The organism is Deinococcus marmoris (assembly GCF_001949125.1).
Classification (GTDB): Bacteria; Deinococcota; Deinococci; order Deinococcales; family Deinococcaceae; genus Deinococcus; species Deinococcus marmoris_A.
In genome coordinates, this window is record NZ_MSTI01000093.1 from 1 (window position 1) to 56,313 (window position 56,313).

At 64.5% G+C, this 56,313-nt stretch carries 51 protein-coding genes, 1 tRNA gene and 1 pseudogene (1 of these 53 only partly in view); 18 read left to right on the forward strand and 35 right to left on the reverse strand.

Going from position 1 to position 56,313, the window contains the following annotated elements:
• Window positions 1–267: pseudogene (locus tag BOO71_RS29325) on the reverse strand (IS1 family transposase); the annotation flags it as partial.
• Between the two features lie 39 nt (window positions 268–306).
• On the opposite strand from BOO71_RS29325, the gene BOO71_RS14000 reads away from it, so the two are divergent.
• A complete protein-coding gene (locus BOO71_RS14000; protein WP_139322947.1) occupies window positions 307–1,161 on the forward strand; it encodes an AlbA family DNA-binding domain-containing protein in 855 nt (284 codons plus the stop codon).
• Between the two features lie 99 nt (window positions 1,162–1,260).
• On the opposite strand, the gene BOO71_RS14005 is transcribed toward BOO71_RS14000, so the two are convergent.
• The 8 genes from BOO71_RS14005 to BOO71_RS14040 form a co-directional block, all read right to left on the reverse strand.
• The gene (locus BOO71_RS14005; RefSeq protein WP_075833423.1) at window positions 1,261–1,803 is read right to left on the reverse strand and encodes a hypothetical protein; all 543 of its coding nucleotides are present in this window, start codon (window positions 1,801–1,803) and stop codon (window positions 1,261–1,263) included.
• Between the two features lie 8 nt (window positions 1,804–1,811).
• Complete coding sequence (locus BOO71_RS14010; protein ID WP_075833425.1) at window positions 1,812–2,729, reverse strand: phage NrS-1 polymerase family protein; 918 nt, start codon at window positions 2,727–2,729, stop codon at window positions 1,812–1,814.
• Window positions 2,726–3,979, reverse strand: coding sequence for a hypothetical protein (locus tag BOO71_RS14015; protein ID WP_075833427.1), 1,254 nt, complete (start codon window positions 3,977–3,979; stop codon window positions 2,726–2,728). The genes BOO71_RS14010 and BOO71_RS14015 overlap by 4 nt, the downstream gene beginning before the upstream one ends.
• Before the next feature lie 205 nt (window positions 3,980–4,184).
• The gene (locus tag BOO71_RS14020) at window positions 4,185–6,350 is read right to left on the reverse strand and encodes a hypothetical protein (protein ID WP_075833429.1); all 2,166 of its coding nucleotides are present in this window, start codon (window positions 6,348–6,350) and stop codon (window positions 4,185–4,187) included.
• 394 nt (window positions 6,351–6,744) lie between these two features.
• Window positions 6,745–7,131 (reverse strand): hypothetical protein, encoded by a 387-nt coding sequence (locus tag BOO71_RS14025; protein ID WP_075833431.1) that lies wholly within the window; start codon window positions 7,129–7,131, stop codon window positions 6,745–6,747.
• Window positions 7,131–8,744 carry a type IV secretory system conjugative DNA transfer family protein gene (locus tag BOO71_RS14030; RefSeq protein ID WP_075833433.1) on the reverse strand — a complete coding sequence of 538 codons (1,614 nt, stop codon included), beginning with the start codon at window positions 8,742–8,744 and terminating at the stop codon, window positions 7,131–7,133. Before BOO71_RS14030 ends, BOO71_RS14025 begins: the two co-directional genes overlap by 1 nt.
• Window positions 8,741–9,271, reverse strand: a complete 531-nt coding sequence (locus tag BOO71_RS14035; RefSeq protein ID WP_075833436.1) for a hypothetical protein — start codon at window positions 9,269–9,271, stop codon at window positions 8,741–8,743. The genes BOO71_RS14030 and BOO71_RS14035 overlap by 4 nt, the downstream gene beginning before the upstream one ends.
• Window positions 9,268–9,675, reverse strand: a complete 408-nt coding sequence (locus BOO71_RS14040; protein WP_075833437.1) for a hypothetical protein — start codon at window positions 9,673–9,675, stop codon at window positions 9,268–9,270. Before BOO71_RS14040 ends, BOO71_RS14035 begins: the two co-directional genes overlap by 4 nt.
• A 549-nt stretch (window positions 9,676–10,224) precedes the next feature.
• On the opposite strand from BOO71_RS14040, the gene BOO71_RS14045 reads away from it, so the two are divergent.
• Window positions 10,225–10,614: a hypothetical protein gene (locus BOO71_RS14045; protein WP_139322948.1), complete on the forward strand. Its 390-nt coding sequence runs from the start codon at window positions 10,225–10,227 to the stop codon at window positions 10,612–10,614.
• Window positions 10,615–10,887: 273 nt separating this feature from the next.
• Here BOO71_RS14045 and solA read toward each other — a convergent pair whose 3' ends face one another.
• From solA to BOO71_RS14100, 11 genes are all read right to left on the reverse strand, one after another.
• Window positions 10,888–12,033 (reverse strand): N-methyl-L-tryptophan oxidase, encoded by a 1,146-nt coding sequence (gene solA / locus BOO71_RS14050; RefSeq protein ID WP_075833442.1) that lies wholly within the window; start codon window positions 12,031–12,033, stop codon window positions 10,888–10,890.
• 193 nt (window positions 12,034–12,226) lie between these two features.
• Window positions 12,227–15,223, reverse strand: coding sequence for a PAS domain S-box protein (locus BOO71_RS14055; RefSeq protein WP_075833444.1), 2,997 nt, complete (start codon window positions 15,221–15,223; stop codon window positions 12,227–12,229).
• A gap of 594 nt (window positions 15,224–15,817) precedes the next feature.
• Window positions 15,818–16,918, reverse strand: coding sequence for an aminopeptidase (locus BOO71_RS14060; protein WP_075833446.1), 1,101 nt, complete (start codon window positions 16,916–16,918; stop codon window positions 15,818–15,820).
• Window positions 16,915–17,703: an SDR family oxidoreductase gene (locus BOO71_RS14065; RefSeq protein WP_075833448.1), complete on the reverse strand. Its 789-nt coding sequence runs from the start codon at window positions 17,701–17,703 to the stop codon at window positions 16,915–16,917. The genes BOO71_RS14060 and BOO71_RS14065 overlap by 4 nt, the downstream gene beginning before the upstream one ends.
• Window positions 17,703–18,401 (reverse strand): RraA family protein, encoded by a 699-nt coding sequence (locus tag BOO71_RS14070; protein WP_075833450.1) that lies wholly within the window; start codon window positions 18,399–18,401, stop codon window positions 17,703–17,705. Before BOO71_RS14070 ends, BOO71_RS14065 begins: the two co-directional genes overlap by 1 nt.
• A complete protein-coding gene (locus BOO71_RS14075) occupies window positions 18,398–20,014 on the reverse strand; it encodes a DUF885 family protein (protein WP_075833452.1) in 1,617 nt (538 codons plus the stop codon). Before BOO71_RS14075 ends, BOO71_RS14070 begins: the two co-directional genes overlap by 4 nt.
• Window positions 20,011–21,135 carry a Gfo/Idh/MocA family protein gene (locus BOO71_RS14080; protein ID WP_075833454.1) on the reverse strand — a complete coding sequence of 375 codons (1,125 nt, stop codon included), beginning with the start codon at window positions 21,133–21,135 and terminating at the stop codon, window positions 20,011–20,013. Before BOO71_RS14080 ends, BOO71_RS14075 begins: the two co-directional genes overlap by 4 nt.
• Entirely contained in the window at window positions 21,132–22,211 is a 1,080-nt protein-coding gene (locus BOO71_RS14085) for a ketopantoate reductase family protein (RefSeq protein ID WP_075833456.1), read from the reverse strand. Before BOO71_RS14085 ends, BOO71_RS14080 begins: the two co-directional genes overlap by 4 nt.
• Before the next feature lie 29 nt (window positions 22,212–22,240).
• Window positions 22,241–23,131, reverse strand: coding sequence for an oligopeptide ABC transporter permease (gene opp4C, locus BOO71_RS14090; RefSeq protein ID WP_083653436.1), 891 nt, complete (start codon window positions 23,129–23,131; stop codon window positions 22,241–22,243).
• On the reverse strand, window positions 23,124–24,077 hold the full coding sequence (locus BOO71_RS14095) for an ABC transporter permease (protein WP_075833458.1): 954 nt from the start codon (window positions 24,075–24,077) through the stop codon (window positions 23,124–23,126). Before BOO71_RS14095 ends, opp4C begins: the two co-directional genes overlap by 8 nt.
• A gap of 130 nt (window positions 24,078–24,207) precedes the next feature.
• Complete coding sequence (locus tag BOO71_RS14100; RefSeq protein WP_254843167.1) at window positions 24,208–25,794, reverse strand: peptide ABC transporter substrate-binding protein; 1,587 nt, start codon at window positions 25,792–25,794, stop codon at window positions 24,208–24,210.
• Window positions 25,795–26,039: 245 nt separating this feature from the next.
• On the opposite strand from BOO71_RS14100, the gene BOO71_RS14105 reads away from it, so the two are divergent.
• From BOO71_RS14105 to BOO71_RS14120, 4 genes are read left to right on the forward strand one after another with little or no spacing between them, the layout of a single operon-like run.
• Window positions 26,040–27,242, forward strand: a complete 1,203-nt coding sequence (locus tag BOO71_RS14105; protein WP_075833462.1) for a hypothetical protein — start codon at window positions 26,040–26,042, stop codon at window positions 27,240–27,242.
• 8 nt (window positions 27,243–27,250) lie between these two features.
• Window positions 27,251–28,033 (forward strand): IclR family transcriptional regulator, encoded by a 783-nt coding sequence (locus tag BOO71_RS14110; RefSeq protein WP_075833464.1) that lies wholly within the window; start codon window positions 27,251–27,253, stop codon window positions 28,031–28,033.
• A 38-nt stretch (window positions 28,034–28,071) separates the two neighbouring features.
• Window positions 28,072–29,298 (forward strand): M24 family metallopeptidase, encoded by a 1,227-nt coding sequence (locus BOO71_RS14115; RefSeq protein ID WP_075833466.1) that lies wholly within the window; start codon window positions 28,072–28,074, stop codon window positions 29,296–29,298.
• A complete protein-coding gene (locus BOO71_RS14120) occupies window positions 29,295–30,272 on the forward strand; it encodes a Gfo/Idh/MocA family protein (protein ID WP_075833468.1) in 978 nt (325 codons plus the stop codon). Before BOO71_RS14115 ends, BOO71_RS14120 begins: the two co-directional genes overlap by 4 nt.
• A gap of 246 nt (window positions 30,273–30,518) precedes the next feature.
• Here the strand turns inward: BOO71_RS14120 and rsgA are convergent, their stop codons facing one another.
• The gene (gene rsgA / locus BOO71_RS14125; RefSeq protein ID WP_075833574.1) at window positions 30,519–31,547 is read right to left on the reverse strand and encodes a ribosome small subunit-dependent GTPase A; all 1,029 of its coding nucleotides are present in this window, start codon (window positions 31,545–31,547) and stop codon (window positions 30,519–30,521) included.
• 359 nt (window positions 31,548–31,906) lie between these two features.
• Complete coding sequence (locus BOO71_RS14130) at window positions 31,907–32,947, reverse strand: peptidylprolyl isomerase (protein WP_075833575.1); 1,041 nt, start codon at window positions 32,945–32,947, stop codon at window positions 31,907–31,909.
• A 311-nt stretch (window positions 32,948–33,258) separates the two neighbouring features.
• Here BOO71_RS14130 and BOO71_RS14135 point away from each other — a divergent pair, with 311 nt between their 5' ends.
• Complete coding sequence (locus BOO71_RS14135) at window positions 33,259–34,326, forward strand: lipid II:glycine glycyltransferase FemX (RefSeq protein WP_075833470.1); 1,068 nt, start codon at window positions 33,259–33,261, stop codon at window positions 34,324–34,326.
• A 21-nt stretch (window positions 34,327–34,347) separates the two neighbouring features.
• Here the strand turns inward: BOO71_RS14135 and BOO71_RS14140 are convergent, their stop codons facing one another.
• The 3 genes from BOO71_RS14140 to BOO71_RS14150 all read right to left on the reverse strand — a co-directional run bounded on the left by BOO71_RS14140 (window position 34,348) and on the right by BOO71_RS14150 (window position 36,547).
• Window positions 34,348–35,241: an NAD(P)-dependent oxidoreductase gene (locus BOO71_RS14140; RefSeq protein ID WP_075833473.1), complete on the reverse strand. Its 894-nt coding sequence runs from the start codon at window positions 35,239–35,241 to the stop codon at window positions 34,348–34,350.
• The gene (locus tag BOO71_RS14145) at window positions 35,241–36,128 is read right to left on the reverse strand and encodes an SMP-30/gluconolactonase/LRE family protein (protein WP_075833475.1); all 888 of its coding nucleotides are present in this window, start codon (window positions 36,126–36,128) and stop codon (window positions 35,241–35,243) included. The genes BOO71_RS14140 and BOO71_RS14145 overlap by 1 nt, the downstream gene beginning before the upstream one ends.
• 329 nt (window positions 36,129–36,457) lie before the next feature.
• A tRNA-Ser gene (locus BOO71_RS14150) sits at window positions 36,458–36,547 on the reverse strand.
• A 161-nt stretch (window positions 36,548–36,708) separates the two neighbouring features.
• On the opposite strand from BOO71_RS14150, the gene plsY reads away from it, so the two are divergent.
• Window positions 36,709–37,314: a glycerol-3-phosphate 1-O-acyltransferase PlsY gene (gene plsY / locus BOO71_RS14155; protein ID WP_139322956.1), complete on the forward strand. Its 606-nt coding sequence runs from the start codon at window positions 36,709–36,711 to the stop codon at window positions 37,312–37,314.
• Window positions 37,315–37,611: 297 nt separating this feature from the next.
• The gene (locus BOO71_RS14160; RefSeq protein ID WP_075833477.1) at window positions 37,612–37,911 is read left to right on the forward strand and encodes a hypothetical protein; all 300 of its coding nucleotides are present in this window, start codon (window positions 37,612–37,614) and stop codon (window positions 37,909–37,911) included.
• Between the two features lie 210 nt (window positions 37,912–38,121).
• On the opposite strand, the gene BOO71_RS14165 is transcribed toward BOO71_RS14160, so the two are convergent.
• A complete protein-coding gene (locus tag BOO71_RS14165; protein WP_075833579.1) occupies window positions 38,122–38,811 on the reverse strand; it encodes a response regulator in 690 nt (229 codons plus the stop codon).
• A 136-nt stretch (window positions 38,812–38,947) separates the two neighbouring features.
• On the reverse strand, window positions 38,948–40,747 hold the full coding sequence (locus tag BOO71_RS14170) for an ABC transporter substrate-binding protein (RefSeq protein WP_075833479.1): 1,800 nt from the start codon (window positions 40,745–40,747) through the stop codon (window positions 38,948–38,950).
• A 384-nt stretch (window positions 40,748–41,131) separates the two neighbouring features.
• On the opposite strand from BOO71_RS14170, the gene hslO reads away from it, so the two are divergent.
• Entirely contained in the window at window positions 41,132–42,043 is a 912-nt protein-coding gene (hslO, locus tag BOO71_RS14175; RefSeq protein ID WP_075833481.1) for an Hsp33 family molecular chaperone HslO, read from the forward strand.
• Window positions 42,044–42,088: 45 nt separating this feature from the next.
• Here the strand turns inward: hslO and BOO71_RS14180 are convergent, their stop codons facing one another.
• On the reverse strand, window positions 42,089–43,102 hold the full coding sequence (locus tag BOO71_RS14180) for a nucleotidyltransferase domain-containing protein (protein ID WP_075833483.1): 1,014 nt from the start codon (window positions 43,100–43,102) through the stop codon (window positions 42,089–42,091).
• A gap of 79 nt (window positions 43,103–43,181) precedes the next feature.
• Here BOO71_RS14180 and BOO71_RS14185 point away from each other — a divergent pair, with 79 nt between their 5' ends.
• A complete protein-coding gene (locus BOO71_RS14185) occupies window positions 43,182–44,573 on the forward strand; it encodes a S1C family serine protease (protein ID WP_083653437.1) in 1,392 nt (463 codons plus the stop codon).
• A gap of 108 nt (window positions 44,574–44,681) precedes the next feature.
• Here the strand turns inward: BOO71_RS14185 and tkt are convergent, their stop codons facing one another.
• Together tkt and BOO71_RS14195 are read right to left on the reverse strand one after the other, a co-directional pair.
• The gene (gene tkt, locus BOO71_RS14190; RefSeq protein WP_439823028.1) at window positions 44,682–46,673 is read right to left on the reverse strand and encodes a transketolase; all 1,992 of its coding nucleotides are present in this window, start codon (window positions 46,671–46,673) and stop codon (window positions 44,682–44,684) included.
• 44 nt (window positions 46,674–46,717) lie between these two features.
• Window positions 46,718–47,116 carry a GntR family transcriptional regulator gene (locus BOO71_RS14195; protein WP_083653438.1) on the reverse strand — a complete coding sequence of 133 codons (399 nt, stop codon included), beginning with the start codon at window positions 47,114–47,116 and terminating at the stop codon, window positions 46,718–46,720.
• Window positions 47,117–47,554: 438 nt separating this feature from the next.
• Here BOO71_RS14195 and rpsP point away from each other — a divergent pair, with 438 nt between their 5' ends.
• The 6 genes from rpsP (at window position 47,555) to BOO71_RS27870 (ending at window position 51,611) form a co-directional block, all read left to right on the forward strand.
• Window positions 47,555–47,803: a 30S ribosomal protein S16 gene (gene rpsP / locus BOO71_RS14200; protein ID WP_029480322.1), complete on the forward strand. Its 249-nt coding sequence runs from the start codon at window positions 47,555–47,557 to the stop codon at window positions 47,801–47,803.
• A gap of 149 nt (window positions 47,804–47,952) precedes the next feature.
• The gene (locus BOO71_RS14205; RefSeq protein WP_075833489.1) at window positions 47,953–48,192 is read left to right on the forward strand and encodes a KH domain-containing protein; all 240 of its coding nucleotides are present in this window, start codon (window positions 47,953–47,955) and stop codon (window positions 48,190–48,192) included.
• A 2-nt stretch (window positions 48,193–48,194) separates the two neighbouring features.
• Window positions 48,195–48,782 (forward strand): ribosome maturation factor RimM, encoded by a 588-nt coding sequence (gene rimM, locus BOO71_RS14210; protein ID WP_083653439.1) that lies wholly within the window; start codon window positions 48,195–48,197, stop codon window positions 48,780–48,782.
• Between the two features lie 10 nt (window positions 48,783–48,792).
• Entirely contained in the window at window positions 48,793–49,605 is an 813-nt protein-coding gene (gene trmD, locus BOO71_RS14215; RefSeq protein ID WP_075833491.1) for a tRNA (guanosine(37)-N1)-methyltransferase TrmD, read from the forward strand.
• Between the two features lie 78 nt (window positions 49,606–49,683).
• On the forward strand, window positions 49,684–50,289 hold the full coding sequence (locus tag BOO71_RS14220; RefSeq protein WP_075833493.1) for an LON peptidase substrate-binding domain-containing protein: 606 nt from the start codon (window positions 49,684–49,686) through the stop codon (window positions 50,287–50,289).
• Window positions 50,290–50,849: 560 nt separating this feature from the next.
• Complete coding sequence (locus tag BOO71_RS27870; RefSeq protein ID WP_175607449.1) at window positions 50,850–51,611, forward strand: hypothetical protein; 762 nt, start codon at window positions 50,850–50,852, stop codon at window positions 51,609–51,611.
• 21 nt (window positions 51,612–51,632) lie between these two features.
• Here the strand turns inward: BOO71_RS27870 and BOO71_RS14230 are convergent, their stop codons facing one another.
• The gene (locus BOO71_RS14230) at window positions 51,633–52,436 is read right to left on the reverse strand and encodes an enoyl-CoA hydratase-related protein (protein WP_075833495.1); all 804 of its coding nucleotides are present in this window, start codon (window positions 52,434–52,436) and stop codon (window positions 51,633–51,635) included.
• 49 nt (window positions 52,437–52,485) lie between these two features.
• On the opposite strand from BOO71_RS14230, the gene ruvX reads away from it, so the two are divergent.
• A complete protein-coding gene (ruvX, locus tag BOO71_RS14235; RefSeq protein ID WP_083653440.1) occupies window positions 52,486–52,917 on the forward strand; it encodes a Holliday junction resolvase RuvX in 432 nt (143 codons plus the stop codon).
• Between the two features lie 68 nt (window positions 52,918–52,985).
• Here ruvX and BOO71_RS14240 read toward each other — a convergent pair whose 3' ends face one another.
• The 4 genes in view from BOO71_RS14240 to BOO71_RS14255 are tightly spaced (at most 38 nt apart) and all read right to left on the reverse strand, a layout consistent with a single transcriptional unit that may run on beyond the window.
• The gene (locus BOO71_RS14240; protein WP_075833497.1) at window positions 52,986–54,776 is read right to left on the reverse strand and encodes a pilus assembly PilX N-terminal domain-containing protein; all 1,791 of its coding nucleotides are present in this window, start codon (window positions 54,774–54,776) and stop codon (window positions 52,986–52,988) included.
• A 25-nt stretch (window positions 54,777–54,801) separates the two neighbouring features.
• The gene (locus tag BOO71_RS14245; protein ID WP_075833499.1) at window positions 54,802–55,752 is read right to left on the reverse strand and encodes a PilW family protein; all 951 of its coding nucleotides are present in this window, start codon (window positions 55,750–55,752) and stop codon (window positions 54,802–54,804) included.
• The gene (locus BOO71_RS14250) at window positions 55,749–56,126 is read right to left on the reverse strand and encodes a type IV pilus modification PilV family protein (protein WP_217694899.1); all 378 of its coding nucleotides are present in this window, start codon (window positions 56,124–56,126) and stop codon (window positions 55,749–55,751) included. The genes BOO71_RS14245 and BOO71_RS14250 overlap by 4 nt, the downstream gene beginning before the upstream one ends.
• Before the next feature lie 38 nt (window positions 56,127–56,164).
• Window positions 56,165–56,313, reverse strand: the final stretch of a protein-coding gene (locus tag BOO71_RS14255) for a GspH/FimT family pseudopilin (protein ID WP_075833503.1). Its footprint extends 307 nt past the window's final position; the window shows 149 of its 456 coding nt (coding positions 308–456); its start codon lies beyond the right edge, outside the window; it ends in the stop codon at window positions 56,165–56,167.

The window sequence follows — 56,313 nt, forward strand, 5'->3', positions numbered from 1 at the left end:
GAGTTCAGCGGTCTGCTTGAAGCTGTTCCCGCGCGTCACGTGCTCCACGATGCTCTCCACCCGCTCCCAGGGGAGTTTCACGTTCCACAGGGCAGTGCCTTTGAGTTCACTAAATTCCCGGGTGCAGGTCGAGCAGCGGAGCAACCGGCGTGGCCCCGAGCGCGTGTTGTACCACTTGCGGTGACGAATATTCCCGAGACCTGACTGTCCAGCGGCTGGACAGGCGGGGTTAAGGCAGCGGAAACTGTCGAGTGAGGGTGATTGCATACGTCCGGGGATACGCCCCGGACGCCCCTCATGTCAGGCATGTCGGTTATGATTCCAGCCTTCTACCCCATTCCCCGCCTCACCGCCACTTCTCCCGACTTCCAACCCATCGTTCAGGCGGCGGCGCGGCTGATCTGCACCGCGCCGGAATTTGAGGCACTGGCCCAGGCAGCGGGCCTGCGCGGCGTGGTGGACGGCGTGACCGACGAGGCGGGCCGGGCCGCCCTGCGCGCCGAACTCGACGGGCGCGTGGCCCACCTGTACGGCCTGAGCGAATCCGAATTCACCCACATCCTGGGCACTTTCCCGCTGGTGGCTCAGGAGGTCAAGGACGCGGCGCTGGCGTCTTTCCGTGACCTCGCCCCCCCGGAAGGGGACCCGGAACTGGTGCGGTTGGTGGCGGGCGGCGAAACAGACCGTGTGGAGTTCAAGTCGTCCATGCGCGTGCCGGTAGACGGCAGCCCGCCCAGCAAGGAACTGACGGCAGCGCTGGAAGGGGTGATCGTCAAGGAGGTGGCCGCCTTCCTGAACGCCCAGGGCGGCACGCTGCTGATCGGCGTGAACGACGCCGGACGCGGCCTGGGCCTGGCCCCCGACTACGCTTCCTCGGGCAAGATCGGGGACCGGGACGGTTTTGAACGGCATCTGCGCGGGGTGGTGGGAACGGCGCTGGGGCAAACGGTGGCGGCGGCGCTGGCCGTGTCCTTCCCGGCGCTGGACGGCCACGAAATCTGCCGCGTGGAAATTCCGGCGGGCACAGAAGAAACGTTCGTGTCGGTCACGGAGAAAAATGGTCAGAAACGCGAAGCCCTGTATGTCCGCATGGGCAACAAGGCCGAGGAAATTCTCAGCGGGCGCGATCAGCTCAAATATGTCCGCTCCCGCTGGGCTTAAAGGTCTGCGGCCTCGCGGAATGCACGGCGCGGTTGAAGCTGCCCAGACCGTTGACGCAACGTGACCTGATCTGGACAGAGGCCCGCGCCCCACACCAGGTCACGCCAGGCGAATTTTCAGCCACCAGCCGGTGTCGGTCTGCTCCACCTGAACCCAGGCCAGGGTCAGTGGACCGGCGGCAAGCTGTGGCAGGAGTCTGGGATCAAGCTGGGTCCTCATCGGGGCGACCAGACCCTGGAGTTGAACCTGCTGCGCCGACACAGCCATGCACCAGCCACGTCCGGCGATCTCCACTTCAAATGTTTGCCAGACGTCCTCGTAGGCGCGCGGCTGGCCGGCGTCGCGCACCTCCTGGTGGATCAGCCGCCGCCGCTCGCGGATGGTCTCGGTCAGCACGCAGAGGGGAATGTCGGCGTAACGCGTCATGCGCCTCAGAGCCTGGGCCTCGTCAGCACTGCGGCACGAGACCGCCGGTTCGCCGCGTGCGAATTCAGCCAGCGTGACCTTGGGGGCCATCACGCCGGTGGCCTGGGCCTGACACCAACTGCGAATGTCGCGCAGGCGTTCGGCCACCGAGTCCAGGTCAGCGGCCTGCTCGGCAGTGGGAAAGATGGGGGCGGAGATGGTCTTGGAGTTATTCATGGAGAGCCTCAAAGTGTGGGGGGAGGAAGGGTTGGGCCGCCGCAGGCGACGGCGCGGCGGACGGTGAGCTGGCCATAGGTCAGGGCTAGTGGCCCGGTGCGGGCGAGGCGGTGCCAGTTTTCTGGCCGGCGTTGATACAGCGCAGAGGCCCGAAACGCGGCGTCAATGGCGTCCACGTCAGGACCAATGAGGAAATAGAGGTGGCGGCACAGCGCGAAATCAGATTCGCTGGCCGAGCGGTGGCGGCTGAGGTCGCCGGTCCAGAGTGCAAAAAATCGCTCAGCGTTGCGAAAACGGGCGGCCACCTGGAGCAGGTCTGCAATCTCCGGCGGTGACCGCGAGGTCCGGGCAGGGACTGGGAGGGTCCGGCGCGGTGGGCCAGGCTGTGCCCAGACCCGCGTCAGCGTTGCACTGGACGAAAGTTCGCGGGCATGGCCTGGCCACGTGTCACCGGTGACGGTTACCAGGCCAGTGCGCAGCAGTTCGAGGCGTCCCGCGCGCTGGTTGCCCGCGTTCAACGTCGGCCCGGCCCACGCCAGCAGGTGCAAGCCCCTGCCCGAGGGCGATTTCTCGGCGTACCCGGGCAATTCGGCCAGCAGCCCAGCGGCTAACGCGTCTGGCACGCCGTCGAGATCCAGGCAGTCGTCGAGGTCCAGGCAAGCGACACCGTCACCAAGCGCAAAACCGACGCCGTCGCCCATGCCAGCCAGAAAATCTGAGCGCACCTCTGCCCAGGACCGCCAGGCACGTGAGTCGGTGGCAGCGTGCGGGATCAACATGCCCCCACGGCCAACACTCACCGGAACCTTGCCCAGCTTTCCGTTGGCGCGGTGCCGGCGCTGCCACAGCCACCAGCGCGGCCGATCAAGCAACGGCCAGTGGGCTTCCACACGGGCGATCAAGGCGTCTTGACTAACCGCGCTCACCGCAGCGCCGCCTGGCCAAGCCGATACAGATTTTCGGCGGCGTTGTCGTCGCGGTCGAGATTTCCGGCACCACAGGCACGGCAACGGCCCTGGCGGCCCTCGAAATGCATGGCGCGCGGCACCTGGCAGACCGAACACGTCCGCGTTGCGCCAGCCTGGGCCGGGATCACCGCCAGGCGGCGGCTCAGGCCAGCCAGGGCGATGATGTAGCGGTGTTGGATCAGCGCCCCGCTCCAGTCGAGCCATGCCAGGTAGTCAGGTCCAGTTCGGGAAAAACCGGCGAGGTCAAGGCCTTCAACCGCCAGCTCAGGGTGGGCCATCAGGTACTGGAAAGCCTCTGCTTGCACCGGACGCAGATGATGTCCAACCAGCAGCGCCTGTCGTTGGAGTTTGGCCAGCCCTGGCTGCCAGGACCGCCGCAGGGTCCCTGGGGGCGCGGCGGGCAGTGGTGGGCGCCACTGGCCCAGCATGGGGTTGTCGAAATGGGTCAGCCCGCGCCGGCTGCGTGTGGTCCAGAGCCGACGCAGCCCGGGGTCAGCGGCGACGAGTCCAGTCAAGCGCGGCGCAGCGATGTCATCGACACGGAACGTCCAGATCAAGCGTGGCTGAGGGCCGGCAGGTCCTGGCGCCCAGCGGAGGCGGGTGCTCTCCTGCAAGGTCAGCTTGATCAAAGGACAAACGGGCACAGGTGCCGCCCGCGCCAACCCATCCAGGCTGATCCAGCGGGCCAGGTGGGTCAGCAACTGCGCGTCCGCCGTGCTGTTTCCAGCCACTGCTGCCTGCTTTAGCGTGTTCTGTTGAAGGTCCAGCCGCCCAAAAAAATCACCGCGCCAGTCGGCGACGGCTCTGTGCGCGGCGCTGGGCAACAGAAACAGTGGTGCGGCCACTGGCGTCTCGAGACCGCCCAACTCGGCGGCGAAATCGCACACCGGCCTCGCAGAAATCCGCAGGGCCTGGTCCTCAGGCAGCTCAGCCGGGACTGGTCCAACCCGCGCCACTCGGTTAAACACGGCCACCAGGTCATCCAGCGTCGCGCTGCACAGGTCTCTGGTCCAGCCGGCGCGCCGGGCCAGGGTCCGGACCCTGGCCCGGCTCAGGGCGGGTTCATTGTGGTGGCCTGGCGCGGCCCGGGCATGCTGTTCGGCGAGGCTGCGCCACACGGCGCACGCCATCTGCCGCTGCTGTTCGAGTTGACTGCGCTGTGCAGCGTCGGGATACAACTCGTGTTCGATGTTGATGGTTTCTGGCATTCAGGGAAGTCCTTTCGCGAAGCCAAGTGGTCTTCACGTCGTGTCAGAGTGTTTTTTCCACTCTCTGACTCCCCTCCTCTTTCCACTGGTCACGGGTGCTTTCCTCCACTCTTTTCATGGCCACCCAGCAACGTTTCTGCTGTGTTGTTGCCTCCCCTCCCCTGTGTCCATTTTTTCCTTCTTCCCCATCTGACCTACGCCACCTTCACTTGTCAGGGGTCTTCCGTTGCCGCGCCGGAAGAAACAGCCAGGCCAGGCAGCAGGCTCTGTATCGCCCTGGAGGCCGCGGTCTCGTCCGGCGCCCAGACGGTGGCCGGCGTCGGCTGCAATATCTTGACCTGCCAGCGTGACCAGCCCAGCCCCCTGCGTCCAGCACCTCTTCCACGGGCCGCCGGGACCGGTCACCACAGGCATCCACCAGCCCCTGCCAGACCACCCCGCGCCGCGCCGGAAAAGTACCAGACAGCGCGTTCCAACGTCCCCGCCAGGTGCTCAGCGCAGACAGGGCGGGAACCTTGCCCAGCGCCAGCAACGCCCTGGTTGCCGTGAGCAACTGCGCGCGGTGGGCCGCCCCCCGGGCGCGCGGCACGACGAGGCCCAGCGCCTCCAGCGCGATCAGGGCCACACCACCGCAGGACTGCTCCAGATCACGCGCAACGTCGGCCAGCACCGACCCGAACATAGGGTTTGGACTGCCCGGCGTCACCGGTACTGCCGGCGCGTACAGCTCCAGTGCCAAGTCGCCGCCCCAGTGCATGCAGGCGGTGGGCTGGGTGTGATCCTGAGCATTGCAGGTGGCGCGCGCGTGTTCGGGGCACAGCGCGCAGGGCAAGGCGTGCAGAATCGCGCGCGGGGCCGACGTCGGAGCAAACTGGAGTTGACGCCCACGGTGCAGCATCTGCAATAGTTCTGAGCGCTCGTGGTGGGCCATCAGGGCGGTCCGCGCCGCCTGATCCGTCTCCAGTGGAAACAACGCCGTCAGGCTGCATTCGCGGACGACAGCGGGTAGGTGCGGCAGGGTCAGGGCGCGCGTGTCCTGGCCCACGAACGTGTTGTTGCCGCGTCCGCTGTACCAGTGAGCCAGCCCAGGCAGCGCGGCAGACACACTGGTGAGATCCGCCGCCGTCGATAACGCCTGCTGGACAGCTTTGTGGGCACCCCGCGGGGCGAGCAGCACCTGCCCTCCCAGAGACCGCGCCGCATGTGCCAGGATCTCGCGTGCCACCAGGACAGCTTTGCGCGGCTGGGACCGCGCGGAGTCCAGAGAGAGCTGCGGGGCCAGTTGGACCCGCAACGGACGGCGCGCGCCGACATCGAGAATTCGGCAGTCCGAGCCGAAAATGGCGCGGTACTGGGTCTCAGAGGCATACGCGTCCAGGACGACGATGGGGCGATCAACTAACGTGGGCTGCAAGATGTCGAAGGCCAAAACCTTGGGGTAGGTTGACGTGAAATCGCCCTTCCACACCAGTCCACAGCGCCGGCGACACTGTCCTTCCCCGGCGGTCACGAGATCATCAAGCAAGGCGTCCACCAGCAAATCGGCGAGCCGCTCGCGGGTGGTCAGGCTGACCTCCTCGCCGCGGAGCCGGGGAAACAGGTGTCCGGCGATGGCCGCGCGCAGTGCCGTGTCGGCGGCAGGCTGCTCCACCAGAATTTGCAGGGCCGGACCAATCAGCGCCCAGAAGCCAGAGCCGCGCAGCATGCACCGCGCGATGCGCTGACTGGGCCAGGCGGCGGCGAAGGCGTGGACGCTCTTCAGGTGTCGCCTCAGCTCCAGCGGCCAGCCCCGGGCTAGTGCGGCCAGCATGTCGACGGCGACCTGTTGCTGAACGCACGTAGCATGTGGCCGGAGCACTTCAGCCAGATTCGCCAGCGGCAGACCACGCAACTGGCCCTGTCCAATGGTGATGCCGACGTGCAGCGACAGCGCGCTCAGCGGGTCCTCGTCGATAACAACGCCGCTGGCCTCGCGCAGGTTACCCAACGCGCCGCGCAGTCCAGGCTGGAGCAGCAGGGGCAGATGCGCATGGCTGACCACGGCCACCGGGCGGTCCCAGGTGAACTGCTGGTGGTACGCGTCGTCGTCGAGATGGGCGTGGCCAAGCACGATCTGAGTCACGTTCTGGCCCGCCGCCGCCATGAAGCCTTGGGCGGTCTGCTCGGCCAGGGGAGGTGCCGCCCCCACCTGCCCGCTACCAACGGTCTCGCGCACCGCCCAGAGCGTCCGTTCCGGTAGACGCGCCACCGCCGCCGCGATGGCCCCCGATGTCTTGCCGCCGCCAGGTACCGCGCGGATCACCGTGACCCCCGGCCCTCCGGCCAGCGCCGCCCCCACCACCATCTCCACTTCCTCCCTGATCCCGGTCATGGCTCGCCACGCTAGCAGTAGGGGGTCTGAACAGAACTTTTCTGCTGTCCTGGTGCGGCTCCAGATCACTTTTAAGTGACTCTCCCCGATGCAGAGCAATGCTGAAGCTCAAGAGAGGTGGTGACAGCTGTGAAGCCGGGGCCAGAAGTTTCTGCACCCAGGTGGGGTGGGTGCAGAAAAGATAGAAGAAAGGCGACGTCATGGAATCTGCCAGGGGCGGAGCAGAAACCACGCTTAAGCTGTCCTGAACAGCTAATGGCCAGGACAGAGCGCCATGATGCGGTTCAGCGTGAGCTTGGCCGGGATGCTCGGCCCACCGCCCACAGCGCCGTTGTTGGCCGCAGGGCCGAGATCAAGACGTCCAGTCCGCCCTGACCCAGGCTGTCCTGCGCGCTCACTTGCGCCGGACAGCCTGCCGGAGTTGCTTGCCAGGCGAGTCATCGGACAGCGCTGAAGAGCGCTCCAGGGTAAGCAGCAGTCCCACCATCAGCGCGCCGGCCAGGCCCAGGGCCAGCCACTCGGGCGGCGTCACCTGAAGCGTGAGGCGCTCCGTGCGGCGCAGCAGAACCTCGGTACACCCAGGCCGCAACAGGCAGCGCCCCAGCAGTTCGGGATGGGCGTCCGGGACCGTGCCCAGGGCGGTAGACCAGCCTTTCTGCTCCATCCGGGCGGCGAACACATCGAGTTGTGCCCACCAGCGGTGCACCACACAGGTCCAGGCCCACCAACCCGCCCGCAGCACAGCGCACACGAACAGCGTCCGGCCCAGCACCAGCCGCATCAGTCGTCTTCCGGCGAAAAGTAGACGAAGCCGGCGGGTGTTGGGGCCTGAGGTGCAGATTCAGGTTCTTTTCGAAGAGGAGCACAAAGGGGGCCACCGGTCCTGATGGCCTTGACCGGTGGGGCGGACAGCTTCGCGCGCGCCTTGAAGAGCGGCTCGCTGAACCAGCGCAGCCGGGCGGCCACGATGGCCGGGCGGGCGCGGTCGATCACCACGACGTTGTCGCCGTGCATCCGGCGCAGCTCGCCCGGCCCGATCAGCGGCTGCTCGCGTGGCGTGGCGCTCTGGGTCTCGGTGGTACCCCGACGGCTGGCCAGGCCCACAGGGCGCGACGTGGAGCGGGACCGCTGTTCCAGCGCGGTGCTGCCGGCCAGCAGGCTCACGTGACGCTGCGTTTCTGGAGCGCTGGTGGGGTAAAAAATCTGGGTCAGGCAGTTGGCCATCAGCGCGTCGGCACCGTGAACTCCGTAGACCGCGTTGAGTTGCGACAACGCCTGGACGTAGATCAGCGCCGAAATGCCCCGGCCCGCCACCGTCGCCAGGGTGTCCGGCAAGCCAGGGACAGGCAGCACGCCAGTCTCGTCCAGGCCAAGCAAAAGGGGGATCAGCGGGGTCTCCGGCTGGGCGTCGGCAGCGGCGATGCGGGCCTGAATCAGCGTCCAGGTGATCAGCCGCAAAAGAGGGCCGAGCGTCGGTGCGAGATCTTCGGGGCAGCGCAGGTAGACCGTCGTCGGTCCGGCCCACAGGTCCTGCGGCGCGAGTGGCCGCGCGCCAGCGGTGTCGGTCATGCGCAGCACGCCGTCAACGAGCATCGGCTGCAACCGGGTGGTGAGGGTGCTCCAGGCCTGCCGGGCCAGCGAGCGCGCGTCGTCGGGGTTGGTGCCGGCCGCCGGGGCCTTATCGTCCGCAGTTTCGGCGCTCCTGCCGAGGTAGAGCGTCACGTTGTCCTGAACGACGGCGTCGTCGATGGTCCGGAGTAGCTCGACGGTCCCCTGCATGCCACGGCCCCGCACGCACTCGGCGACAAAGCCAAACGTCGGCTGCCCCAGCACGTGGGCCGCGCGGAACATGGCCACCAGGATGGGTACGGCCGCCGAGGCGAAAATACTGTTGTTGCCGTCTTTTTCTGGCGTGAGCAGGATGGTGGCCGCCGCGCTCAGACCCTGCTCGCTCGTCGCCAGGTGGTTGATGGGATCGTACGGCGTTCCGTTGCCGCGCGGATCCAAAACCACCACGCGGCCGAAACTCGAACGCCAGCCCGCCGTCGTGCGGTAAAACTCCCCCTTCAGGTCGGTCACGATGGCCGAGCCGCGCCAGTCGAGCAGGTTGGCGATCAGGTGAAGGCCTTTACCCGAACGGCTCGGACCGACGATCAGCATGTGGCCCAGTTCCGGCGGAGCGCGCAGACCCAGGTGACGCCCGTCTGGCGCGGTGGCGATGAGCAGACGCTGCCCGGTGTTGGGGTCCTGGAGCCGGACGCGCAGGTCGCGCGTTTCATCAGGTGAGGCAAAGCCCGCGTTGGCCAGTGCAAGCTGAGGCCGTCCCCAGCCTGCGCGCAGAAGCTGGATGCCTGTAGCCAGCAGTCCTGCGGTGATCAGATCCAGCCAGCTCACCGCTCCCACTCTCCGGTGCGGGCGAGCGCGCGCAAGCGCTCAGGCTGCCGCTGATCCGGCTCCTGGACAGCGTCGAGATCAAGCGCTCGTGCCCAGTCGGCGTGCCGTTCCCAGCTAAGGTCAGCCACCTCGCGCAGGGTATAAAGGTCCGCGCGGGTCAGGCGACGCTCGGTGGCGGCGACGATGTGGACGTGGTCGTGCCGGGCGTGGTTGCGGTGTTCGACGGCCAACCACGGGACCTCGGCCCCCTGAGACTCTGCGACGGCCGCCATCACGTCGCGCGTCCAGTCGCGCTGATCCACCTCTTGCTGGCCAGCGCCGGCGTTGAGCATCAGGCGGTAGTGGTCTCCTCTTGCCGCATCCAACTGCGCGCGGATGCTGGCGACGTCCAGCCCGTCAGGGCAGAACACCGCACGCTCAACGCGCTGGCCGTCCCGGTCCGGACGCAGAACCGCGTAGCGCAGGGCGGCCCGCGAGGCCGCAGGGCCGCCGGCGCCGGTGGTGAACCGCGCGCGTACGATGGTCACTGTGCGTCCTCGATTCCGAGCAGATCTTTGACGGCGGCGCTGGGGGTGCGCAGGCGCTCGCGGGTCTCGTCCGCCGCCTTCCTGTTGACCGCCTGGGCCACCTCGGGGCCAGCCTGCTGCGCGATCTGGTTGAGGTGCAGGAGACGCGACGTGCCCGCTTCCATCGCCGCCTGGACGATGAGCTTTGCTAGGCGATCAGACATCACCCCGACTTCTCGCTTGACGGCGCGCTCGATGCGGGCGCCGGCAAGGTCCAGGACAAGCTCATCGCTGCGCTGTGCGACGCCGCGGGCGAGCAGGGTGGAACCGTACTCGCTGAGGGTCAGGTCTTCGACAGCCGCCAGATTTTTCAGGCGCTGGGCAGCATCTTCTTCGACCCAGATGGTCAGTTTTTGCTTGGGCATGAGAGCGCACCTCCGTGAGCGCTAAGACCAGCATCGCAGCGCTCGACGGATGATGTGCAGAAAATGAGTGGGGGACACTTCCGGGCCATCGTCGCGTCTCGCATCAGCTCCAGCGCTCTTATCTTGCCGATAAATGACCGCGTTGCAGAAGGCCAGGGCAGAAGTGATCCCTGAAAAACAGCGGTGGGCAACTAGTGGTGGGGTCTGGGGCCAAGAGCGAATAATCGGACCCAAAGCTCTCTCCACCCTCCAAGCAGGGACAGTTGTGCAGAGGACCGCGCCACTGTGTTTTGTAGGGCACTGAATACAGGCAACAGAAGGCGGACTAGACCTCGTCGCGCCTTTGTCCACGGCACAGCGCCATATCCACTAGGTCAGCAGCGGCTGTTTGCGGGGCTGAATCGGGGACTCCACAGTCGGCATCACCTCTCCCTGTCACACCAGAATCTGATGTTACCGTGGCGACTTGAGGGACCTGTGCTTCACGTGCAGGAAGTCGGAAGAACGACGCCCAGCATCGGAAAAAACCACAAATAGAGGGGTATTAACGTGCAACCTGAAATGAAATTGAACTTTCGCTGCGCCGGCTGCGGCAAACAGACCACTGTGATTCACCACGTCAGTGCTGTTGGCACCGTCTGCACCGGCTGCCACCGCCGCTTTGGCCTGCTTGGACGCGTCGTCGATTTCGCCGAGCTTCTGGTCAGCTATCCGGCCGACGAGCAGAGCGTGTACCGGTTCCGCTGCGCCATCCGCGTTCTGCAACGCCTCGGCCAGCCGTACAAAGTTCTCGAGATTGAAAATACGCGCCAGTTGGAAGTGACCGACGACCCCCACCGCCGCAAACTGGTCCTGGAAAACTATCTCCGCCAGGAACAGGCCATCCGCAACCTGCTCAGGGAACACGAACACGTTGTCCTGCGTCCCCAGGGAAACTAAATCCGCTCTGATCACTGCGCTTCAGCCTAGGCCGGGTTCTTCCTCACGGTGAAGAGGTCGCTGAAAAGACCAGGCCGACTGCGGAAGATGGCTGGCCTGGACTGTGGGCATGCCGCCCACCTTGCCCACGCTGAGCGCCGAAGCCCGGCACGGGTTGGGGCAACTGAACGCCGCCGCCAGAAGCTGATTGAGGTGATGGGGTGGCGTCATGCAGACACGGCGACACCCTTCTGCTCGACGGCCTTTTCAAAGGTCTGAGGAAGACAGTCAGGATCAGCCCAAAGAAGCGAAGGGCAACGCAGCCTCAGCCAGCCCGAAGCGCCGGGTCAGCAGCGGGTGACGCTGCCCAGCCGCCCAGTCCGCGATGATCTCGCCGTGGACCGGCAGGAACTTGAAGCCCACACCCGAACACGCCGACACCAGCAGCACCCGCGCCGAGTCGGGATGGGTGTCGTAGATGAAATCCCCGGAGCGGGTGGTGGTGTACAGGCAGGTCTTAACTTGCATGACCGGCCCCGCCGCGCCGGGCAGGTGGTCTTCGAGAAAGGCCCGCATCATCTCGGTGAGTTCGGGCTGGGGCAGGCCATCACGGGTGTCCGGGTCCACCTGCGGGCCGCTGGTATGCAGGCCGATCTTGACGCCGGGCAGGTGAAACAGGGGAAACCCGTAAGCCTCGGGCATCTGATGGTGGATGAACAGCGGAAAACGGCCCAGCGCGAACGCCTCCGGCTGCGTCGGGCGGAAGAAGACCACCTGCTCCTGCGTCACCCGAAGCGACGGGGCCAGCTCAGGCACCAGCCCCGGCAGCCAGGCGCCGGCGGCCACCACCAGCCGCCCGGCACTGAAGCTCCCATGCGCGGTGTGAACAGTGGGCGCGGCGGCATCGCTCAGGTCAACGCCCAGCACGGGCGTCCGGTCCAGCAGCGTCGCCCCCAGCACCCGCGCCATGGCGGTGAGCAGTTCCAGGGTCAGGCTGGGATTGAGGATGCCGGCCTCCGGGCTGTACACCGCCTGCCAGTCGTCGCCGGGCCGCCACTGTGGATAACGCCGGGCCAGCGCGGGGGCGTCAAAAACCTCGAAGTCTTGCCCGCCCTCGCGCAAGTGGGTCTGGATCTCCGCCAGCATGGGGGTGTAGGCGTCCCCCAGATCGAGCAAGCCCGCAGGCCAGTACAGTTGGGTGGCGTACTCGGTCTGAAACTGCTTCCAGAGGGTGAGGGCGCGGGCCGCCATGGGGGCGTACTCACGCACGGTTTGCGACAAACGGAAAATGCGCGACGGCCCGGCGCTGCTGCCGCGCTCGTGGCCGAACTCGAACTGTTCGAGCAACAGCACCTGTTGACCGCGCCGCGCCAGCTCGTGCGCCCCGGCGATTCCGGCCATTCCCCCGCCGACGATGATGGTGTCGTAGCTGGTCTTCACGCGTTCAGGTCTCCTTCACAGGCGGTCCACAGGGATGTTCAGCGGGTGCGGCACGGCAAGAAAGTGCAGAGCGACGTTCAGAAACAGGAAGTCGATCAATCTGATCGTAACGCACCGCGCCGACGGCGGAGGCGTGACTGATCCTGGTAGGCCACCCCAAACGCCAACCGGGCCATTCCAGCGCTCAGGCGCATCACGGCTTCCTCATCATCTGAATAAAGACGTCCACGACTTCAGGATCGAAGTGCGTTCCAGAGCTGGCCTGAAGGTGGGTCATGGTTTGCTCCCGCGTCCAGGCCTGACGGTAGGGCCGATCACTGGTCAGGGCGTCATACACATCCACCACCGCGAATGCTCTGGCGGCCAGCGGAATGGCATCTGCTGCCAGCCCCACCGGGTAACCGCTGCCATCCCACTTTTCATGATGGTACCGGGGAATATCGAGCGCAGGGCGCAGAAACTCGATGGGTGAGAGGAGGTCCTCTGCATAAGTCGGGTGCTTTTTCATCAGCGTCCATTCCTCGTCGGTCAGCGCCCCCGGCTTGAGCAGCACCGCATCGGGAATGCCCATCTTCCCCATATCGTGAAGCAGCGCGCCCCGGCGCACGTCGATGAGCTGTTCAGGCGTGAAGCCCAGTGCCTGACACAGTTCAACCGTCATCTCGGTGACGCGGCGCGAGTGGCCTTCCGTTTCCCGGTCCCGCAGGTCCATCGCCCTGGCCCAGCCCTCGATGGTCTCGTCATAGGCCGAGCGCAGTTCCAGGTTGCTGCGCTCCAGTTCATTGACGAGCCAGGCGTTGTCGATGGCAATGGCGGCCTGACTCACCAGCGTTTCAAGGGTCGTGGTCCAGTCCAGTGACTGCGGCCAGGCCTGATGGTGCAGCACTTCCACCACACCCACCACCTGCCCCTTGACGACCAGCGGCACGCCGTAATAGGCGGCCAGCTTCTCACGCTGCAAAATGTCCCGCCATGCGGGCAAGACAGCCGCACTGGACAGGTCCGGCAAGGCCAGAGGCTGCCGGGTCAGCGCCACCTGACCGGCCAGGCCCACACCCAGTCTCATCTCCGACCCCTCCAGTCTGGTGGCGTGAAACCCGCGTGTCACGGCGTACTCAAGCGTTTCTCGCTGTGAATCGAGGAGCAGGATGGTGGCCACGTCGGTCCCGAGTTGATTTCGGATGTGGTCCAGAACGAGACCGAGGGTCACGCTGAGATCCGCGCTGGCGGCGATGGACTGGTCAATCTCTCGCAGGCCGGTGACGTGGCGCAGTTGCCGCTGGAGGTCCTCGTTCAGGGTCTGGATCTCGCGCTCAGCCGAACGCAGCGACGTGATGTCATGGGTGATCTTGGAGACGCCGATGACCTGACCCGCAGCGTCCAGAACAGGCGCGATGGTGACCAGAACCAGAACCTGCTGCCCGCTCCTGGTGACCCGCCAGCCTTCAAACGGCGGCACACGCTCACCCTGACTGGCCCGCTCAAGCATTTCGACTTCCTGGGCCTGCAACTCAGCCGGCACCAGAAAGGTCACAGGCTGACCGATGACCTCCTCCGCCGCGTAGCCGTACAGTTTCTCTGCGCCGGGATTCCAGGAGCGGATGGTGCCCTCAAGTGATAGACCGATGATGGCGTTGCGGCTGGCCTGCACAAGGGCCGCCAGAAAAGCCTGATCTTCCTCGGCGGCCCGGCGCTGGGTGATGTCGCGGCCCACACTGTAAATAATCCCGTCGCCCGGCAACACCACCGCCGACCATTCCAGCCAGATCACCCTGCCGTCTTGATGCAGAAGGCGGTTCTGAAAGGTCGTCGTGGCGTGACCGGACCGGATGCGCTGGGCCTCAGCGGCGGTCATGTCGCGGTCAGCCGGATGAATGAAGTCCATGATGGGCTGCCCGATCATCTTTTCAGGCGCGTAGCCCAGCATGCGGTGGGAGGCGGCGCTCACTGCGGCAAAGCAGTTGTCTGACCCGATGGAGGTGATCAGGTCAAGGGACAGGTCAAGCGTGTGCTGCAAGGCGACAGCGTTGTGCTGGGCGCGCTGCTCGCTGGCTTCGAGCTGTTGCCGGGCCTGTTTTTCCTGGGTGATATCGCGAACGAAACCGATCACGCAGGTCTCGCCCGCCACCTCCGTCGGGATCGTCGACAAGACGCCGCAGCTCTCATCGCCAGCCCTGTTCCGAAAAGCGACCTCGCGGCTGTGAATCTGGAGGTTGTCGTCGACCATGTTCCAGAACGTCTGACGTTCCGCTCGATCATTCCAGAACCCGAGGTCCTGAGACGAGCGCCCAAGGATCTCGTCGCGGGCGTAGCCACTCTGCCGCAGGAACTCGTCGTTGACCTCAATGAACCGCCGGTCTCTTTGCCGGGTGATGAAGATGGCCACCGGACTCGTCTGGAAGACCCTGGAAAAGCGCTCCTCACTGGCCTGACGCTCCCGTTGCGCCTGCTGACTCTCGGTGACGTCCCGGGTAAACAGCGACATTCCATCGTCGCCTGGATAGCCCGTGAGTTCGATCCAGCGCTCAAGCGCCGGCAGGTAACTGACCGCGCTCTGAGGAATGCCCGACGCTGCCGCCTGCTGGATGGCCTGACCGATCCCGAGACCACTGTATTCGGGAAACAGGGTGAAGAGGTTCTGGCCCACGAAGTCCTCGGGCCGCCTGTTTGAGATCCTCGCCGCTGCCGGGTTGACATAGGTGACATTCCAGTTCGGGTCCAGGGACAGAAAACCGTCGGTCATCCGGCCCAGGGTGGCGGTCATCTGTTCACGGGCCAGGGCTTCAGCCTGCCGCGCCTTTTCAAGGAGCGTGGCATCGGTCTGAAAGCCCAGATGGTGGGTTAAATTTCCCGCTGCGTCGTACAGGGGACTGATGGTCAGTTCGTTTAAAAACCTCGTTCCATCTTTGCGGTAATTCCGCAGAACCGTGGTGAGGCCCTGGCCCGCTGCCAGCGCAGTCCTGATCTCACGACTGGCCTCCTGATCACGGTCTTTGCCCTGTAGAAACCGGGGATTGCGGCCAATGAGTTCGGCGGCTGGGTAGCCAGTGAGCCGTTCAAAGGCCGGGTTGACGTAGACCATCGGATAATCAGCCTGCTGCGCGTCGGTGATGATGACCCCGATCACGCAGGCATCGAGCGCATAGCTCAGGAGGCGGGAACCCGGATGAAACGCGTGCTGGGATTCCATATTTCCTCCTCTTCTGGGGTGAGCGGTACGCCCAGATTACAAGACTGGGGGCTGCACGCCTCAGAAGATGAGGATAGATTAATAAGACTGGGCCAAGACGATTCTCTTCGGGCTTGATCCTGACGGCAAAATCGGAATGGCGAAACCGCGAATGACCGTGCCCGCGACAGGCGGCTTGAGGGGGAAGTTCACATAGTCGCAGGACGTTCAGGCCCATCAGGATCTTGCCTGGGAAGGCAGAGAAGCGCCAGAAGCGCCAGCTTGCCACACCGTCCTGATCCACAACGAAGGGCGGGTCAGCCCCGTTGAGCGCTAAAGCCCAGGACTGGCTGGAAAGGTCAGATGCATTCCACCTCCCCCAGATCATCAAGACTCCGATTGAAAGGTATAGATAAACACCTTTCAATCGGAGTCTGTGCGGCCAAGAGTTCGGAGCGTTTCAGGCAGCGGGCAGTGCTATCGAAAGCCTTTCAAGGCCCTGTCGGACACAGGATTCCCCGCCCTCGGTTCGCATCTCTCTTGCTGGTCACCGACGCTGTCTGGGCGGGTCAATCAATGGTCCTGACCCAGCACGAACCCTTGCTGATCTCCCCTCTACATGAATTTCCCGCCGTCCTGAAACACCTCGCCGTCCAGCAGAATCTGCCCGCCCTGCCTCAAATCCTTGATCAGGTCCCAGTGCAGGGCCGAGATGTTGGTGCCGCCGGTTTCGGGGTAACCGTTGCCCAGCGCCAGATGCACCGTCCCGCCGATCTTCTCGTCGAAGAGGATGTTCTGGCTGGGACGCTGAATCCCGGCGTTGCTGCCGATGCCCAGCTCTCCCAGCCACTTCGCGCCGTCATCGGTTTCCAGCGCGGCCAGTAGCGCGGCCTCGCCCTGCTCGGCGCGGGCATCCACCACCAGACCGTCCTTGAAGGTCAGCCGCACGTTCCGCACCGCCGCCCCACCATAGACCGTGGGCAGATCGAACAGGATCTGACCGTTGGCGCTGGTCTCGATGGGACCGGTGAAGACCTCGCCCGACGGCATGTTGCGTTTGCCGTCACTGTTGACCCAGGTGCGGCCCCCAATATTCAGCGTCAGATCGGTGTCCTCGCCCACGATGCGGACCTCGCTGGCGCGGGCCAGTCGCTCGATCAACGTTGCCTGCAACTCGCGAATCTCGCCCCATTTCGCCACCGGATCAGGGGTGTCCAGAAACATGGCGCTGGAGACGAACGCCTCGTATTCGGACAGGCTCATCTGCGCGGCCTCCGCGCCATAAGCGGTGGGGTACAGGCTCAGGTTCCAGCGCCGCTGGGCGCGGGCGCGGGCCACCGGGTTCAGCGCCGTGCGGTGACGCGCCACCCGCTGCGGATCGAGACCCTCTGCCGGGGTAGAGGGCGTCAGGATGCGGATGGAGGCGGCGAGGCTCTCTACTTCCGCCAGAAGCAAAGGCTCAGTGGCGTCCAGCAACGCGTCGGAGGCTAAACGCTGAAAGTCTTCCAGTTGTGTGGGGTATTCCAGCCGGATCAGCGGGGTTGCGCCGCGTTCCAGCAGCAGGCGGTGCAGTTCTTCCACCAGGGGCAGCGCCAGCGTGGTGGTCTGCACCAGCACCCGCTCGCCGAGCTGGGCGGCAATGCAGTAGTCGGTCAGCAGACGGGCGTGGGCCTTCGGATCGTAGTTGGTCTGGTCATTTTTGGTGTGGTCACTCATAGACTGGTCACGGCTCCTCCGTCCACGAGCAGCACGCTGCCGTTGACGTAGATGGCGGCGGGCGAACACAGGAACGCGGCCACCCGCCCGAATTCCTGCGGCTGGCCCAGACGGCCCATCGGGATCTGCGCCTCGGAGGCGGTGCGAATCTCGGCGCGGCTGATGCCTCGTTTCTGGGCCTGCGCGTCGTCGAGCTGGTTGATGCGCTCGGTTTCAATCCGTCCGGGGGCCAGCCCGTTGACCTGAATGTTATCAACGGCCAGCTCCAGCGACAGGCTCTTGCACAGGCCGTACACGGCGGGCCGGAAGGTGTTTGAGAGGGTCAGGTTGTCGATGGGTTTCTTGACGCTGCTGCTCAGCAGGGTCAGGATGCGCCCGCCGCCCGCCTGCCGCATCAAGGGCAGGGCCAGCCGGACGCTGCGAACCACGCTCATCAGCGTGAGCTGAACCCCGGTGGCCCACTGTTCCTCGCTCAGCGCGGAGAAATTACCGGGCGGCGGCCCACCCGCGTTGCACACCAGAATGTCCAGCGAACCAAACGCGGTTTGCACCTCGCCGAACAGCCGGGTCAGATCGGTTGCATTGGCGACGTCGGCCTCGAAGGCCAGCACTTCATTACCCGTTTCCGCTTGAATGCGTTCTGCCGAAGCCTGAGCGCGGCCCAGATCGCGCGAGCAGATCGCCACCCGCGCGCCTTCCGCCGATAGAGCCGCCGCTGTCGCGTAGCCCAGGCCCGCGCTGGCCGCCGTCACCAGCGCTGTTTTTCCCTTTAATCCAAGATCCATCAGACGTGCCCGTACTTTTCCAGCACTTCGGGAAGGCTCAGGCCCCGGTTCAGATCCTCACGGATGGAGACTTCCTTGCGGGTCAATTCCTCGGCCCGCTCCAGCACCGTCTCGGCCAGTTCCTGCGGAACCAGGATCACGCCGTCCACGTCGGCCAGAATAAAATCGCCGGGGCGGACCATGACTCGCTCGGTGGTGGCTCCCGGCAGATACACCGGCACCTGCCAGGCGTTGACCCCCCAGCGTCCGATGGACTGCACCGGGCTGCGGTACTGCGTGAACACCGGGAAATTCATCTTGACGATCCATTCGATGTCGCGGATGCCGCCGTCGATCAGCGATCCGACACTGCCCCGGTGCTGCATTCCCAGGGCGATCAGCTCGCCGAAAAAGCAGACACCCGACGCCCCGCCGCCGCTCCAGACACTGATTTCGCCGTCTTGCAGACCGGACACGGCCTTCATCTTTTCGGGATCGCCCGTGCCGGGATACGGCGTCATCTGGCCGCGAATGGTGTAGGCCCAGCCCGCCATCTTGTTCTGCGACTCGTGGATGGGCCAGAAGCTGCTGGCCAAGCCGTAATCGAAGTGGCCCAGCTCGTCCAGCACGTCGGCGACGTTGGCCGTGTCTACCTTGAGGTAACGTTCGCGCAGTTCGGCCTTGCGCTCCTTGGAAAGGGGTTCGTGTATTGCAGTCATACGGTTCCTTGTGGGTGCTGGCGGCGCATCTCGTCCGCGATCAGGGTGACCGGGGCGCAGCCGTAAGAGAGAAGCCGATCATGGAAGACCTGCGGCGCGAGGTCAAGTTCAGCCCGCAGTTCTCTGATCACCTGGGTGCCCAGCCAGTACATCAGCCGGGTGGCCGGGTAGATGCTGTTGCGGGTGGTTTCGGCCCAGACGCGGCCCGGCGCGAAGCCCACCTCGTCACGGTAGAAAGCGCGCATCTGCGCCAGTGTCCACTGTCCGGTGTGCAGGCGGATGTCGGCCAGACAGCAGGCGGCGTTGCGGAACTCGAACTGCTTGAGCAGCAATTCTTCTTCCGGCGTGTAGAAACCGGGCGCTTCCAGCAGCAGATCCTCGGCATAGCAGGCCCAGCCTTCCACCAGCGTGCCCGCGCTCAGAAAGGCGATGCCGCTGGCACAGTCCGTGCCGCCCAGTTGCGCCAGTCTGGAGACCGCCTGCCGCGCCCGCGCATTCTGGGTGTGGTGGCCGATGCTGCCGTGGTGGACGGCATGGACGGCCTTGATGAATGGAATGTTCTGGCCGCGCAGATACGCCGCTGTGTCGTCGCCGGGCGGGAAAATCCAGTAGATGCTGCCGTCGCCGGGATGCTCGGCGGGCGGTGAACGGTAAAACAGGAAATACAGCGCTCCAGCGGCCTCCCTGGCCCATTCGGGCAGGAACTCGAAGGCCAGGCCATACTCGCGGGCGGGCGTCACGAGTCCCTCGGCAGCATCCAGAGCGCGGGCGTTCCAGTCCTGATAGGTGGCCTGTACATCGTCCAACGGGGGATGCTGCTGTTCCAGTGCGGCCAGTTGCTCCTGCCAGCTTTTGGCCGGGTCAAGCTCGTGAGCCATTTCCACAAGCTCCGAACCCAGCGCTTCAAACGCAGCCTGCGCTCGCTGTTCCGCCTTCGCCGCAGAAAAGGGCAGGGCGTGGGCCTCGCGCATCAGGAATTCCAGGTAATCGCGTCCGCAGGCCGGGTCAGCATTCCCCGCCTCTAGAGCTGAGGCGAACACCTGAACGGCGACGGCAGCCTGCACGGCGGGTTCCTGCCACTCCGCCTGATAGTCGGGGTGTTTGGATAGACCGCGCAGAAGTAGAGCTTCCAGCGCCTCCGCTTCCTTGCGGGCGCGCTCCACCCAGTCGGCGGGCAGATTGAGCTGCTCAAGCGTTTTCGTTCCCGTGGTCAGAAATTCAGGAATGGCCTTCAGCCGTGCCAGAACAGCGTCCGTGTTCGTCGGGCGTTCGTTCGGCAGCAGCAGGCTGATGACGCCAAAGGCCGCCTCACCCGTGTAGAAGGCCGGGTTGTGCTGACGGGGCCTTTCCTGCGCCTCGCGCAACGTGACGCGCAACTGGGAACGCAGCAGCCAGAGGTCCAGTCGTTCGCCCGCCGTCTCCGGTTCAGCCGCGCCACCTCCCACTTCCGACAGGAACGCTTCCAGCTCGGCCCGCTCATGTTCCAGCGCCTCTGCACCCACCGGAGGCAACTGGTGATCATGCCCCGGCAACCCCATGAACGAGGCGTCCACCGGGCGAAACCGGGCGTGCAGAGCGAGATACTGCTCTACCCACCCTTCAAGCTGGCTCACTGCGCCTCAACCTTCGGCAGGTCCACCCAGCGCCGCTCGCGGAACGACTGCACGATGGCGTTGACCGTCTCCTGGCTCTTGGCCCCGTCGTAGAAGGTGCATTCGCCGGGCAAATCGTCCAGAATCTCGTCCACCCAGAAGCGGATCAGGTTGCGGTAGTACAGCTCCGGCCAGGGCGTGTGCAGCGTGGTGCCGGGCGGGTAAGCCGTGTCGGGCAGGTCAATCTTGCGGAACTCCACCGCGTCGGGCGTGGCGAAGTGCAGCGTCTCGGCAATCCCGTTCTCCTCCACCAGCCGGGCCACCGCCGCGCCCTTGCTGCCGTAGATCCGCAGTTCCACGCCGGGATAGTTGCCCACCGCGATATACGAGGTCTGGAGGATGCCCTGCGCCCCGCTGGCGAACTCAGCCAGGGCCACCGCGCCGTCCTCCACCGGAATGCGCTGCATACCCTCGTAGCCGCGCACGATGCGTTCGGGGACATAGTTGTGCAGGCTGCCGATCACACTCTGGTATTCGCCCGCGCACCAGCGCACCAGATCCAGCAGGTGCGAGCCGTAGCCCACGATGGACGAGGGGATCAGTTGCGTCCAGTCGGCCCCCTGCGGCACCTGACGCAGCGGGTAGTTGGGATCGAGGAACTGCGAGTTCTGCTCCAGGCCGTGGACGTGGAAGATCTCGCCCAGCGTGCCGTCGTCCACCCACGTCTTGATCTGCCGGATGGCGGGCGAGTAGCGGAAGGTGAAGCCCAGCTTGGTGCGGACACCCTTTTCCTTTGCCAGCGCGGCGGCGGCAAAGGCATCCTTCGCATCATGCGCCAGCGGCTTCTCGGAAATGACGTGCTTGCCCGCATTAATCGCTGCCAGACTCAGCGGCAGGTGCGTGTCGGTGGGCGTGCAGACATCCACCATCTGCACCTCGGGATCGTTGATCAGTTCGTGGGCGTCGGTGTAGATCTTGCGGATGCCGAACTGCTTCGCCAGTGCCTCGGCCCGCTCGGGCACGGTGTCGCAGATGGCCACCAGATCGGCGCGGTCATAGGCGTGGTAGCCCGGCAGGTGGGCCTGCTCGGCCCAGGCATGCGCCCCGATCACGCCGACGCCCAGCTTCTTCTGCCCGCTCATGGCAGCGCCTTACCGATGGAGGCGATATACGCTTCCAGCTCGTCGTAATTCTCAAACCCGAGTTGCCGCTGGCCGCCCTCGATCTCGTAGATCATCTCGCACAGTCTGGCGTTCAGGCGCGAGTCGGCCCCCACCTGCGCGGCGTAGTCCACCAGTTTGCCGTTGCTGGAGCGCACCTCTGAGGGGCGGTTGCGGTACACGATGTCCCACCAGATGCCGCTGCCCTTTTTCTTGAACTGATGGGCGTCGGGCTTCTGGTCCTTCTTGAGCAGCCAGACCGCGTGGTTGATGTTGTCGATCAGCTTCTGTGTATCGGCAGGCGTCTGCGGCTTGTAGTTGGCCGGATCGAAGAAGTCGAAGGCCTCCACCGTGATGCCGTTGGCCTCGGCAATTTCCAGCGCCTCGCGCACCACCGCGCCCGCGATTTTGGCGTACCGCTCCACGCCCAGCGTCTCGCGGATCGGCGCATTGACCAGGGCGCTGAAGACTACCTGGGCGCTGTAGACCTCCTTGGCCCAGATCTGGCCCCAGATGTTGTCTGAGAGTTGCACCTCGGTCAGCGCCGAGAGCATTTCTGCCAGTTCCAGCAGGCGTGGGGTGCGCTCACCCATCATCTCGCCCAGTTGAATGGCCCCCTCATGGACGAATTCCAGGTAGCCGGGGTCCACCAGCGCGCCGCCGTAATTAGGAATGGAGCCGATCACGCGCTCCAGGCCGCCCAGTCCTGCCTCGGTGAGGCGGGCAGCGATGTCGTGTTCGTTGAAGCCGTTCTGGTACGACACCACGAACGTCTCGGGGCCGAACAGGGGCAGCACGCTTTCCAGAGCCTCGATGGTGTGCTGGCTCTTGGTGGCGATCAGCACGGCCTCCAACGGGCCTTCCAGCTCACTGGGGTGCAAGGCTTTCACATCAAAATGTAAGTCGCCGCGCACGCCGTCCACAGTGATTCCATTTGCCTTGATGGCGTCGATATGCTCGGCCCAGCGGTCCACCAGCGTCACGTCGTGTCCAGCTCCTGCCATATAGGCTCCGGCGAGGCCGCCGATGGCTCCTGCACCCAGAATGGTGATCTTCATGTTGTCTCCTTGTTTTGAGTTGGCGGGTTTCAGTTGCGTGGATCGAAGGCGTCACGCAAACCGTCGCCCAGGAAGTTGACGGCCAGGACGGTAATCAGGATCATCAGGCCCGGAAAGACGGCCAGCCACGGCGCGGCGGTCAGCCACTGGCTGGCGTAGTTCAGCAGGTTGCCCCAGGTGGGCGTCGGCGGCTGCACGCCCAGGCCCAGGAACGACAGCGCACTTTCGAGCATGATGGTGCCGCCCACTGACAGCGTGGTAGACACGATGATCGGGCCAAGGGCGTTGGGCAGGATGTGGCGGAACATCACGCGGTTGTCGCCGCCGCCCAGTGCGCGCGACGCTTCCACGAACTCGCGCTCGCGCAGGCTCAGGAACTGGCTGCGCACCAGCCGGGCCGTGCCCATCCAGCTCAGGCTGCCCACGATGGCGATCAGCAGGGCCACGCTGGGCCGCAGGATGCCCGACAGCAGGATGATCAGCGGCAGCAACGGAATGCACAGCACCACGTCGGTGATGCGCATCAGCACGGTGTCCGTCCAGCCCCGGTAATAGCCGGACAGCGCGCCCACCAGGGTGCCCAGGAAGGTGGCCAGCAGCGCGCTGAACAGCCCCACCATCAGCGAGATGCGCGCGCCGTACAGCACCCGCGTGAAGGCGTCGCGGCCCAGTTGATCGGTGCCCATCCAGTGTGCGGCGCTGGGCGGCTGCGGCTGGCCGATGATGCTGGCGTCCTGGCCGTCGAAGGTATACGGCGCGAGAAGCGGCGCGAAGATGGCCAGCAGGCCCAGCAGGATCAGCACCACCAGACCCAGCACGGCCAGTTTGTGTTTCAGGAAGCGGGCGATCAACGTGGGCCAGAAGCCCTCGCGCCGTTGGCGTTTGCCCGGTGCGGTGCGGTTCTCAAGGGTCTCAGTCATAGCGAATCCTGGGATCGATCAGGCTGTAGGCCAGATCTGCGACGAGGTTGCTGACCACCAGCGCGAAGGAGCCGACCATCAGCAGGGCCATCAGCACCGGGTAATCGCGTCCGTTCATCGAGTCGATAAACAGGCGGCCCAGGCCCGGCCAGGCGAAGATCGTCTCGGTAATCACCGCGCCAGAGAGGATCGCCGCCGAGTCCAGCGCTACCACCGTGACCACCGGAATCAGGGCGTTCCTGAAAGCGTGGGAATACGTGACCCGCCGGGCCGAGACGCCCTTGGCGCGGGCGGTGCGGATGTAGTCTTGGTTCAGGATTTCCACCATGCTGGAGCGCATGTAACGGCTCCAGCCCGCCACCGAGGCGAAGGCCAGGATGAACACGGGCAGGGCCAGATGGCGCAGGATGTCGAGCAGCGAACCGTCTCCGATGGTCTGCATACCCGCCGAGGGCAGCAGTCTCCACTGCACCGCGAACAGCAGTTGCAGCATCAGCGCCAGCCAAAACACGGGCATGCTGATGCCCAGAAAGGACATCAGGGTAATGAAGTAGTCCACCCCGGTGTAGCGGCGGGTGGCGCTCAGGATGCCCAGGGGCAACGCCACGACCAGGGCCAGGAAAAAGGCGCTGCCGCTCAGCATCAGCGTGGCGGGCACGCGCGACAGTACCTCCTCCATCACAGGCTGCGCGGTACGGATGGAAAAACCCCACTCGCCCTGGAAGAAGGCCGTGACCCACCTGAAATACTGCACGGGCAACGGCTGATCCAGCCCGAAGGCGCGTTTCATCTGCTCCAGCGCTTCCTGCGTCACAGAAGGGTTGTCGGCGTAGACGTCCAGTGGACCGCCAGGGGCCAGGTGCAGCACCCCGAACAGAATCAGCGAGACGCCCAGCAGCAGCGGGATCATGCCCAGCAGGCGTTTAAAGATGTACGACAGACTCATGAAGCTCCCTTCGCAGGTGGGATGGCGTTGACATCAGGCGCAGCGGTCAAGGTCAGGCGCAGAGATCAAGCGCGCAGGCCCCGCAGGCCGGGTGGAGACGGGCCGGGTGCGGGGCCTGCGCGGCTGGCCCTTATTTCTTCATGTACCAGCCGCTGGTATTGACGAAGTTGGTCATGTTGGTGGGGTTGGAGACGAAGCCGCCGAGCTTGTCGGTCACCACGATCATGGACGGGTTAGAGGTGACGGGAATGCTGGGCAGATCCTGCATCAGCAGCGTCTGGAAGTCGCGCAGGGCCTTGTTCCTGACCGCTGGATCCAGACTGCTATCTGCCGTCGCCAGCAACGCGTCGATCTTGGGATTGCTGTAGCCCTGGCCGTTGTTCACGCCCTTGGTGCTGTAGAACACGCCGTACGAGGGATCGGCAGAGGTGATCCAGCCGCCGTAATACAGGTCATAGCCGCCCTTGTAGCGGGCGTCGCGCAGGGCCACCCCGGCCTTGTTGTCGGGCTTGAGTTCGATGCCGATGGCCTTCATCTGGGCGATCATCACCTGCTGGGCGTCCTCGTCGGTGGAGCGGCCCGCCTGCGCCATGATGTTGAAGCTCAGACGCTGACCGTTCTTGGCGCGGATGCCGTCGCCTCCCGCCTTGTACCCGGCGGCTTCCAGCAGTTGCTTGGCCTTGGCCGGATCGTAGGCGTACTTCGGCACGGCCTTGCTGCTGTAAGAGAAGACCGGCACCACCACCGTGTCGATGGGAATGGGATAGCCGCCCAGCGCCTTGGAGATGGTGGCCCTGTCCAGGCCATAGGCCACGGCCTTGCGAACGTTGATGTCGCGCAGCGCAGCGGGACCTTTCAGGTTGAAGTCCAGATGTTGCCACGACAGCACCGGATTCTTGATCACATTCAGGCCAGCCTGAGCGCTGAGCTGAGGAATCTGGGAGTACGGCACGCTGGTGGCCATCTGGATCTCGCCGGACTTGAGCTGGGTCACCAGCGTGTTGCTGTCGGGAATGATCTTGAAGATCATCTTGTCCAGATACGGAAGCTGCACGCCCGCCTTGTCCTTGCGCCAGTAGAAGGGGTTGCGGTCCAGCACCACGAACTGCCCCTTGACATACTGCGTGACCTTGAAGGGACCGGTGCCCAGCGGCATCTGGTTGTAGTTGTCGGTGTTGAGGTCCTTGCCTTCCAGCGTGTGCTTGGGCAGGATGCCGAAGGTAAACAGCGTGCTCTTGAAGTCGGGCGCGACGCGCTTGTAGTTGACCACCACGGTCAGATCGTTGGGCGTGCTGATGGACGAGATGTCCTCGGTGCCGTCCTTGGACTCGGCGATGAACTTGGGATCCTTGACGGTCTCCCAGGTGAATTTCACGTCGGCGGAGGTGAACGGCTTGCCGTCGGACCACTTGACGCCGGGCCGGAGCTGGTACGTGACAACCATGCTCTTGTTGTCGGCGGCCACCTTAATGCCGCCGTTCTGAATGGTGGGCACGCGCGTGGCCAGCACGGGCACGTATTCCGCCTTCTCGTTGGGGGCCACCAGCCCCTCGGCCACGGTCGCCTGCACGTCGCCCAGGAAGCCTGTGGAATAGACGTTGAGCGTGTCGATGTCGTAGCTGAGTCCGACGGTCAGGGTACCGCCGCGCTGCTGCGCCATTCCCATTCCACTCAGCAGAATCGCTGCGCTGAGTCCGAGAGCCAAACGCTTCTGCATGGTGGAATTTGCCGTCTGAAGCTGATTACCCATATTCCTGACCTCCATTGAGAGAGAAAAGTGCGGCTATAGCGGATAAAACCTGAACGGAATTTAAGGTTTGCACAATAGTGTATGCATACTTATGCGGTGAAGTCAAGGTAGGACTGTGGCCTGGAAAACAGCTCGGATTCCGGGATATGGAATGAAGACTTGACTTTGAGTTCCACTTGACGGAATGATGGGGCACATTCAGGAGGCACAACATGGAGAATCAGAACGCAGCCCCAAACGACGCTTCGCTTGGCCGTCAGCTCACGGCCCTGACCATCGGGATGGATCACCTCGAACGCCAGCTCTCGCGCGGGCACGGCGTGCTGGACAGCGAGGGACTGGTGCCGATCTACCTGGGCGACGGGCTGGTACCGCCGCTGGCCCTGAACGACTGGGACGCGGTCCACACCGAACTCGATGATCTGGAGCGGCAGGTGGCGCAGTACCCGGTGGGCGCACGCCACGCCTTTCTGGACGACATGCTGCGCTCCCTGCGTACCGCCACCCGGCTGTTCGAGGGCGAGGTCCTGAGCTTCCGCGAGAAGCTGGAGGGTCTGGTGGGCGTGCCGGCCCAGCCGATCAGCGACGATCAGTTGCTGGAGATGCACGAGCAACTGGAAGGGATGCTGGATCAGGCCGGAATGCGTCACGGCACGCTGGCCGAGCGCATCGGGCGCTGGGAAGAGGAGCGGGCGCTGGCTGCTGACCAACTGGAACCCATTTTCATTGAATTGATGGCCGAAGCGCAGCGCCGCACCGACGCACGTATCTACCCGACGGGCGACTACACCATGCGCCTGAATCCCCTGCGCGACGTGCCCTTCACCGCGCGTTGCAACTTCAACCAGGGGCAGATGGACCTGAATATGGACCTCAAGTTCACGCAGGCGGCCCTTAAACATCTGGTCTGCCACGAGGTCTTTCCGGGCCATTCCACCCAACTGCTGTACACCCGCGACAAGGCGGCCAGCGGCGAGAGTACGGCAGACGTGCTGCTCTGCACCACCAATGCCGTGACCGGCTGCGTGCAGGAGGGCATCGGGGACCAGGGCGTAGAGCTGATCGACTGGGTTGAACACGAGGACGACGCGGTGCATGCCCAGCTCCGGCGGGTGCGCAGTGCCAGCGCCACCAGCGCGGCGTGGTACCAGATGGGCGAGAACTGGTCCGAGGACCGCGTGATGGATTTTCTGGAAAAGTATTCCTTCGGGCAGCGGGCCTGGATTGAGGGGCGTATCCGCTTTGCCAGCTACAGCTTCCGGGGGCCGTTCATCGCCTCGTACTGGTACGGCAACGAGGCGGTCCGCGAGGTCCGCGAGGGCCTGAGCGAGGGACAATGGCCCGCGTTCATCGAGACACTGTACGGCCAGATGCACTCTCCGCGCAGCCTGCGGATGTTTGGCACCTTAGGCTAGGCTAGCCTATGAGCGAAAACGTTCAGAGTGTCGAGCGCGCCCTCGACATCATCAATACCATCGTGGCGGCCAACCGTTCGCTCAGTGTGGGGGAGCTGTCCCAGTCTATGGGTCTGGCTCCCAGCACCATCCACCGCATCCTTCAGACCCTGACCGTCAAGAATTACGTGTTTCAGGATCCCCAGACCAAACGCTACGACATCGGCCCCGAGATCGTGGACATCAGCAGCGCGCTGTATCTGCGTTACGATCTGGTGCGCCGGGTGCGTCCCTACCTTCAGGAACTGGTGGAGGTGACGGGGGAAACCGCCCACATCGCGCAGCTTTACGGCACCACGGCCATGTATCTCAGTCAGGTGGAGCCGTTCAGCATGGTGCGGATGTTCACCACCCCCGGCAGCATTGCTCCGCTGCATTGCAGCGACGTGGGCAAGGTCTTTCTGGCCGATCTGCCCACGGCCCGCGTGGATGAGATCGTCCGCAAGACGGGCCTGCCCGCCCGCACTCCCCATACCATTACCAACGAACCCGCACTGCTGGCCGAACTGCTGTGCGTCCGCAGCCAGGGCTACGCGCTGGACGACGAGGAACGCGAGGTGGGGGTGCGCTGCCTTTCGGCGGGAATTCTCAACGGTGCGCGCAAGGTCATCGCGGCCATCGGGGTGGCTGGCCCCACCAGCCGCATGAGCCGTGGCCGCATCGAGGAAGTCAGCGAGGCGGTCATCGGCATGGCCCGGCGCTGCGCCGATGAGCTGATCCGGCAGCCGATGGCCGAACTTGTGGGCGACTGAACGCCGCCGTTCAATACCAGGATCACGGAGGTTTGCCCATGACCGACATCGTTTTTTCTGAATCCGACAGACTGGAGATCGGCGCGGACGAGTATCGCCTGCGCCGCGAACGGGTCTTCCGCCTTCTCGCAGAGCGGGAAATCGACGCCCTGTGCGTGTTCGGACCCACACGCGTGGCCTACCTGAGCGGCTTTTTCTTCTCCCCTACCGAGCGGCCTATCGCCCTGATCCTGACGGCGAATGGCCAGGTCGCTGCCCTGCTGCCCAACCTCGAACTCAGTCACTTTCAGCAGCAGGGGCCAAAGCTGGACGACAGTGCCATTTACCCAGAGTACCCGGGCGGTGGCTCCGGGCGTCATCCCCTGCTGTTCCTGCGCGACCTCCTCTCCAGGCTGGGTGTGCTGGGCAAGGTGATCGCGGCGGACGTGGACGGCTACGAACACCGCTGGGGCTACCGGGGGCCAGCGCTCAGCGCCGTGCTGGAACAGCCTGTTCAGGCCGACGTGGCCCTGATCGACGATCTGCGGATGGTCAAGAGCGCCGCCGAGATCGCGCTGATGACCGAGGCCTGCCGCTGGGGAGATCACGCCCACCGCCTGATGCAGGACAGCATCCGTGTCGGAAGCGAGGAGTTGCTGATCTCTCACGGGGCCAGCTTGCAGGCCACCCGCGACCTGCTGGCCGAACTGGGCGGGCGTTACGTGCCCAAAGCCCGCGAGGGCCTGCCCGCCAACGCCATGTTCATTCGCGGGGCCAACACCGCGCACCCACACGGCCTGCATGAATCGGGCGCGGTGGGGGTGGGCGACGTGCTGGTGACGGGCGCTTACGGCGTGGTGGGCGGTTACGAATCCGAACTGGAACGCACCATGATCGTCGGCGAGCCGAATGCCGAGTTTCAGCGGTACTTCGCGGCGATGCTGGCGGCGCAGCAGGTGGGCTTTGATGCCCTGCGCCCCGGACGGACCTGCGCGGAAGTCGAGTCCGATGTCCGGCGCTTTATTCGTGACGAGCTGGGCATGGATGATCTGGTTCGCCACCACACCGGACACGGCTTCGGCCTGGAAGGTCACGAACATCCCTTCCTGGATCTGGACGACCACACGGTGATCGAGCCGGGCATGGTGTTCTCGGTAGAGCCGGGGCTGTACGTCCCGGAGTTCGCCGGGTTCCGGCATTCCGACACCGTGGTCATCACCGAGTCGGGGATGGAGCGGCTCAGCCTGTATTCGCGTGAACTGGATGATCTGGTGGTGGCCGGATGACCTTTCGCTGGGGCATTCTCGGCGCGGCACGCATCGCCCGCGCCTTCATCCCTGCCATCCGGGCCGCAGGCGGCGAGGTGACGATGCTCGGCGCACGTGAGCCACAGTCCGCCCGCGTGCAGACCTTCTCCAATGACTGGGAGATCCCCACCACTGGCAGCTATCAGGATGTCCTTGACGCCGATCTGGACGCCGTCTACATCGCACTCCCCAACGCCCTGCACCTGCCCTGGAGTACCGCCGCCCTCCAGGCAGGCAAGCATGTCCTGACCGAGAAACCGCTGACCCTGAATGCCCAGGAGGCGCGCGAACTGGCCGACGTGACTGAGGCCAGCGGGCAGGTTCTGCTGGAAGGCTTCGCCTACCGTTTCACGCCGCAGCACCGCGCCCTGCTGGACGCGGTGCGTGGCGGTCAACTCGGCGAGGTTCGGGCCTACCGGGGGGCCTTCGGCTTCACCGTGCGCAATGCCGGGGACATTCGCCTGCAACCCGGGCTGGGCGGCGGCGCGCTCTACGATATCGGCTGCTATCCGGTCAACGAGGCCCGGATGCTGCTGGGCGAACCCCTGGCAGTGACCGCCCAGGCGCGCTGGACACCAGACGGTGTGGACGTGTCCATGTCCGCCGTGCTGGATTACAGCCACGTCGGGAATGGGGCACTGGCCAGCATCGACTGCGGCTTCGACTGGCTGTCCGGGGGCCGGATTGGCCGCTCGCAGGTGCTGGGGACGGGTGGGGTGATGGAACTTGACCGGGCGTTCTTCAGCGATGAGCCTGAGTTCGTTCTGACCCGTGACAGTGAGCGGCAGACGCTGGCCCCCGGCAACGGCTACGCACTGATGGCCGCCCACTTTCAGCGGGTGGCGCGGGGCGAGGAAACCGTGCTGTATCCGCCTGAAGACGCGGTGCAGCAGGCCAGGGTGCTGGACGCCCTCCTGCAATCGGCGCGGGAGGGCTGCCGGGTGGAATTGTAAATCTGGACCCAGGACTCCGCCATCCAAGGCCCAAACATCCACTTACCCCGTCCGATACCTCATCGACACGCCGCCGCGTGGTCCCCAGGGAAATCCACTCCTGCCCAGGCCCTGTTTTCCCACCCTAGTCTGGAAGAACAGGGCCACCTGCGGGAGACCACTCCCCTGGACTTCTGCCCCCGACCACGATTTCCTGATGACCCTCGGGCCGTTGCTCCCGCTGGCGCATGGGCGGGCCTGCATTGCTCAGCGTCGCCCACGCCTGCCCGACTGCTTCTGAAAGGCCGCCAGCCGCGCGGCAGATACCTCGCCTGCCCGCACCGCCGCCTGCACCGCGCAGCCGGGTTCGGTGGTGTGGGTGCATTTGCGGAAACGGCACTGCGTCGCCAGTGCCTCCAGGTCCTCAAAACCAGCAGCGTCCGCGTCCCACACCGCGATGTCCCGCAGCCCTGGGTTGTCGATCAGCAGCCCTCCACCGGGAACGGCGTACAGCGTGCGGCTGGTGGTGGTGTGCCGTCCCTGCTGGTCACTGGCCCGCACTTCCCCGGTGGGCGCGGCGGGGCGGCCCAGCAGCGCATTGGTCAGGGTGGATTTGCCCACCCCGGACGAGCCGATCAGGGCCAGCGTGACGCCCGGCGTGAGCAGCCCCCGCACGCTCTCCAGTCCCTGGCTGCCCGGCTCCTGGCTGGCCTGGGCAGAGGTGACGTGAATTTCCAGATCGGGTCCAAGACTGCGGAGTTGCTCCACCCACCAGTCCGCCTGGGCATGCAGATCGGCCTTGTTCAGCACCAGCACAGGCCGCGCGCCGCTGTGCTGCACGGCCAGCACGTAGCGTTCCAGCCGCTCCAGATCGAAGTCCAGATCAGGGGACGTGACGATCAATACCAGATCGACATTGGCCGCGATGACCTGCTGGCGTACCGCTCCAGCCCGCTTGCCTTCCTCGCCGCCCAGCGCACGGGCAAAGGTGGTGCGGCGTGGCAGCACTTCCAGCAGCCGCCCGCTACCGTCAGAGGCAGCTTCCAGCACGCACCAGTCACCGATGGCAGGCGTGAGCGCCCCACTGTGGCGCGACGCCCCGGCCAGACGGGCTTCCTGCTCGCCGTCCACCCCCCGCACCTGAAAAGTCTGGCGCTGGACCCCCACCACCCGGACGGGCGTGACCCGCTGCTGTTCGCCGGGCGAGAGGGCCGCACGGAAGGTCTGGTAGGCGTCCCCGAAGTCTGGCCCCCAGCCCAGGGCCTCCAGTGCCAGAAGGTCCAGTTCAGAGGACATGGCGGCAGACCGGAAAAAATACAGGCGTTGCGGAAAATTCCATCCTTGCATTGTGTCGCGTTCAGGGCGGGGACGTGTCATACGGACTCTGGTTGAAAGGTGTTGGGGACACCAGGGAAATTCGGGCGGGACTGGTAAACGGGACTGGTAAAGCTGCGGCGCAGAGGAAAGACCTCCTCCCTTTGAACTCAACCAGTCTTGGGCGTCTGTTCGCAACGATAGCGAGCAGGAAAGAGAATTCCGCATATGACCGTCATCACCGGGCAGGGGGCTGTTCAAAACAGAAGGAGGCCGTTCCGAATCCCGGAACGGCCTCCTTCTCTTGCATCCTGCCCAGTGGAAAAAGCTGAGCTGGACGTTTACTCGCTGGCTGGTGTCAGCGTGACCACTTCGGGGAAGGATTCGGTGTTCAGGCGGGCGATCTGGGAGTCCAGATACTTCTGGGCAGCCTCACCCGACAGTTGCTGACGGATCAGCGGGGCGGCCTCGGCCAGCGGGGTCACGCCACCGTCGGTGCGCTTGGTGACCACCAGAACGTGATACCCGAAGTCAGACTTCACGGTCTGGACCTCGCCCACCGGCCCGGTGAAGCTGGCCTTGTCGAAGGTGTCCACCATCTGTCCCGGCGCGAAGCAACCCAGATCGCCGCCCTGCGGGGCGCTGCCGGGGTCCTGGCTCTTCTCGGCGGCGATCTTGGCGAAGTCTGCGCCGCCCTTCAGGTCCGCCACGATGGTCTTGGCCTCGGCCTCGGTGGGCACCAGGATGTGCTTGACGCAGGCCTCGGCCTCGCGGGTCAGCTTGTCGCGGTTGACCTGGTAATACCCGGCCACCACGGCGTCCCCGAACTTGAAGCGGTCCTGGAGGGTTTCCAGATACGCATTGATCAGCGCCTGCCGCCCCAGCTCGGCGCGCAGGTCCTCGGGATCGCTGTAGCCGGTGGCAGCTAGCGCCTCGGCGAAGGCTTCATCGGTCTCGAAGTTGGCGCGGGCGTCCTCGAACTGCTTGTCCACGGTAGCCTGATCCAGCTTGACGCGCGATCCGGCCAGTTGCGCCACCGCGCGGTCCCGCAGGAACTGCTTGAGGTAGTCGGGGCGGGCCGAGGCGAACTCGGACAGGTACGAATCCTCGAAGGGAATGCCCTGGGCATTGACCACGCGGGCGGCGGCGACACGGAACGCCTTGTCGAAGTCGGCCAGGGTAAAGGTCTGCGCCCCCACCTTGCCCACCACTGCGGCGGGGTCACCCGTGCTGACCGGAGCTTCGGGGGCAGCGGGCGCAGCTTCCGGGGCCGGGGCTGGAACGGGCGCAGGCGCGGTGGGGGCCGGAGCAGGCGCGGGCGGAGTGGTCTGGGCCAGGGCGACGCCGCCGAGCAGCGCCAGGGTCAGCAGGATTTTCTTCACGTCCGGCAGTTTAGCCTGCCTGGGCATGAGGGATGGTGGCAAAAGCTGGAGGCCAGGGGGAAAGTCAGGGCATCTGGCAATCGGAGTCTCCCACTGCGGGTCTGGGACGGTCCTGCCGTCGAACGCTCCACCCGGTCTCGCCACCCTGTCTGCCCAAACAATGGTCAATAAAGGAGTCTCCCCGGCCCAGGCTGTGCCCGTCATGGGGCCTGTTGACGACGATTGCGGGGCAGAAACCGCCCGGCCTCCCCTACCGGGCCTTTCTGTCTCCCCATCTCCCCCACTCTGCCGCCCCTGCTACAATCCCCCGCGTGCGCCTGAAGCTTCTGGAAACCACCGATCCGCGCGTCTATGACGACGCTGTGCGGAATATGCCGATCACCAGCGCCCTGCAAGGCTGGGGCTACGGCGAGGCGAGGCGGGTGCTGGGCCAGACCCCCATGCGCTACCTGATCGCGGATGAAGCGGGCCGCACGGTGGGCGCGCTGCAACTGCTGCGCAAGCGGCTGGTGCCCGGCTTCAGCACGCTGTACGCGCCGCGCGGCCCGGCGCTGGAAAGCCTGGACCTGCTGCCCGCCGTGGCCGAGGCCATAAAGGCGGTGGCGAAACCCACCGACGCCATCCTGAAGATCGAGCCGCCCGTGCCCCTTCCTGCCGAAGAAGGCAGCGAAATCCCCGAGAGTTACGGCCCCTTCCGCCGCGCCGAGTCCGAGCAGCCTGAACACACCATTCTGGCCGATCTGGGCCGCTCCGAGGACGAGTTGTTCGCTGGCCTGCACAGCATGGCCCGCCGCAATGTGCGCACCGCGCAGAAACTGGGCGTGGTGGCGGGCCGCGACGACGACTTCGATGCTTTCTGGGAGATTTTTACGGCCACCAACGAGCGGGCCAAACTGGGCGCGTACCCCCGCGCGTACTACGAAACCCTGCTGCGCGAGGGCAATGCCCACGGCGGCGAGGCGTACATCGTGCTGTCCCGGCACCAGGGCAAGGCTCTGGCAGGCGGCTTTTTCCTGGGCATGGGCGCGGGCACCTATTACCTGTTCGGCGGCAGCGTGCGAGATGACCGCGTGGACGAGGCGGGCAAGCCCCTGAAAGACAGCAAGGCCCCCGACGCCTTTTACTGGAACGCCATGCTGGACGCCAAACAGCGCGGCTATACCCTGTTCGACTTCTGGGGCATCCCGCGCATTCTGGACGAGGAAAAACATTCGTTCGGCGTCTTCAAGATGAAGCTGAAATTCAGCGAGCAGCGGGCGTGGTATCCCGCCTACGATCTGCCGCTGAACGCCGCCGCCCCGGCCATCGTCAAGGCGCTGCGCTGGCGCAAGACGCAGAACAACAAGCGCAAACGCGGCAGCGCCGAGGACGTGCTGTAGCAGACTGACCAGAGCTAGAGGTCAGCCCTCCACCAGCAGCCCGCTCAGCGCCTCGATGTGCCGCACCAGAGCGCTGTGATCGTCCCCGGCCCGCGCGCCGCCGTCACCCGCCGCGTAATCGGCAAACAGGTCACGGGCGCGCGCCGTCAGGGGCATGACCGCGCCCAGTCCAGCAGCCACGTCCAGCGCGGCGTCCAGATCCTTGATCTGATTGGTCATGGTGCCGCCGGGTTCAAAGCGTCGTTCGATCATGCGCGCGCCGTGTTCGCTCAGAATCCGGCTCTGCGCGAAGCCGCCCAGAATCGCTTCCCGCACGCGGGCCGGGTCCGCGCCCCCTGCACGGGCCAGCGTCAGGCCCTCGGCCACCGCACCGATGGTCACGGCCACGATCATCTGATTGACCAGTTTCGCCAGTTGCCCGCTGCCGGACGGCCCGACATGCGTGACCTTGCCCAGCACGTCCAGCACGGGCCGGGCCTCGGCAATCCAGTCTTCTGGCCCCCCGGCCATGATCGCCAGTTCACCACGCTCTGCTCCGCCTGTGCCGCCGCTGACTGGGGCATCGAGAAACCGCCGCCCTTGACTCTGTGCCGCCGCCGCCAAGTCGCGGGCAATCGCCGGATGAATGCTGCTCATGTCCACGAACAGGGTTCCGGGCTGCGCGGCTTCAAAGACTCCATCTAGCAACACCTGCGAGACGACGGAGCCGTTGGGCAACATGGTCATCACCAGATCGGCGTGCTGGACAGCTTCGGCGGGCGTGGCAGCCACCGCCGCGCCCAGCTTTGCCAGGGCCTGCGGATTCTCGGGCGAGCGGTTAAAAACGGTCACGTCATGGCCCGCTTTAAGCAGATTTTCGGCCATCGGGCGGCCCATGAGTCCCGTGCCGATGACGGCCAGCTTCAGCAGAGGCATCAGAAGCGCGCCCCCCGCACCGAAACGGCGAGGCGGTACAGGCTGTCGCTGCCCGTGACGTACAGGAACGGTTCCAGGTGGCTGAAGGTCAGGTTGGTGATGGCCTCCGGCGCGGGCACCTCGCCCAGCTTGCGGCCATCCGGGGCAAACACCTGGAGGCCGCTGCCGCTGCTGCTCCAGAGGTGGCCGTGTTCGTCGGTGCGAATCCCGTCGGGCATCCCCGGCGAGACGACGGCGAAGACGCGGCCCTCGCCCACCCCATTGGCCGCCACCGGATAGGCGCGGATGTGGTGGTGGCCCACCAGATCGTGGGTGCGGCTGGTGTCGGTGACATACAGCGTGGCCTCGTCGGGGCTGAAGGCCAGACCGTTGGGCCACAGCATGTCGCTCACTTTCGCCTCCACCTCGCCCGTCTCGGGGTCCAGGCGGTAGACGCGGCACACGGGTTGCTCCTGCTGGCCGCCGTAGCCCTCGCGGGGCTGGATCAGGCCGTAAGGCGGGTCAGAGAACCACACGCCGCCGTCGCGGGCCACCACGACATCATTGGGGCTGTTCAGGCGTTTGCCCGCGTGGTGCGTGGCCACCGGCTGCCAGCTCTGCCCGGCGTCGTCTGAGCGCAGCACCGCGCGTTCGCCGTGTGAACAGGCGTATAGCCGCCCCCCCTCGTCACGGGTGTGCCCGTTGTGAAAATGCGAGGGCTGGAGCGCCGCGCTGGACCCGTCCTGCGGATGCCAGCGCAGCACGCGGTTGCCGGGAATATCGCTCCACAGCACCGCGCCATCCTCGAGGCAGACCGGCCCCTCGCCCCAGGTGGCCCCGTCAGCAAGTTTTTCCAGGACGGCGTCGGCGGGAATCAGGGCTTCCAGACCGGGGAATGGATGACTCATGAGCGTTCTTCTAGCACATTCTGGTTTTTTTGCTGCGCTTTGCGGCGAGCAGTCGGCGATCACAGGATGAGCCAGAACGCATGCCAGTTCAGCTCCACATCATCCCAGCCCTGGGCAGTCGCTTGCGCTCCCCCTCCCAGCCTCTCGCGGTGCGAACTGTACCCGTTCCCGAAAGACGAGGAGCCAAAGCCACCGTCTTTTATCGTCAGCATTACCTTATCCCCGTGGGGCTGATCCAGAAGGCTTCAGGCCCGGTCCTCCAGATCAAAGAAAACGCCCCGAACGGAGATTCTCCATTCAGGACGCTTCCTGGCTACATCTGCCCACTCTGGCGGAGCGAGAGGGATTCGAACCCTCGATAAGGTTGCCCCTATACACGCTTTCCAGGCGTGCTCCTTCAACCACTCGGACACCGCTCCAACAACGCCGCCCTCAATCTGACAGGCGCACAGCAGAGTAACGGGTAGGGGCAGGAAAATCAAACCCCGTCCACCTGAGCGTCCCGGCTGCCGCGCTCGGACCCGGTTCAATTTTCCGGCGGGTCACCCGGGCGGTGCTGGGGCCTACAATCGGAGACGTGATTGTGTCCACCCTTTTGCTCTCGCTCTCGGCGGCGCTGGTTTCGTACTTGATCGGCTCTGTTCCGGCGGCGTCGTGGCTGGCGCGTTCGCGCGGCGTGGACATCCGCAAGGTGGGCAGCGGCAACAGCGGGGCCACCAACGTGCTGCGCTCGCTGGGCAAGGGTCCGGCGCTGCTGGTGGCCGTCTTCGACATCCTGAAGGGCGCGCTGGCGGTCTGGCTGGCCCGCGCGCTGGGGCTGCCGCCAGAGTGGGTGGGCCTGTGCGGGGTGGCCGCCGTGATCGGCCACAACTTCAGCCCGTTCCTGGGGTTCCGGGGCGGCAAGGGCGCGGCCACCACCTTCGGCACCATTGCGGCCCTGGACCCGGTGGCCGGGCTGGGGGTGTTCGTGCTGGGCGTGGCGACCATGTGGCTGACCCGTTTCGTCAGCGCGGGCAGCATCCTGGGGGCTGTCACGGCGGGCATTCTGGTGGTGGCGCTGGGACGGCCCGTCTGGCTGATGCTCTCGGTCCTGTTCCTGGCCGCGCTACTGATCTGGCAACACCGCAGCAACATCGAGCGGCTGACGGCGGGCAAGGAATCGCGGATCGGCGAGAAAGTTCGCTGAATTGCGGGGGTGATACGGACTCCGATTGAATCGTTTGCAGAACGATGGAAATCCGAGCGGGAGGAGCAGCGTCCATACGGGCGTCTGTGGCGACGATAGCGAGAATGAGAAGAACGGGTTCCGGGCGTGGAGTTGGCAAACTGGCGCTTTCCCAGTTTGTAAGCGTTACAGACGGAATCCGTATGGGAGGCGCGGCTGCGCTATCCTGGGCGGGTCTTACAATCCACGCCCCACCCACCGGAGAATCCCGTTAGCGGAGAACCCCGTTAACAGAGACCCCGTCACCGGAGAACACGCATGCCCGTCAGGATCAGGATTTACGGCAAGGAAGCCAGCTTCTCGCAGGGCTGCTGGAATTGCGACGACGACAGTTTGCAGGCCATGTTGCAGGCCCTGGCCGACCCCCGCGCTCTCACCGAGGCGCAGGAACAGGAACACGCCCTGTATGCCGCCGGACGCTTCGGCGGCTTGATCGCCACGCCGCTGGGCTGGGAAGCCGCCCCCCACCCGGAAGCCGAGATCAAGCTGGAGGATTTCGCCCCCGGCCCCCGGCCAGAGCGCGCAGGCTGGCTCAGTTTTCTGCGAAAAAAGAAGTAGCGGGCGGATCACAGCGGCCCGCCCCTTCTCACCTGATACGGACTCCGATTAGAAGGTACTGAAACACCTGAAAATCCGAGCGGGACTCGCAGAGCTGCGACGCAGAGGAGCAGCGTCCTCCTGGGGAGGAGTAGCCCCATACGGGTGCTACCTCACGACGACAGTCTGTTCATGACGAGAGCGAGAAGGAGAAAAACGGGTTCCGGGCCTCTACAGCATCTTCGGATCGATCCAGCCGCGCTTGATGCCGTACAGCACCGCCTCCGTGCGGCTGCCCACGCCCAGCTTGGAAAAGATATTCGCCAGATGGACCTGCACCGTGCGCGGGCTGATGTCCAGATCGCGGGCAATTTCCTTGTTGGTGCGCCCGGTGGCGGCCACCCTCAGCACTTCCAGTTCGCGTGGGCTGAGGCTGTCCTCGGGCGGGGTGGGCTGGGCGGCGGCGCTGAAGCGTTCCAGCACCTTGCGGGCCACGCTGGGGTGCAAAGCACTTTCCCCGGCAGCCACCGCCCGCACCGCGCCCAGCAGATCGTCCTCACTGGTGTTCTTGAGCAGGTAACCCGCCGCCCCGGCTTCCAGCAACGCAAACACGTAGGCGTCGTCGTCGTAACTGGTCAGCACCAGCACGCCTATGCGCGGCTGCTCGGCTTTAATGGCGCGGGTGGCCTCGATGCCGTTCATGCCGGGCATCGACACGTCCATCAGGATCACGTCGGGCTTTAACGCGCGGGCCTGGGCAATGGCTTCCTCGCCGCTGGCAGCTTCTCCGGCCACATACAGGTCATCCTCGCCCTCCAGCAGTTCGCGGGTGCCCTTGCGGACCACCGGATGATCGTCTACCAGCAACAGGGAGATACGGCGCGGAGAAACGGATTCGGAGTCGTGGAGGGCGTCAGGCATGGGCGCAGAATACGCGGCCCGGCCCACGGAAAGGGGCCACCCCCCATTCAGGAAGTGGCTCCACTGTTTGCAACTCGGGTTGAAACTCAGGAGGTCCGGCGTTGGGTTTCCACCAACGTTCAAGCATCAACGGTCTTCAGCTCTTGCTCAGGTCCTTCCAGTACGTCCCGGTGGTGAACGAGAGCATCGGGTTGAAGGTCTCCAGGCTGATGCCCTTCAGATTGTCACGGTAGGCCAGCACGCCCGGCTGATTGGGCATGTTGATGTACCACGCCTGATCGATGGCCCGCTTGGCGATATCGGCGTACAGCACGTTGCGCTTATCAGTATCGGTGATGCTGCGCGCCTCGCCGATCCAGGTGTCGATCTGCTCGTCCTTGGCGTTGATCCGTGGGTTGTAGTAGCCCTTGGAATCGTAGAAGGTGTAGACGAAGTTGTCCGCGTCGGCGTAGTCGGGTGCCCAGCCGGTCATGACCATCGCCTCGCTGCCCTGGTTGCTGCCCTTGATGATCTGGCTCCATTCCTTGGCCACGATATTCACGCGGAATTTGGGATTGATGGTTTCGATGTTTTTCTTCAGAATCTCCATGCCGGTCTGGGCGGCAGCGGCACCTGCGCGGTAGGACACGTTCACGGTAAAGCCCTTGCTCCACACCTGACCGTCCCAGGCTTTCTTGAAGTACTCGGTGGCCGCGTCGATGTCGTAGGCGGCGGCTTCGATGGACGGGTCATAGCCGGGGAAAGTCTCGGGCAACAGGAAGTTCAGGGCCTCGCCCTTGCCCTTCTGCACGTCCTCGATGTACTGCGGGGTGTTGAACGCCGCCACGAAGCCCCGGCGCACGTCGGCGTCGGAGAAGAAGTTGGCGGGGATGCCCTGGCCGTCCAGCTTGCCGCTGCCGATGGCCCCCTTGCCGCTGATCTTCTGGTTCATGCTGATGCCAAAAGCGCTGGTGCTGGGCAGGTCGTCCAGAATGGCGATGCCGGGCTTGTCCGTGAGCTGCGCCTCGATGATCGAACGTCCACCCGTTTCGACGATGTCGGCGTCGCCCTTCTCGAAAGCCTGGAGGCGCGCGGCCTGCTCGGGAATCTTCTGGAGGATCACGTCCTTGATGCTGGGTTTCTGGCCCCAATAGTCGGGGAAAGCGGTGGCGGTCACGGCGGTGGCCGTCTTGTCCAGCAGCTTGTACGCACCCGTGCCGCTGGGGTCCTGAGACAGTGGGCTGCCCGTGATGTCCTTGCCCACGGCGGCCTTCCATGTGGCCTCGGTGCCGTCCCACTCGCCGATCTTCTTGGCATGTTCGCTGTCCACGATGCCCTGACCGATATAGGCCAGCTTGGCCAGGAAGGCAGGATCGGCCTTGGGCAGCTTGAACACCAGCGTCTGACCGTCGCACTTCACGGCGTCGGTGATCTTGGCCCAGGTCACGCCTTTGTCATCGTTGGCGTTGCTCTGGGTGCCCAGCAGGCTTTCGGACAGGAACCAGTTGCCGCTGTCGCTGGTGTTGGTCACCAGATTGCGGCGGAAGGTGTACTCGGCGTCCTTGCACTCGAAGGGGTTGCCGGTATGGAACTTGACGCCGTCACGCAGGGTGAACCGGTATCCGGTGCCCCCATTGTCCTCCTGCCACTCGGTGGCCAGTAGCGGCTTGAGTTCGGACAGGCTGTTGCCCTTGTAGGTCACCAGGGTCTCGTACAGGTTTTCCACCACCTGACCGCTAGCGGTGTCGTAGGTGGTGCCGGGGTCTAGCGTGGGAACATCGGCAGATTCCTGAATCACCAGGACGCCGGTAGGCTCCACGCTGCTGGAGCTGTCGCTCGTCGTGTCCGTAGTCGCGGTGCTGGCCGTGTCGTTCTTGCAGGCCGCCAGACTCAGGGTCAGGGTGGTCAGGGCAATGGCGCTCAGCGCTCTCCTGCTGGATGGTTTGAGAAGGGTCATGGGGTCACTCCTTGAGGGTGGGTTGAGAGGGGATTGATTGATGGGGGTGAAGTAGTGGGTGAAATCTGAAATCTCATTGGTCAGATCTGTTTGGTCTGATCTCAGCGGTCAAAGAGAAAGAAGACATTGCTGAAACGGTGTGTCAGAGGCAGATTCTTCAGCAGGTCAGCTTAGAGAGCGCCCGTGAGAGTGAATTAGGAAGATTACTAAGATTCTCTCCAGACGACAATCGGCCCGTCAGGTGTATAGCGCCGACCTTGAAATAAAAGCGCCGCACGAGATGTCCGTTCCATCGCTCCAGACGGTCCTTTCAGCCCATCTGCCCGGCCCACAATGAAAGACCTCCCACAGCCGCAGTTGAGCGCCTTCGTGTAAGATTTCCTAATGACTGCATCTTCTATTTCCGACTCTTTCCTGCTGCGCGGCACGGCGGCAGGCAACACGCTGCGGCTGGTGGGCATGGAATCCACCCGCATCGTGGAAGACGCCCGGCTGCGCCACCACCTGAGCAAAACCGCCACCGCCGCGCTGGGGCGCACGCTGACCGCCTCGGCGCTGCTGGCCGTGGTGCTGGGCAAAAGGGGCGACAGCCGCGTGACCGTGCGCGTGGAGGGCGGCGGCCCGGTGGGCTGGATCGTCGCCGAGGGCAGTGCCGACGGCCAGATTCGCGGCTACGTGCGCCAGCCGGACGCGGACCTGCCCCTGCGCGAGTCCGACGGCAAGCTGGACGTGAGCGGCATCGTGGGCAGCACCGGCGAACTGGCGGTGACGCGCCTGCTGGACAACGGCGAGCCGTATACCGGCAGCATCGAACTGGTCAGCGGCGAGATCGCCGAGGACATCAGCAGCTATCTGGGCGTCTCCGAGCAGATTCCGAACGCCGTGCTGCTGGGCGTCTACGAGGAAGGCGGGCGGGTGGCCCACGCGGGCGGCCTGCTGGTTCAGGCCATGCCCGGGGTGTCGGATGAAACGCTGGCCCATCTGGAGGCCAACATCCGCGCGCTGGGCCAGATCACCGACGGGCTACGCCGGGGCGGCATTCTGGATGTGATGAACCGCGTGACCGAGGGTCTGGGCCTGACGCTGGCCCCCGGCGCGCAGGCCGCCCGTTTCGGGTGCCGTTGCTCGCGCCAGAAGGCCGAGGACAGCCTGAAGTTCTTTAATGCCGAGGAACGCCAGGACATGATGGACACCGGCGGCCAGGAAGTCGTGTGCCACTGGTGCGGCGAGAAGTACCACATCACGCCAGGGGAAATCGCCGCGCTGGACGCCACGGTGGAGCGGGCGCGGGCGTAGAGGACCGTCCTCAAACAACCCTTCTCCCCTGCGGAGAGGGGTTTTCTAGTGCAGGCGTTCCAGCCATTCATGCTCCGGGTCAAGCAGCTCCAGCGCACCCCGGAGCCACTTCAGCGCCTGCCCATCCAGCGTGGGGCGCACCCGCTCGAAATCCCGCGCGTCCTTGCCACGCACCTTCCGGTCTGTGGCGGCGGCCTTGAACAGTAGCGCCGCCTGCGGGGCCAGATACGGCCATCCGTCAGGGGAACACAGCCGCGCCTGCTCCAGCGGCAGCGTCACGCGCGGGTCACGGCGGTAGTGCCACAGCCCAGCGCTCAGATCAGTCAGCAGAAGATCCAGCATCAGCACGTCGGGCAGGGCAGGGTGGCGGGCGTGAATCTGGTGGAGCGGTGGTTCCAGTGGGGCGGTCCAGGGCTGATACATGCCTTCATCCGGGGCATCCAGTTTCCAGTCCGAGAACAGTTCCAGAAGCTGGGGCTGGGCGTCGCGTGCCACCGCCACGTCCAGATCGTCGTGGGGGCGGGTGATCCGGTTCAGATGCAGGTCCAGCGCGACGCCCCCGGCGAACATCCACGGGGCGTCCAGTGGGGTCAGAAGTTGCGCCGCGAACTGTGCGGGAGCAAAGCCCACGATGCGGGCATGGTGGGCGGTGGCTCCGGCTTTCAGTGCCTCGTCTGCCCTCTGCCGTCCCTCTGCGAGAAAGACCTGACGGTAGCGGCTCGCGGCGTCCGAATCTTCCAGCAACAACGCCCGCAACGCCTGTTGTTCCGCTCTCCAGCCGCTGCTGTGATCGGGCAGCACCAGCCGCCAGCCTGCGGGGTGCAGATAGGATTCACCCTCTGGAACATAGCCGAGAGTCAGTAATGTGCTGCGTTGCTCCTCGCTGGGCCGCTCGGGCAGCAGGTCCAGATGAAGTTCGGGAAGGTCCAGCCCAGACAGTGCGGGCACGCTGCCCGGCCCACCGATCTGGACGTGAAAAACGCCTTCCTGCCGTCCACCTTCCAGATAATCGCCCAGCGCGTTTCTCAGCTCATGGATGGCCGCATTCAGGTCAGGCATCCTGCAAGGAAAGCATGGGTGAAGCCCTTGCCGCATCCGCTCTTATGCTGAGCGCACCCCAACTGGGGATACTGACCCCATGAACGCTAAAGCAACCGCAACGGCCCTGCTGCTGGGTGGCCTCGCCGTGGGACTGGCCGGGTGCGACACCGGATCACGGCAGACCACTACCCAGACGACAACCCAGACCGCCACGGCGCAGGCCGAATCGGCCCAGACTGGTGCAGCACAGACCGGGACAACACAGACAACCTCGGCCAATTCAACAGACAACCCAGTCGCCTCCTCTGCCACGGGTAATGCAGGCGACAGTGCCGCCCCCGACGCGCTGGGGCTGAAGGCGGGCGCGCGGTTGCAATACGAGGAGAACACCATCGACGTGGTGCAGCGTTTCGAGCCGGGACTGGTCTACATCAGCACCGAGCAGCAGGTGGCGGCGCAGGACCCCTTCGGCATGATGGGCGGCGGCGGCTCGCAGGTGCAGCAGGGCGTGGGCAGCGGCTTTTTCGTCAACGATGCCGGGGACATCCTGACCAACTTCCACGTCGTGGCGGGCGAGGGCGGCGGCAGCGGCGGGGCCAGCAAGATCAGCATCCGGGTGATGAATCAGGACAAGACGGTGGCGGCGAAGGTGATCGGCTACGCGCCGCAGTACGATCTGGCCCTGATCCGCGCCGAGGGGCTGGACAAATCGCTGATCCGGCCCATTCCGCTGGGCAACAGCGACAGCCTGAAGGTGGGCCAGAAAGCCATTGCGATGGGCGCACCCTTCGGCCTGGATTTCAGCGTGTCGCAGGGCATCGTGAGCAGCATTGCGCGCCAGATTCCCATCGGTTTCTCGGGCGGCGGCGAGGGCATCACGCAAAAGGCCATCCAGACCGACGCGGCCATCAACCCCGGCAATTCCGGCGGGCCGCTGCTGAACAGCGCGGGCGAGGTGATCGGCATCAACACCCAGATTCTCTCGCCCAGCGGCCAAGCAAACGGTGTGGGCCAGAGCGCGGGCGTGGGCTTTGCCATTCCCATCAACGCGGCAAAGAATCTGTTGCCGCGCCTGCAAGCGGCGAAGGGCGGCATGGTCACCCTGCCGCGCATCGGGATCAGCGTGGGACTGGTGGTGCAGGGGCAGCGGGGGCAGATGGCCGTGGGTCTGGGCGCGCTGACCAGCCAGGGCAAACAGCAACTGAAACTGCCCGACACGGGACTGGTGGTGGGTCAGGTCCAGCCTGGAACGCCCGCTGCCGCCGCTGGGCTAAAAGGCGGCACCCGTACCCAGGAGTTCCGGGGCGGCGTGATCAGCCTGGGCGGCGACGTGATCGTGGCCGCCGATGGCCAGCCGGTAGACGCGCTGGAAGACCTGCAAGCCGCACTGATCAACAAGAAGCAGGGCGACACCGTGGACCTGACCGTGCTGCGCGGAGGCCAGAAGCAGGACGTGACGGTCACGCTGGACGCCTCGGCGTTTCAGTAAGCGTTGACCGCGCCGTGAATAGCAGCCCCTAACTGACAACCCCCTCCCACCTCATGGAGAGGCTGGAAGGGGGCAGGGATCAGGATGGTCCGAAACCGAAACTAACGGTCAGAGAATGCTCTTGACCACCTTCACCACGTTCTCCACGCTGAAGCCGAACTTCTCGAACAGGATTTCGGCAGGGGCGCTGGCCCCGAAGGTGTCCATGCCGATGACCGCACCTTCCAGACCCACCCACTCGTACCAGGGGGATTTGCTGGCGGCCTCGATGGCGACGCGTTTTACACCGGGGATCAGCACGCTGTCGCGGTAGCCCCTGTCCTGCTCGCGGAAGACTTCCATGCAGGGCATCGAGACGACGCGGGCGGCGGTGCCTGCCTTACCCAGCGCCTCGGCGGCGTCCAAAGCCAGCCCGACTTCCGAGCCGCTGGCCACCAGGATCACGGCAGGATTCTCGGCGTCCTGCAAGACGTATGCGCCCTTCTTGACGCCCTCGGGGTTGCGGGGCAGGATGCGCAGGTCCTGGCGGGACAGGGCCAGTGCCGTGGGGCCTTTCTCGTATTCCAGGGCCATCTGCCAGGCGGTGGCCGTTTCGTTGGCGTCGGCGGGACGGATGACGTGTGCCCCCGGAACGGCGCGCAACATGGCCAGTTGGTCAATCGGCTGGTGCGTGGGGCCGTCCTCGCCCAGGCCGATGCTGTCGTGGGTCAGCACGTAGGTCACGGGCTGCATCTGGATGGCGCTCAGGCGGAAGGCGGGTTTAAGGTAATCGGCAAAGACCATGAAGGTGCCCACCAGCGGGCGAATGCCGCCGTACAGGCTCAGGCCGTTGGCGGCGGCGGCCATGCCGAACTCGCGCACGCCGAAGTAGACGTTGCGCCCGGCGTAGTGGTCCGGGTTAAAGACCTCGGTGTCCTTGATGGTGGTCTTGGTGCTGCCCGACAGATCCGCGCTGCCGCCCATCAGGCCCGGCACGACGGCAGCCAGCGCGTTGATCGCCTCGCCGCTGGCGTTGCGCGTCGCCATCGCCTTGCTGCCCACCTCATATTTGGGCAGGCTGTCGTCCAGATTGGCCGGGAGTTCGCGGGCCAGCAGCGCATCCACTTGTTTGCCCAGATCGGGATGCGCAGCGCGGTAGCTGTCCATCAATTCCTGCCACTCTTTTTCCTGCTTCGCGCCGCGCTCTTTGGCGTCCATATGCTCGGCCACGCCGTCCGGCACGGTGAAGGCAGGGTAGTCCCAGCCCAGCGCGGCCTTGGTGGCAGCCACACCATCTGCCCCCAGCGGTTCGCCGTGCGCCTTGCTGGTGCCGGCGCGCGGGCTGCCGAAGCCGATGATGGTCCGCACCTGAATCAGCGTGGGCTGAGAGGTGTTGTTGCGCGCGTTGATGATGGCAGCGCGGATTTCCTCCAGATTGTTGCCGTCCTCCACCTTCAGCACTTCCCAGCCGTAGGCGCGGTACCGCTCGGCGGTGTCCTCGGATTCGGCCTTGTCGGTGATGGTATCCAGTTGCACGTGGTTGTCGTCGTGGAACCAGATCAGCTTGCCCAGCTTGAGGTGCCCGGCCAGCGCGGCGGACTCGTGGTTGACGCCTTCCTGCAAGTCGCCGTCGCCCATCACCGAGTAGGTGTAGTTGTCGAAGATCTCAAATCCGTCGCGGTTGTACTGCGCGGCCAGATGGCGCTCGGCCATCGCCATACCCACCGTCATCGCCGCGCCCTGACCCAGCGGCCCGGTGGTGGCGTCCAGCCCCGGCGTGTGGAAGAACTCGGGGTGGCCTGGGGTTTTGCTGCCCCACTGGCGGAAGTTTTTCAGCTCCTGGAGCGGCATGTCGTAGCCCGTCAGGTGCAGCAGGCTGTAGATCAGCATGCTGGCGTGGCCCGCCGACAGCACGAAGCGGTCCCGGCCCGGCCAGTGCGGGTTGCCGGGGTTGTGGCGCAGGAAGTCCTGCCAGATCACGTAGCCCATCGGGGCCATGCCCAGCGGCGCGCCCGGATGCCCGCTGTTGGCGGCCTGCACGCCGTCGATGGCCAGGGTGCGAATGGTGTTGATGCTGAGCTGTTCGAGACCCGCTTCAGTGGCTTGTGTCATGGGCCTCATCCTACTCTGCCCGGTGATTGTGTACCACATACACTTATAGACGGTTAACCTGTCAGCTCTTCATCGACAGCGGCTCTCAGCTCCGCGTCGCTGATTCCGGCAGCCCTCAATTCCCGCACCCGCCGCCGCAACTCCAGCAGTCCACTCTGTTGCCCTGCCGTGCTGTCGGCCCGCACGTGCGTTCCCGCTCCGGCACGGTTCTCGGTCAGGCCGTCGTCTTGCAGCAGGGCATAGGTTTTTGCCACGGTATTCGGGGCCAGCCCCAGCGCCGAGGCCAGCGCACGCACGGCGGGCAGAGACGCACCGGGTTCCAGAACGCCGTCACCTATGGCCGCCGTCAGCGCCTGTCGAAGCTGGAGATAGACAGGCAACTCCCCCTCTGCCTTCACCTGGGAGGCCAGCCGGGTCAGCAGTTCGGCGTGTCGGTGGGGCGTATCGCTCATGGGCGCACCATCGGGCCAGGGCGGGGGCAGTGTCAAGCGGGGCACAAGAGGCGGGACGGGGAGCCTCGGGTGCATCCCGCTGAAATGGGATGACTGCTGGGGTCATTCTGTTTGATCGTGTCCACCACGTTTTTTGTCTCCTGTCTCCGTGACATGACTTTTTTGATGGCCCGAGAGATCACCTAGAGAAACGCATCTCAGTCGGCTTCCCCTGTCCTGCCCTAACTCCAGCCCTTCGCTGCCCCATCTGAGCGGGATGCACCAAGGCAGCTTCGCGCCCCTTGCCTCCCCGCCTCCAGCTCTGATACTCTTCTTCGGTGCGCGGCCCGGTTGGCTGCTGTCGGCCCGTATGATCCCCGCCATCCTTGCGGGTCCATTACCCTAAAACCCAATAGTTTCAAAATCACGCGTCCAGACGCACCCCAGAGGTTTCCCAGCATGGTTAAAATTCGCCTGTCCCGCTTCGGTTCCACCCACAACCCCCACTACCGCATCGTCGTGACCGACAGCCGCGTCGCCCGTGACGGTGGCTACATCGAGAACATCGGTCACTATGACCCCCGCAAGACCTCCGAGACGTACCTGAAGGTCAACAACGAGCGCGCCCAGTACTGGATCGGCGTCGGCGCACAGCCCACCGATACCGCCCGCCGCCTGCTGAAGTCGCAGGGCGTCAAGTTTTCCTGAGCGTTTAAAGACAACAAGAGGCTCCTGCGGGGGCCTTTTTTGTTGCTCTTCTGAATCTTTCCAGCAGTCAGCAGACCACACGGGACTACCAACCTTTGCCCCCACCGCTGTCAGCCTCCCGTCACGCCCGGCCCCGTAGAATGCAGGCCATGAAAAGCGATCCGACTGACCTGACCCTGTTCCTGGCGCAAAGCGTGGTGGATCAGCCGTCGCTGGTGCGCGTGGCCAAGCGCGGCCCCACCGTGATGGTGCGCGTGGCCCCCGGCGAGGAAGGCCGATTGATCGGACGACAGGGCCGCGTGATCCAGGCCATCCGCACGCTGGTGCGCGCCGCCAGTGATCCCCGCGAGCGCGTGAACGTCGATCTGGACGCCCCGCGCAAGGGTTGAGCGTGCCAGAGACAAGCGCGGCCACAACGAACACGGCGGCGGGCACCGAAATCACGCGCCTGGGCTACTTCCTGGGACCGCACGGCGTTCAGGGCGGGGCCAAAGTGTACGTGCTGGGCGACGCCGCACAGTTCAAGGCGCTCAAGCGTGTGTACGTGGAGGGGCGCGGGTGGCTCAAGGTGATGCGGACCACGCCCCTGGCCCCCGGCGTGGCCCTGCAACTGGCGAGCCTGTCCTCCCGTGAGGGGGCCGAGACGCTGCGCGGCCTGAACGTCTACGCCGCCGACGACGAATTGCCCACCCCCGAAGACGGCGTGTACTACTTCCACGAGTTGCGCGGCCTGACCCTCAGCGACGCGGAAGGCGTGGAAGTAGGAACCGTGAAAGATGTACTGGACGCCGGGCATCAGGATCTGCTGGTGGTCACGCATGAGGGTGGGGAGGCGCTGATTCCGCTGCAAGCGCCGTATGTCACGGTGAATCTGACAGCCAAGTTGCGGCCCAAATCGCTGTCGCTGACTGTCGATGCGCCGGAGGGACTGCTGGGCGATCTGGACGAAATGGACGAGCCAGAGCAGGACGACGCTTGAGCTATCCACCATGCTGACCTTCTCCTTCCTGACTCTATTTCCCGAATTGCTGGCCCCTTTCGCTGGCGAGGCGATCATCGGCAAGGCCAGGGACCGTGGGCTGCTGGATGTGAAGCTGGTGCAACTGCGAGATTTCGCGGACGACAAGCATATGAAAGTGGACGACACGCCCTACGGCGGCGGCGCGGGCATGGTGATCCGGGTGGACGTGGCCGAGCGCGCACTTGCCAGCCTGTCCCCGGCGGACGAGGTGATCCTGCTGACCCCGGCGGGCCAGCCGTTCACGCAGGCGGTGGCCGAGGAACTGGCGCAAAAGAGCCATCTCGCCTTCCTGTGCGGGCGCTACGAGGGCTTCGATGCCCGCACCGAGGGGCTGGTCACGCGCGAACTGAGCATCGGCGACTTCGTGATGATGGGCGGCGAGGCGGCGGCAGCGTGTGTGCTGGAGGCGGTGGCCCGGTTGCTCCCTGGCGTGATCGGCGACCCGGATTCCCACCGCGCCGACAGCTTCAGCAGCGGCCTGCTGGATTACCCCGAATACACCCGGCCTCCCGAATGGCGCGGCCAGAGCGTGCCGGAAGTGCTGCGCGGCGGCAACCACGGCGCGGTGGCCCTGTGGCGGCGCAGGCAGGCGCTGGAACGGACGCTGGCCCGCCGCCCCGATCTGCTGTCGGGTGCGGAATTGACACCGCAGGACAGCGCCACTTTGCTGGAACTGGGCGTCACGGCGCAGCAGTTGCAGGGCTGGAATGCGCCGCCGCCGCCCCGCCCCAAACGGGCACGGCGCAGGAAAAACATTGATGCAAACGAACAATCTGAATGAAATCCAGGCGTTTTTCACCTTTTTATTGTGGGTTCCGCTCAAGTCCCCTGCTCCCAACGGGCGCACCATGAGGGCCAGATGACCGTTCCCCTGTTTCCCCTGCATAACTTGGTGCTGTTTCCAGGCGTGGTGCTGCCGCTCTACGTTTTCGAGCAGCGTTACCGCGCGCTTCTCCTGGACACGCAGGCCAGCGGTGAACCGTTTGGGATCGTGCAGATCGTGGAAACCTCGGAGGAGGTCTCCACCCCCTTTCACGAGCGGATTTCCAGGGTGGGCACGCTGGCGCACCTGCAACAGGCCGAGACCCACGAGGACGGCACCAGCACCATCGTGGTGGTGGGCGGCGAACGTTTTACGGTGCAGGACTTCGATTTCAGCAAGCCCTACCTGAGTGCCGAGGTGGCCCTGTGGCCGCTGGAAGACGCCCTGCCCGGCCAGCAGGAAATGGTGCAGGCCAGCGCCCGCAAGCTCCTGAGCGACCTGCTGCGCCTGCGCCCCACCGAGGCGGACCTGATCCGCGCCAACGCCCCGCAAGACCCCATGCTGCTGGCCAGTTTCGCCGCCAGTCTGCTGCCCAGCCTCAGCGGTCAGCAGCGCGAGGACGCCCTGCGCGCCCCCGGCCTGCTGGACCGTCTGGATGTGCTGCTGGGCGCGGTTCCCAGAGATATGAAGCTGATGAACTGAAGCGGACTCCGATTAGAGGGTGTTGAAAACACCCGTAATCCGAGCGGGAGGAGCAGCGTCCACATGGGCGTCTGTTTGCGACGAGAGCGAGAAGGAGAAAAACGGGTTCCGGGCGTGGAGTGGAGGGATCGGCGCTGTCCCGATTCTTACACGAAACAAACGGAATCCGTATAAGTCAATGGTTCGGACAGTTTTGGGTGGCGTCGCGTGCTGGATGGAGAGGAGAAAAAGTGAGGTGTCGCGAGACGTCCAAGGCTCTGCTGGACACAGAATGTTCTGTATTCAGGTGATGTGTCTCCGATTGATCAACAGGGCTGTCTGGCAGGGCAAATAAATAATATCAATCCAGGTATCGGTGTCGGATTGAGTTTAATTCGGGCAACGGTTGAAAAACACCGTTCTGCTGGCAGCGTACCTGCTGAAAACTGTCCGAACCATTGATGAAGTGGCCTCCTTCTCCCCCGAGGGCCACACCACGGGGGCAGCCCCCACCCCCGCTGCTCAGAATCTCTAAACCCACCCTCACCCGCCTGAGCGCCCCCAGCGTGCAGACTGGATTCATGCTGGATAACATCCTGAATTCTCTGCAACGTGGGGCAGAACGCGTACAGCGCCGGGGCGAGGAAGTCGCGCAGGTGGCAAGATTACGCCTGGAAATATTTCAACTGGGCCGCGAGCTGGACGGGCATTTTGCCCGCCTGGGCCGCGCGTATCACGCCGGGGCCGAAAAGGACACCCTGGGCGGGATTCAGGACGACATCCGCCGCGCCGAGGAAGAGATCAGCGCCCGCGAACGCCTGATCACCGAACTGGGCGAGGACCCGAAAGCGGACGGTGAGATGACCGTGTACACGCCGGACGGGGTGGGCCGGGTCAGCGCCACAAGCAGCGATACACAGGGCAGCGTGGAGCCGTCGGGTGCGGGTAACCGCCCCAATTTCACCAAGCCAGATTTTACCAAGTCGGACGTTGCGGCGGCAGGCACTGAACCCAACATTCCCGCCTCGGTCCCGCACCCACAGCAACCCCACTTTCCGCAGGAGGCCACCACCATGACCAGTCCCCGCCCCGACAAAGAAGAGCTGGAGCAGCAGCGCGGCAAGATCGACCTGAACCAGACGGACCGCAGCCATCATGACGCCGCCGACGGCGACTACTCCGCGCCCGATCCCACCGTGCAGCACGCCGACGAATTGCTGGAACCCGGCGACAAGACCGCCAGTATGGGCAAGGAAGGCGAGCGTGATAAATTCACCCGCCACGAGGGCATGCTCGAAGAGGGCAAACGCGCCAGCGAGAAATCCGATCCGCTGGATATGTAAACCCAGCGGACCTCTAAAAATTCAGTCCTCAGCGCGCACGAAGTTCGGTGCGCGTTTTTCCTTGAAGGCCGTCACGCCTTCCTGGTGTTCCCAGTGGTCCCCAGCGAGCTGCTGCAACGCGGCCTCCTGATCCAGCGCCTCGTCCAGCGTGCCCGTCAGCGCGTCGTTCAGCGCCTGCTTGGTCAGCTTGAGGGCGTTGGCGGGGCGCGCCGCCAGCCGCTCGGCATACGCCTGGACCTCGTCCGCGAACGTCTCGTCGGGAAAGACATGCTCGCACAGGCCCATTTTCAGGGCGTCGGTGGAATCCACGCGCTCGGCCAGGGCCATCAGCTCGAAGGCGCGGCTGTAGCCCACCAGACGTGGCAGAAACCAGGTGCTGCCCGAATCGGGAACCAGGGCAATGTTGGAAAAGATCTCGATCAGGCGGGCCGACTGCGCCCACAGCCGGATGTCCCCGGCCAGTGCCAGACTGGCCCCTGCCCCCGCCGCCACGCCGTTGACCGCGCTGATCACGGGCTTCTCCAACGTGCGAATGGTGCGGATCAGGGGGTTGTAGGTGGCGTTCAGGTGTTCGGTGAAGGTCATGTCGCGCCCCGACACGTCGCTCAGGTCCTGCCCGGCGCAGAAGCCCCGGCCTGCGCCGGTGAGGATCACCACACGCACGGCAGGGTCCACCTCCGCCTTTTTCAGTTCGGCGGTCAGCGAAAGCAACAGCTCATCGTTGGCGGCGTTCAGTTTATCCGGGCGGTTGAGGGTCAGGGTGCAGACGCCCGCGCGGGTCTGCGAAAGGATCACGCTGTCCTGGGTCACGCTGTCGTGGGTCATGCCGCTCAGCCTAGCGTCCTGGCAGCCAGACTTCGCTACACTCGCGGGAATGACTGAGCAGCGGCCCCCCGAATCCGGCGATCTGCCCACCGCACCGCCGCTGAAGGTGCTGGCGCTGGACGTGAGCAAATCGCGCATCGGCTTCGCGGTCAACATGGGGGGACTGGCCTTCGGGCGCGGCAGCCTGGACCGCAAACGCCTGCCACTGGACCTCAAGGCGCTACGCCTGAAAGTGAAGGAAACCGGGGCGACGCTGCTGCTGCTGGGGCTGCCGTTGCGGACCGATGGCCTGCATAGCCCCTCGGCGGACCGGATTCGTGCCTTCGGGAAAATCCTGGTGGAACAGGGCTACGCAGTGGCCTATCAGGACGAACGTTTCACCACCCGCCGCGCCCGCGAACTGGGGGCCGCCGATGAGGACGAGGCAGCCGCGGTGCAGATTCTGGAATTGTATCTGATGGGACGCGCAAGTTCGGGTTGAATGTGGTGGAGGCAAAAGGAACGCGCCAGCCCGGATTGCCTGGGCTGGCACGTCAAGAGTCTGCGAGATTACCAGTTCCGAGCGAAGAGGAGCTGACGCAGGTAAACGAAACGGGGGGTTAAGGGTGGCAGCTTATTGGCGTCATTGAAGTCGGTGTCAAAGTTCCAATCACGTAGGGGAGGATTGTATCTTGAACTACTCTGCTTTCCCTTCACATGAATGCTGTTACCCAGACTGACAAAACTTCCTCTGTACTTGACTAATACTTTGCCCCAGTTTTCGTGGAAGCGAGGATAGTTTTGAAGACCACCATTATATCCTCCACTTGCTGTTGTGTCGTCAATTCCAGAAAGGAATGCCGCATTGACCGTAGTTTCTGATGCATCTGGCCCTTTTGATGGAGCAGCTTTAGGAATATTTGTGGTGACATTGTTGCTCAGAATACTGATGGCATCAGCAACTAGGCCAGCAGGTTTCTTAGTGATGGTATTGTAGTCTCCCTGGGTGTAGAGCTGTTGATTGGTGGTGATGGTTAGACCAGTCAAATTTACCGCTGTTGATGTCGGCCCCAATCGGGCAGCATTGCGAATCTTCACGCCATAGTTGGTAATTGTGGCGGCGGTAGCAACCAGAGCATTGGTATTCGAGTTACCGTCATCGAAGCTGAAATGCCAGGCCATTCCCCCACCTGAAACGTCATCTGCCTTGAGTACATTCCCGTTGGCATTGGTAAATGCGCCTGTGTTCTGAATGCAGTCCATCATGCTTACTTGGTTAACCTCGATCATGGTCAGAGACTTGGCTTCACGGGCATCCCAAAAGTCTGTACTCAGGCTCACTGGAGGATTCAAAGGCGTACAGGCATTCAGGGCGGCTGTCGGGGTGACATCTAGTGTGCCATCAGCCTTCACTACCGTGAACAGAAAGCCCACGCCCACTTTTTTCGCCACCACCCGGACATCGGCCTGTGACCACAGCTCACTGTCATTGTCCCCAGTGGGATCAGGGGCAAGGCTACTCATAGGCGGCACCGTCAAAAGGTTCTGGCCCGACAGTACATTACCGTTAAAGCGTGTCAATTCGCTGGACGGTAACTTGATGCCTGAGCCGCCGCCTGCATAGCAGGGCATAGTGATTGTGCTGAAACGCACGGTTCCGGCGCAGCCGCGTCCGTCCTTACCACTGCGGTAGATATCGCCAACAGCGGTGGTCTTCCCCGTGACATCCAGGGTCTCTCCGGCATTCATGTACAGATCAGCGTTGGTATGAACCCGTCCGCCCAGCGTCATGCCAGGGCCGGGATGCATCTCTAGGTCTTTGTTGTAAAACGCCGCGAACTGAAACAGGGGAACAAGGCGTGACTGGAACTTCATCTCCAGATTGGCCTCGCGCTCGCCGCTGGCATTGGTGGCCACGCTTTTCACCGCATATTCGTATTGCTGGTAGTTCATGCCTGTGTAAGTGTCACCGGGTTCCACCACGCCGATGCTGGGAACGCCGCCGTTGAGCGCCTGCGTGTAAGTCGTGACGTTGCGGCCACCGATAACGTAGGTGATGCACGCCATGTCACCGCTGCCCATATTGCCGGGCGTGCAGGGCACTGCACCCCCCGCACTGCTGGGGCTGACGCCCTCTGGCCGCCTATAGCCCTTGAACCGGGCGCGTACCTGCTCGGCCCGCAGGTTCAGTCCCCCCTCGGCGGCGTAAAAGCCTTCCACGCTGTTGCTGCTGGCCTTTGACGTGCGTGCCTCGGTCGTACTCATGGTCAGGTAGGCGGTCAGCACCGTCAGCAGAACGGCCATAAAGATCAGGGCCGTGACCAGCGCGATGCCTTCAGTGGGCTTGAGTGTGGACTTCATGACTTGCTCCCTTACTAGCTTTACTTTATTCACGGCTGCTGGCGTTGCGGGGGGTCAGGCGTTCAGTGAAAGTGCGCTGTACTGTGTTGCGGCCTTGACCCTGCTGGACGGTCAGGGTCACATCCAGATAGGCCAGGTCTTTCCAGGTGGGGGTCTCAATTCCTGACACCGGAGCAGGCGGAAAGGGCAAAGTCACAGAGACAGGCGAACCATTGATCACCTTGAGATAAGGCACCACGGTGAAAGCCAGCACGCGCGGCGTGGCGTCCTGCGCCGGAGCGTCATTGACCGAGAGGGTCAGATTGCCACCCGTGACCCCGTAGCGGCGGCCCTCCAGCATGTACAGGCGAATGTCTCGGCCTGTAGATGAGGCTGTGGTTTTGCGGGGATTGTATGTGCCGACGGTACCGGTGTATTTCACGGTCTGGCGTTTCGGGAGCGCGCTCTGGGTCTCGGTGCCACTTAACTTGAGATAGCTGCCCGCTTTGCCGGTCACATCGTAGACATAGCCCGAGGTCACTCCATTTGTAATCTGGCTGGTCCAGGCACTCAGATCCTGTGCCGAGGTCCCGCAACTGTCGGGCAGGGCGCTGATTGGTGCAAAGGGGCTGGCCGCCGTACCGTTGGCCGTCACGTAAATCCCGTCCACGTTGGGGAGCGGAGCGCAGATGGGTAGCGGAGCGTCTAGCAGACCGCGCCGCAGCGTCAGTACACTGTTGCCTGTGGCATCTTTGGTCACCGTGATGGCCGGGAAACTTTCGCCCAGCCGCTCTCCTGCCTGTTGAATATCGCTGTTTAGAATATCCAGCGTGCTGCGGGCGTTACGGTTGGCCCCCAGGCGTGCCTGATCGGTGCGGTAAAGAGTCATGGTGCTGAGTGTGGTGCTCAGGACGACGCCCAGAATGATCGCCAGCAACACCATGCCCACCAGCAGTTCAATCAGGGTAAAGCCTTCGGTTCGCACGGCCTGCTTCATTGTGTCCCCAGGGTGCTATTGAGGCTGGTGAAAACTGTCTGGGCAGTGAAGACCGTATCGGCTCCCTGAAGCACATCCACACGAATCTGCTTGGCGCTCTCCGTGCAGTAGTTCGGAGTTACGGTGCAGAACGTGACGTTCACGGTAAAAGTACGTCCACCCGTGGATACGGTACTGGTCTGCGGACTAACGAAGGAGCCTGGATCACGGGTCCGCAGGTCGTCCAGCACCCGCTGTGCGGCGACCACCGCCTGCGAACGAGCCTCGGTCTTTGAGTTCATCTGCGTGTTGGCAATCAAAGACGTACTGATCACACCGATCACGACGCCGAGAATCATCAGAGTAACCAGCAATTCGATCAGGGTAAAACCCACCTCAAAGGGTCCAGTCCGCTGAACTATCTGGGGCGCGTTCACTGGTTCACCACACTCCCGGTCAGGTAAAAGGTCAACGTTCGGCTGCGTCCACGTTCGTCAGTCATTCGCAGAGCGCTGGGCGGCAGGGTAGGCAGTTCACCACGGGTGGTAAAACACACGCGCCAGGGTGTTCCAGTCCCCGTCA

What these genes read in the sequence shown, in the direction of transcription:
- BOO71_RS14000 (WP_139322947.1), top strand. Translation starts at nt 307, where the DNA reads ATGTCGGTTATGATTCCAGCCTTCTACCCCATTCCCCGCCTCACCGCC.
- BOO71_RS14005 (WP_075833423.1), bottom strand. Translation starts at nt 1,803, where the DNA reads ATGAATAACTCCAAGACCATCTCCGCCCCCATCTTTCCCACTGCCGAG.
- BOO71_RS14015 (WP_075833427.1), bottom strand. Translation starts at nt 3,979, where the DNA reads ATGCCAGAAACCATCAACATCGAACACGAGTTGTATCCCGACGCTGCA.
- BOO71_RS14020 (WP_075833429.1), bottom strand. Translation starts at nt 6,350, where the DNA reads ATGACCGGGATCAGGGAGGAAGTGGAGATGGTGGTGGGGGCGGCGCTG.
- BOO71_RS14025 (WP_075833431.1), bottom strand. Translation starts at nt 7,131, where the DNA reads ATGCGGCTGGTGCTGGGCCGGACGCTGTTCGTGTGCGCTGTGCTGCGG.
- BOO71_RS14040 (WP_075833437.1), bottom strand. Translation starts at nt 9,675, where the DNA reads ATGCCCAAGCAAAAACTGACCATCTGGGTCGAAGAAGATGCTGCCCAG.
- BOO71_RS14055 (WP_075833444.1), bottom strand. Translation starts at nt 15,223, where the DNA reads ATGGAATCCCAGCACGCGTTTCATCCGGGTTCCCGCCTCCTGAGCTAT.
- BOO71_RS14060 (WP_075833446.1), bottom strand. Translation starts at nt 16,918, where the DNA reads ATGAGTGACCACACCAAAAATGACCAGACCAACTACGATCCGAAGGCC.
- BOO71_RS14065 (WP_075833448.1), bottom strand. Translation starts at nt 17,703, where the DNA reads ATGGATCTTGGATTAAAGGGAAAAACAGCGCTGGTGACGGCGGCCAGC.
- BOO71_RS14070 (WP_075833450.1), bottom strand. Translation starts at nt 18,401, where the DNA reads ATGACTGCAATACACGAACCCCTTTCCAAGGAGCGCAAGGCCGAACTG.
- BOO71_RS14080 (WP_075833454.1), bottom strand. Translation starts at nt 21,135, where the DNA reads ATGAGCGGGCAGAAGAAGCTGGGCGTCGGCGTGATCGGGGCGCATGCC.
- BOO71_RS14085 (WP_075833456.1), bottom strand. Translation starts at nt 22,211, where the DNA reads ATGAAGATCACCATTCTGGGTGCAGGAGCCATCGGCGGCCTCGCCGGA.
- opp4C (WP_083653436.1), bottom strand. Translation starts at nt 23,131, where the DNA reads ATGACTGAGACCCTTGAGAACCGCACCGCACCGGGCAAACGCCAACGG.
- BOO71_RS14095 (WP_075833458.1), bottom strand. Translation starts at nt 24,077, where the DNA reads ATGAGTCTGTCGTACATCTTTAAACGCCTGCTGGGCATGATCCCGCTG.
- BOO71_RS14100 (WP_254843167.1), bottom strand. Translation starts at nt 25,794, where the DNA reads ATGCAGAAGCGTTTGGCTCTCGGACTCAGCGCAGCGATTCTGCTGAGT.
- BOO71_RS14105 (WP_075833462.1), top strand. Translation starts at nt 26,040, where the DNA reads ATGGAGAATCAGAACGCAGCCCCAAACGACGCTTCGCTTGGCCGTCAG.
- BOO71_RS14110 (WP_075833464.1), top strand. Translation starts at nt 27,251, where the DNA reads ATGAGCGAAAACGTTCAGAGTGTCGAGCGCGCCCTCGACATCATCAAT.
- BOO71_RS14115 (WP_075833466.1), top strand. Translation starts at nt 28,072, where the DNA reads ATGACCGACATCGTTTTTTCTGAATCCGACAGACTGGAGATCGGCGCG.
- BOO71_RS14120 (WP_075833468.1), top strand. Translation starts at nt 29,295, where the DNA reads ATGACCTTTCGCTGGGGCATTCTCGGCGCGGCACGCATCGCCCGCGCC.
- rsgA (WP_075833574.1), bottom strand. Translation starts at nt 31,547, where the DNA reads ATGTCCTCTGAACTGGACCTTCTGGCACTGGAGGCCCTGGGCTGGGGG.
- BOO71_RS14140 (WP_075833473.1), bottom strand. Translation starts at nt 35,241, where the DNA reads ATGCCTCTGCTGAAGCTGGCCGTCATCGGCACGGGACTCATGGGCCGC.
- BOO71_RS14145 (WP_075833475.1), bottom strand. Translation starts at nt 36,128, where the DNA reads ATGAGTCATCCATTCCCCGGTCTGGAAGCCCTGATTCCCGCCGACGCC.
- BOO71_RS14160 (WP_075833477.1), top strand. Translation starts at nt 37,612, where the DNA reads ATGCCCGTCAGGATCAGGATTTACGGCAAGGAAGCCAGCTTCTCGCAG.
- BOO71_RS14165 (WP_075833579.1), bottom strand. Translation starts at nt 38,811, where the DNA reads ATGCCTGACGCCCTCCACGACTCCGAATCCGTTTCTCCGCGCCGTATC.
- BOO71_RS14170 (WP_075833479.1), bottom strand. Translation starts at nt 40,747, where the DNA reads ATGACCCTTCTCAAACCATCCAGCAGGAGAGCGCTGAGCGCCATTGCC.
- hslO (WP_075833481.1), top strand. Translation starts at nt 41,132, where the DNA reads ATGACTGCATCTTCTATTTCCGACTCTTTCCTGCTGCGCGGCACGGCG.
- BOO71_RS14180 (WP_075833483.1), bottom strand. Translation starts at nt 43,102, where the DNA reads ATGCCTGACCTGAATGCGGCCATCCATGAGCTGAGAAACGCGCTGGGC.
- BOO71_RS14185 (WP_083653437.1), top strand. Translation starts at nt 43,182, where the DNA reads ATGAACGCTAAAGCAACCGCAACGGCCCTGCTGCTGGGTGGCCTCGCC.
- tkt (WP_439823028.1), bottom strand. Translation starts at nt 46,673, where the DNA reads ATGAGGCCCATGACACAAGCCACTGAAGCGGGTCTCGAACAGCTCAGC.
- BOO71_RS14195 (WP_083653438.1), bottom strand. Translation starts at nt 47,116, where the DNA reads ATGAGCGATACGCCCCACCGACACGCCGAACTGCTGACCCGGCTGGCC.
- rpsP (WP_029480322.1), top strand. Translation starts at nt 47,555, where the DNA reads ATGGTTAAAATTCGCCTGTCCCGCTTCGGTTCCACCCACAACCCCCAC.
- BOO71_RS14205 (WP_075833489.1), top strand. Translation starts at nt 47,953, where the DNA reads ATGAAAAGCGATCCGACTGACCTGACCCTGTTCCTGGCGCAAAGCGTG.
- trmD (WP_075833491.1), top strand. Translation starts at nt 48,793, where the DNA reads ATGCTGACCTTCTCCTTCCTGACTCTATTTCCCGAATTGCTGGCCCCT.
- BOO71_RS14220 (WP_075833493.1), top strand. Translation starts at nt 49,684, where the DNA reads ATGACCGTTCCCCTGTTTCCCCTGCATAACTTGGTGCTGTTTCCAGGC.
- BOO71_RS27870 (WP_175607449.1), top strand. Translation starts at nt 50,850, where the DNA reads ATGCTGGATAACATCCTGAATTCTCTGCAACGTGGGGCAGAACGCGTA.
- BOO71_RS14230 (WP_075833495.1), bottom strand. Translation starts at nt 52,436, where the DNA reads ATGACCCACGACAGCGTGACCCAGGACAGCGTGATCCTTTCGCAGACC.
- ruvX (WP_083653440.1), top strand. Translation starts at nt 52,486, where the DNA reads ATGACTGAGCAGCGGCCCCCCGAATCCGGCGATCTGCCCACCGCACCG.
- BOO71_RS14240 (WP_075833497.1), bottom strand. Translation starts at nt 54,776, where the DNA reads ATGAAGTCCACACTCAAGCCCACTGAAGGCATCGCGCTGGTCACGGCC.
- BOO71_RS14245 (WP_075833499.1), bottom strand. Translation starts at nt 55,752, where the DNA reads ATGAAGCAGGCCGTGCGAACCGAAGGCTTTACCCTGATTGAACTGCTG.